We start from the raw sequence: 45,476 nt of genomic DNA, 5'->3' as shown, positions 1-45,476 counted from the left end.
GGTGCCGGGGATCTTGGCCTTGGGATCCCGAATGTATTCGGCGAAGACCGCCTCGTCCCAGGTGATGTTGGCGCCCTTGTTGGCGGTCGAATAGCTGTAGCCCTCGACCTCGCCGGTATGGCGGCCGAACAGCCCGTTGAGATGCGGGCCGACCAGGTTCTTGGCGCCCTCGCCGATCTGGTGGCAGGCCCGGCACTTGTTCCACGAACGCTCGCCGGCCGAGACGTCCTGCGCCCCGGCGGGGGCGGCAGCCATCGCGGCAAGGGCGAGCAGGGTAGCGCTGGCAATCAGTCTCATCAGGCGTCTCTCCTCAGCTTAGACTCCTTCTGAAATAGCGCAGCCCGCTCATTTGGATACAGGGGCAGTTCGTCGCGGTGGCGCTACAGCGCCCCGATCCACTCGGCGACATTGGCGGTGAAGGCGTCGGGACGGGAGATCGGGAAGAAGTGCCCGCCGGTATCGAGCAGCGTCTTGCGCGCTCCGGGCATGGCGGCGGCGAGCTCCTCCTGCAGGAAGGCAGGCACGATCATGTCGTCGCGCGCCCCGAGGATCAGGGTCGGCGGGGCAAGCTCCCCGGCCCAGGCCGAAGCGTCGAAGGCGCGGAGCGCGTCGATGCGTTCGCGGACCACCTGCTTTGCTTCGGGAGTATCGGGAGCGGTCGCGACAGCGGTCTCATAGACGCTCCAATGCGCCTCGAGCCAGGTCGGCGGATAGGCCATCAGCGCCGCAGTCGCCGCATAGGCGCGCGGGTGCTGATCGAGGATGGCGAGGCGGGTCTCGAACAGCGCGGTCATGTAGCGGTTCTGCTTCAGCCAGCTGCCGCTGAGGATCAGCCCGTCGAGCCGCTCCGGCGCCTGGCGCGCCAGCGCAAGGCCGATGCAGCCGCCGGTCGAGTGTCCGAGCACGGTGGCGCGTTCGATCCCGGCCGCATCGAGCACGGCGAGGCAATCTCTCGCGAGCTGGTCGATCGTGCAGGGCGCGCTGCCGCGATCGCTGGCGCCGATGCCGCGCTGATCGAAGCGCAGGACCTGGAAGGAGCGCCCGAGCGTCGCGGCATTGTCGTCCCAGAAGGCGGCGCTGCCGGCGAGCCCGCTGACCAGCAGCACGGGGCGGCCCTGACCCTGCGACAGCGCCCGCAGCACGGCGCCGTCAGGCAGCTTCACCTTGAATTCGCCGCTGACCGCGACCCCATCGGCCACGCCCGTCACGGCCACGTCGGAAGAATCGTTCTGGTGCCGTCGCGCTGGTGTCATGGCTATCTGTCCTCTTGCGCGGGAAGGCCGGCTGATTGTCGGGGGAGGAAAGCGGGATCATTTGGCGCGCATGCGAACGGCGCCTTGATCTGGATCATGGATGTCGTCCGCCGCTGCGGCCCGGATCCGGAGCCGAACGGGACGGTCCTGCTGGCGGCTTGCCCTGCCATGCCGACCTCCCTTGCATTTCCCCATGCGACTGATCGTGCCGGGGGAGGCGGTGTTGTCCAGCCGCCTTTGTTCATGGCGGCATTGGCTTAGACGCAGATCGAGCTATCGGGAAAGAGTGTTGTTATGCGCCATATGCATGGCGGTGCGGGCTACAGGCAGTTGACCCAGAGCACGCGGGTGACGCCGTCATGCTGATTTGCGAAGCGATGCGGCCGCGAGGACAGGAAGCGGAAGCTGTCGCCCTCGCGCATGATCCAGCTCTCGGTCTCGACATTGAGCAGCATGGTGCCGCTGAGCACGAGGCCGGCTTCCTCGCCATGATGGATGTAGTGCTCGTCGCCGGTGCTGGCGCCCGGCTCCATCTCGACGATGAAGAGGTTGAGCTTGGCGCCTTCCGCCTGCGGGGTCAGCAATTGCTTGCGGATACCAGAGCGCCAGAGCTGCAATTCGCCCCGGTCCGACTGGCGCACGATGGTGGCGGTTGGATCGACCTGCCGCCGATCGGTCGGGAAGAGCTCGGAGATTGCCGTGCCGAGCGCGTCGGCCACGGCGGCGAGCACGCGCAACGTCGGCGAGGACAGGCCGCGCTCGATCTGGCTGAGGAAGCCGATCGACAGTCCGGTGCGGCTCGCGAGCTCTTCCAGCGACAGCCGGCGCGCGCGCCGGAGCTGGCGCAGCCGCGCCCCGATCTCACGGTCGACATGCAGATGCGGCAGGTCGGCGGCAGGCAGGCTCATCGCGAATCCTTCTTGGCTTATTTCATGTGCATGAAAATCGCTTGCCGGCAATATCGTCCTATGCTCGTATCTTCATACTCATGAAAATATGAGCCGACGCCTCACCGGGCGGACGGACAAATGAGGGGACATTGCCATGGAACGCCGGACCTTCCTGACCCTGTTGGCTGGAGGCGCTGCCGCTGCGGCCGTTTCGCCGGCCACCGCACAATCCGTCCTCAAGGTCGGTTCGACGCCGACCGGCATGCCGTTCACCTTTCTCGACACCAAGACCAACACGATCGAAGGCGTGATGGTCGACCTGGTCAAGGCCATCGCCGCGGCGTCTGATCTCAAGGTCGAAGTCGAGGGCATGCAGTTCTCGACGCTGGTCGCCTCGCTCACCGCGAGCAAGATCGATCTGATCTCGGCCGCGATGTACATCACCCCGGCCCGCAAGGAGGTGATCGACTTCTCCGACCCGATCTACACCTATGGCGAGGGCCTGCTCGTCCCGGCCTCGGACAAGAAGGATTATGTCGAGCTCGCCGACATGAAGGGCTACACGGTCGGCGCCCAGATCGGCACCGCCTATGTCGATGCGCTGCAGAAGACCGGGTTCTTCCCTGAGGTGAAGCTCTACAAGACCTCGCCGGACATCCTCGCCGACGTCAACGCCGGCCGCGTCCAGGCCGCCTTCGCCGACGCTCCGATCATGGCCTACACGCTGAAGCAGGGACAGTTCCCGAATGTCCGGCTGGTCAAGTCCTACAAGCCGATCATCACCGGCTCGGTCGGCATCGGCGTGCGCAAGAGCGACGGCGAGCTGCTGAAGAAGGTCAATGCCGGCCTCGCCAAGGTCAAGGCCGATGGCACGCTCGACAAGATCCTGGCGAAGTGGGGCCTGGAATAGGCATTCCCGCGGCGCTCCGGCTTCGCCTCGTCGCCTGATCGGCGAGGCGAGGCCAGCTGCGCCTCCGCGATCACCCCGTCGAAGCTGACCTGCGATGCAACCCTTTCTGCGCGATGCCGCCCAGTTCCTGCCGCTGCTGCTGCAGGGGCTGAAGTTCACCATCCTTGTGACGCTCGGCTCGCTGGCGCTCTCGACCGTGCTCGGCCTGGTCTGGGCGTTGATGCGCGTTTCGGGTGTGGCGCCGCTGGTGCTGGTCGCCAAGCTCGTCGTCAACACGCTGCGCGGCATCCCGATCCTGGTGCAGCTCTTCTATATCTACTTCGTCTTCCCGGAGTTCGGCCTCGCGCTGACCGCGCTGCAGGCGGCGATCCTCGGCCTCGGCATCGCCTATTCCGCCTATCAGGCCGAGAACTTCCGCGCCGGCATCGAGGCGATCGACCATGGCCAGGTCGAGGCGGCCCAGTCGATCGGCATGGGCTGGTTCCTGATGATGCGCCGGGTGATCCTGCCCCAGGCGATCAAGGTCGTGCTGCCGCCCTATGGCAACATCATGATCATGATGCTGAAGGATTCCTCGCAGGCCTCGACCATCACTGTCGCGGAGCTGACGCTGCAGGGTTCGCTGCTGGCGTCCTCGACCTTCAAGAACATGACGGTCTACACGCTGGTCGCACTGCTCTATCTCTCGATGAGCCTGCCGCTGATCGCCTTCGTCGGCTGGCTCGAACGCCGCTTCGGCAAGGGAGCCAGGCGATGATCGAGCTTTCCGGCGTCACCAAGAGCTTCGGCGCCCATCAGGTGCTGAAGGGCATCACCGGCAGCGTCCAGCGCGGCGAGGTCGTCTGCCTGATCGGCCCGTCCGGCTCCGGCAAGTCGACCATCCTGCGCTGCATCAACGGGCTCGAATCCTATGATGGCGGCTCGATCACGGTCGATGGGGCGAAGGTCGACCGCGCCGACCGCTCGATCGTCGGTATCCGCACGTCGATGGCGATGGTGTTCCAGCGCTTCAACTTGTTCCCGCATCGGACGGCGCTGGAGAACGTGGTCGAGGGCCCGATCCATGTGAAGAAGGAGCCGGCTGCGCAGGCACTCGCTCACGGCCGCGACCTGCTCGCCCGCGTCGGCCTCGCAGATAAGCTCGGCGCCTATCCGGGAGAGCTTTCCGGCGGCCAGATGCAGCGCGTCGCCATCGCCCGCGCGCTCGCCATGCAGCCCAAGGCGATCCTGTTCGACGAGCCGACCTCGGCGCTCGATCCCGAATTGGTCGGCGAGGTGCTCGGCGTGATGAAGAGCCTCGCCGAGGAGGGCATGACGATGCTGGTCGTCACCCATGAAATGGGTTTTGCCCGCGAGGTCGCCGACCGCGTCCTCTTCCTCGATGGCGGCGTCATCGTCGAGGAAGGCGCCGCCCGCGAGGTGCTGAGCGCGCCGCGGAACCCACGCACGCAGGACTTCCTGCGCCGCGTGCTCAAGCCGATCTGAGGAATATCGAGATGGCCGAACCCTTCCCGCTGCAGCCCTCGCTTTGGCACGCCACCGCCCCGGCGGCGCCCGAGACGTCGCCGCTCGCGAGCGATGCCCGGGCCGATGTCTGCATCGTCGGCGCCGGCTATGCCGGCCTCTCGACCGCGCTGCATCTCGCCGAGGCCGGCGTCTCCGTCATCGTGCTGGAAGCGCGCGAGCCAGGCTGGGGCGCCTCGGGCCGCAATGGCGGGCAGGTCATCCCCGGCATTAAATACGACCCCAGCGAGATCGTTTCCAAATTCGGGGCCGAGGCCGGCGCAGCCCTGGTTTCCTTCGTTGGCTCGACTGCCGATCTCGTCTTCGGGCTGATCGAGAAACACGGCATGGACGTGCCGCATCGCCGTGCCGGCTGGATCCAGGGCGCCCATACGCCGGCCATGGTCGAGACGGTGAAGCGCCGGGCTGACGAATGGGGCATGCGCGGCGTCGCCGCCCGCTATCTCGACGCCGATGCCGCCAGCCGCCTGCTCGGCACGGACCGCTATCTCGGTGGCTGGCTCGACCCGCGCGGCGGCGGCGTCCAGCCGCTCGCCTATGCCCGCGGCCTCGCCCGCGCCGCGCAGAAGGCGGGCGTTGCGATCTGCAGCCAGAGCGCGGCGACCGGCCTTCGTCGCGACGGCGGCAACTGGGTGGTGAGGACAGCGCAAGGCGCGAGCGTCACCGCACCGCGCGTGGTGATCGCCACCAACGGCTATACCGGCGACCTGATCCCGAAGCTGCGCCAGACGGTGATCCGGCCGAATTCCTTCATCGTCGCGACCGAGCCGCTCTCCGACAATCTCGCCGGCACGATCCTGCCGGAGGGCCAGGTCACCTCCGACACCCGCCAGCTCCTGCTCTATTTCCGCAAGGACCACACCAATCGCCTGCTGATGGGCGGGCGCGGTCCCTTCCGCGAGCCGCAGGGCGCGGCCGATTGGGCCCATCTCGAACGCGTCGTCGGCAAGATGTACCCGCAGGCGAAGGGGCTGCGCTTCGATTATCGCTGGTGCGGCCGCGTGGCGCTGACCCGCGATTTCCTGCCGCATCTGCACGAGCCGGAGCCGGGGCTGCTCGTCGACATCGGCTGCATGGGCCGCGGCGTTGGCCTGCAGACGGCGATGGGCCGGGCGATGGCGCAATATCTCTCGACGGGCGAGCGGGCGAGCCTGCCCTTCCCGGTGACGTCGATCACGCCACTGCCGCTGCACGCGCTGAACGAGCTCTATGTCTCCGCCATCATCGCCTGGTATCGTCTGACCGATGGCGGCATGAAGGACCGCGCCGCTTGACCGCAGCCGGTTCCTGACGCAGGGCGAGGGCATGAGCATCGTCCTCGCCTGCGATCTTGGCGGCACCTCCTTCCGCGCCGCCCTCATCGACGACACCGGCGCGACCCGCGCCCAGCACGCCATTGCCGGGCCGGCGAGCCGCGACGATTCCTCTGGCCGCTCCGAGATCGCGCCGGATGCCTGGTGGACCCTGCTGGTCGAGGCTTGTGCCGGGCTGGCGGCGGAAGCACCGGCGCTGTTCGATGCGGTCGAGGCTGTCGCGATCTGCGGCGTCACTCGCACGCAGATCTTTCTCGATCGCGATGGCCGCCCCTTGCGCCCCGCCATGACCTGGAAGGATACCCGCGCCGACGCATTCGCGGCTCGTCTGCGCGCGAGGCTCGATCCGGCCCACCCCGAGAGCGCCGCGGTCAACGCCTTCCATCCGCTCGCCCGTCTCGCCTGGCTGCGCGAGCAGGAGCCGGAGGTCTTTGGCAAACTCTCCGGCCTGCTCGAACCGAAGGACTATCTGAATTTCCGCCTGACTGGCCGGCGGGCCAGCGACCCCGTTTCGATGGCGCGCTTGTTGGCTGCGGTCGCCTCGCACGAAGGTGGCGACCTGCTGGACGCGGCTGGTGTCCCCGCTTCGATCTTGCCGGAGATGCTGGAGCCCTGGGAACAGGTTGCCCCGGTCCAGCCCGGCCTGACCGCTCCGCTCGACCGCCTCATCGGCAAGCCGGTGTTCTGCGCCTCGAACGATACCTGGGCGGCGGTGGTCGGCCTCGGCGCCATGCGCGATGGCGTCGCCTACAACATCTCCGGCACGACCGAGGTGCTCGGCGTCGTCGGCCGTGAGCCGGCGCGGGCGGACGGACTGCTCACCGTCGACTGGCGCGGCCTGTTCCAGCTCGGTGGCCCCAGCCAGACCGGGGCCGACACCGTCTCCTGGCTGCTGGCGCTGCTCGGCCGCGATGGCGCGGTGGTCGGACAGGAGATCGATGCGCTGCTCGCCGGTCCACGCCAGGTGCAGCCCCTGCTCTTCCTGCCCTATCTCCAGGGCGAGCGCGTGCCCTATTGGGACCCATCCTTGCGCGGTGCTCTCATCGGGCTGAACCGCCAGCATGGGCCGACCGATCTTGCCTATGCCGTGCTGGAGGGCGTCGCCTGCCTCAACCGGGTCGTGCTGGAGCGGGCCGAAACCGCGCGCGGCCGGGCTGCGGCCGAGATCCGTTTCGGTGGTGGCGCTGCTGCCAACCCGGTCTGGAGCCAGATCAAGGCCGATCTCTGCGGCCGGCCGGTCGTGGTCGCGGCTTCCCGCGAGCCGGGTCTGCTCGGCGCGGCGATCATCGCCTTCGCGGGCCTCGGCCGTTTCGTCTCGCTGGCGGACGCGCAGCAGGCGCTCGTCACCGTCGCGCGCTGCTTCGAGCCCGATCCCGCCCGCAAACCGGCCTGTGACGCGCTCTTCGCCCTGTTCCGTCGGGCCGAGGCCGCGCTGGCGCCGATCTCGCGCGATCTTGTCGCTGCTGCACAGGAGGGCGGGCCGCTCACCGGCCTCGCGCGCCATGCGTCTGCGGCCGCGAGCCTGCACGCCGATTGACGTTGCGGCTGGGGCGCTTGCGTCTTACCCAATCGGAACCAGTTTCCAGAGAGAGGTCCATGTCGCCTTTGCGCCGCGTCGCCGCGTTTCGTCCCTCCGCTCGTATCGGCAAGGCCGGCTGATGCCGAAGCCGGTCACCCTGATCACCGGCGCCTCCGGCGGGATCGGCGGCGCGCTCGCGATGACGCTGGCTCCGGCGCACAGGCTCGTTCTCTCCGGGCTGGAGACCGGCCCGCTTGTCGAGCTCGCCGACCGCTTGCAGGCGGACGGCGCCGACGTCGCCGCCATGACCGGCGATGTCCGCGACCGCGATTTCGCCGGCGCGCTGGTCGAGCTGGCCGTGGAGCGTTTCGGCCGCCTCGACAATCTCGTCACCGGCGCCGGCGCCTCGCGGCCGGTGCCGATGGTCGAGATGGAGGACGAGGAATGGGACACTCTCGTCGACATCAATCTCTCCGCCGTCTTCCGCATCTCCAAAGCCGCTGCCCGGCGGATGATCGAGCAGGGTGAGGGCGGCGCAATCGTCCACATCTCCTCGATCGCGCATAGCAATGGCGGGGCGAATCTCGCTTATGGCTCGGCCAAGGGTGGGGTGGCGACGCTGACCTATGGCATGGCCCAGCAGCTCGGCCGCCACGGCATCCGCGTCAATGCGGTCGCGCCGGGGATCATCGACACGCCGATGGTGCGCGGCGGCTTCGCCAGTCAGTTCAATGCGCTGGTCGAGGGCGCCTCGCAGCGCACCCCGCTCGGGCGGCTCGGCCGCCCCGAGGATGTCGCGGCGGTCATCGCCTTCCTGCTCTCGCCGGCAGCGGCCTTCGTCACCGGTGCGCTGCTCCCGGTCACCGGCGGCATCGAGATTCTCTCGCCGATCTCGGCGATCGCCAAGGGACATGCCTGACGATGCGCGAGATCATCGGCCGCTACGGCACCGCGCTCGCCGGCCTTGCCCTGATCGTCTTCTTCGTCGCCTTCGCGCCGAACTTCGCGACGACGATGAACATCATCAACGTGCTGAAGGATACGAGCTTCCTCGCCATCCTGGCGATCGGCTTCACGCTCGCACTGATCGTCTCCGAGCTCGATCTCTCGATCGCCGAGGTCGCGAGCCTGTCGGCCGTCGTCACCGGCTGGCTGATCCAGGGCCAGCAGCATCCGGCGCTCGCGGTCACGGCGGGGCTACTGGTCGGGCTCCTCTGTGGCGCGGCCAATGGCTATGGCGTCACGGTGCTGCGCGTCCCCTCGCTGATCATGACGCTCGGCACCGCGGCGATCGCGCGCGGCCTTGCCTTCATGATCACCCAGGGCGTCGCCTTCGTCGGGCGTTGGCCGGTCTCCTTTACCGGCCTCGCGCGCGGCACCAGCTTCGGCATTCCCAATCTCGTGCTCTGGCTCGCCGCGGTCACGCTCCTCACCTATGGCCTGATCAAATGGACCCGTACCGGCGCCCATATGGTCGCAACCGGCGAGGCCGACGAGGCGGCTCGGCTCTCCGGTATCGCTACAGCGCGGATGAAGCGTATCGGCATGCTGCTGACCGGGCTCTGCGCCGGCATCACCGCCGTGCTGCTCGCTGCCAACCTGTCCTCCGCCGCGCCGAACATGGCGGGCGACTATCTGCTCTACGCCATCGCCGCCGTGCTGCTCGGGATGACCATGTTCGAGCCCGGCAAGCCCAACATCCCCGGCACCGTCTTCGCGGCGCTGGTGCTGAAGGTGCTCGGCAACGGCTTGGTGCTGATGGGGGCGGCCTATTACGTTCAGGATATCTTTCTCGGCGTCATCATCATCGGCTCGGTCGCCTTCTCGGCCAGCGCGTTGAAGAAGGCGGCGTTCAAGGTCTGAAAGTTCACAAACGATAACGAGGGGAGAGGTCGTCATGGTCGGTTTGAGGAAGGTTCTGCTGGCGGCTGCAGCTGTCGTGGGACTGGCGCAGGGCGCGCAGGCTTTCGAGCTCGGCGTCATCGGCTTCCAGTTCTCGTCGGAGACGCATGCCCGCGTCGCCAATGCCGCCGCCGCGGCGGCCAAGGCCAAGGGCTGGAACGTCACGCTGCTGAACTCGGAAGGCGCGCTGCCCAAGCATGCCGAGCAGTTCGACGCGCTGATCGCCAAGAAGGTCGACGCGATCATCATCGCCATGGGCAAGCCGGTCGAGGCCGACGCCCAGTTCAAGGCGGCCAAGGACGCCAAGATCCCGGTGATCACCGTGCAGTCGGGTTCGAGCCCGCACGCGCTCTTCGACATCCAGACCAACGAGTACAAGGTCGGCGCGGAAGCTGCGCTCTATCTGCTCGGCCAGCTCGGCTATCAGGGCAACATCATCACCGCCCGCTTCGACCTCAACGTCGCCTCGCGCATTCGCGGCAAGCTGCTCGACGTTGTGCTGTCCGAGAACCAGGCGGTGAAGGAACTCGGCAAGTTCTCGATGGCCCGCACCCAGAGCTGGCGCGACGATGTCCGCGCCGGCATGCAGGCGCTGCTGCTGCAGAACCAGGGCAAGATCAACGGCATCTGGGCCTCGTTCGACGGGCAGGCCTATATCATCGACGACCTCCTGCAGGCGCAGGGCGTCAAGAAGGGCCAGATCCCGCTGGTCTCGGTCGATGGCGGCAAGGAGACCTATGCCCGCATCGCCGACCCCGCCTCGACCTTCACCGCCACCGTCTCGATCCCGTTCGAGGAGATGGGCAAGCAGGCGGTTGACGCGATCCAGACGATCGTCGTCGACAAGAAGCCGAAGGAGACGATCACCTCGGGCCCCTATCTCTTCACCGAAGCCGTGCTGGTCGACAAGAACAACGTCCAGCAGTTCCTGAAGTGAATTCGGTGACCGCCACACCTCTCCTGTCGCTCCGTGGCATCGGCAAGGCCTACGGCCCGGTCGTGGCGGTGCGCGAGGTCGATCTCGACATCTTTGCCGGCGAGGTCGTCGCCATCTGTGGCGACAACGGCGCCGGCAAGTCGAGCCTGATCAAGGTGATCTCCGGCGCCGAGGAGGCAACCTCGGGCAAGCTGAGCATGCGCGGCAAGGAGGTCGCCTTCGGCTCGCCGCATGATGCGCTGAGCCATGGCGTCGCGACGATCTACCAGGATCTCGCGCTCGCCCCGCGCCTCTCCATCGCCCAGAACGTCTTCATGGGTTCTGAGCTGACGCGGCCGCTGCTGCTGCCCTTCCTGCGCGTTCTCGACAAGAAGAGGATGGCGCAGGAAGCGCGCGGCTTCCTCAGGCAGCTCTCGGTCACGGTCGAGGACATGGACCGACCGGTCGAGCGTCTCTCGGGCGGTCAGCGTCAGGCGGTCGCGATCTCGCGCGCCCTGCGCTGGAAGGCGGAAGTTATCATCATGGACGAGCCGACGGCGGCGCTTGGCGTCAAGGAAACCGCCCTCGTCCTCGACCTGATCCGCAAGCTCAAGGCCGATGGCCGGACGGTGCTGCTGATCAGCCACAATATGCGCGACGTCGTCGCGCTCGCCGATCGCGTCGTGATCATGGGCGCCGGCCGCAAATATGTCGACCGGCCGCTCGGCGATCTCTCCGCCGACGACCTCAGCCACATGATCATGGCCGGCAATGCCAGGGCGGCCTGAGATGATCAGCGAGACGATCGTCATCGACACAGATCCGGGCCAGGACGACGCTGTTGCCCTGCTGCTCGCCTTCGCCAGCCCGGAACTCGATATCAAGGCGATCACCACCGTCGCCGGCAATGTCCCGCTGGCGCTGACGACAGCGAACGCGCTGCGCATCCGCGAGCTCGCCGGGCGCGAGGGCGTGCCGGTCCATGCCGGCGCAGACCGGCCGCTGCTGTTCGCGCTCTCGACCGCCGAATTCGTCTGCGGGCCCGATGGGCTGGCCGGTGCCGATCTGCCGCCGCCGCGCCGCGAGCCTTCGCCTACCCATGCCGTCGAGGCGCTCATCGCCATCTTACGTGCCGCGCCGGACGACAGCGTCACGCTCTGCCCGCTCGGGCCGCTGACCAATCTCGCTTTGGCCTTCCGGCTGGCGCCGGATGTGCTGCCCAAGGTCAGGCGCATCGTGCTGATGGGTGGGGCTCTGGCGCTCGGCAACATCACGCCGGCAGCCGAGTTCAACGTGCATGTCGACCCGCATGCGGCCGCGATCGTCTTCGCCTGCGGCAGGCCGATCGTGATGTTCGGCCTCGGCGTCACCCATCAGGCGATCGCCTCGCATGAACAGGTCGCCCGCCTTCTTGCCTTCGGCAATGCGGCCGGCAGGGCGGTGCACGGCATGCTGACCCGTCCACGGCCCGGCGGGCTCGGCACCACCGGCCACCCGATGCACGACCCTTGCGTGATTGCCTTCCTGCTTTGGCCGGAACTCTTTTCGGGGCGCGACTGTTGTGTCGAGGTCGAGACCGGCGACGGTCCCTTGCGGGGGCGCACCACCATCGACTGGAACGGCCGGCTCAAGCGGCCGGCCAATGCCCATGTCGTCGCGAGCGTCGAGGCGGAGGCGCTGTTCCAGCGTCTGTTCGACCGGCTCGCGACGTTGCCGTGATTGGAGGAAGCGATGGCCCATTTCGTCGAGGAACTGCAGCTCGAGGCCGAGCGTGCGATTCTGGCGATGCAGACGGCCGCGCTCGCCGCCCGTCAGCTCCATGCCCGCGCCGAACTGATGCGCCATATGCTGACCACCGCCCGCAAGGTCGCCGGCAAGCCCAAGGCCGAGGCGGTCGAGACGGTGGTGCGCGAATGGATGGACGCCTGGAATCTCGGCCGCCAGGACTGGCCGCATATCGCTCGCGAGATGGAGGCCTTCACTGCCGCCTTCCATGACTATGCCAACGAGCCCGGCGATGCCAGCGACGCCGTGCTCCGCCGCGCCTGCGATGCGCTCGATGCGGTTCTCGCCCGTGAGAACACCTCGATCAGCGACCAGATGGCCTTCCGCTCGCAATGCGCCCATCGCTGGTGGGAATTGGTCGTGCCGGTGCCGGCGGACCTGCCCGGCGCCAAGCCGCGTCCCTCGGTGCCGGCGCTCGATGGGCAAGCTCCGTTCTGGCAGTCCGGCTGCGCCGAATTCTGCCGCTGAGGGCCGGCCGATGCAGCCGCTCCAGCTGACGCTTCGCCCGGCAAGCCTTTCCGATGCCGATTCCTGCCAGAGGCTTTCGGCCGCGATCGGCTGGCCGCATCGTCGCGAGGACTGGGAGTTTGCGCTGTCGCTCGGCCAGGGCTTCACCCTGTCGGTCGAGGGTGAGGTCGTCGCTGTCGGGCTCTGGTGGGGCTTCGGCGCGACCCATGCCACGCTCGGCACCATCATTGTCGCGCCCGATCGACAAGGCCAGGGCATCGGCAAGCTGCTGACCGAGCATCTGATCGCGGCGACGGAGGGCAGGACGCTCGGTCTCGTCGCCACGCCGCAGGGCGAGCCGCTCTATGCCCGCTATGGCTTCATCGCCATTGACGAGGTCCGCCAGCACCAGGGCGACTGGCCGGAACTGGCCGCGCCCGTTCTTGCGGCGAATGAGGTCATGCGCCCGGCCGTCGCTGCCGACCTGCCGCTGCTGGCGCAGCTCGACGGCGAGGCGACGGGGCTGCCGCGCGCAGCCGTCCTCGAAGCCCTGCTGGCGCGCGGCCATGCCATCCTGATCGAGCGCAATGGCGCGCCCGCCGGCTTCGGCTTCCTGCGCCGGCACGGCCGCGGCTGGCTGATCGGCCCGGTCGCGGCGCTCGACGATGCCGCCGCCTGCAATCTGATCGCGGCACTGCTTGCCGCGCGCCGCGGCGATTTCGTTCGCATCGACGTGCCGGCCCGCAGCGGTCTCGGCGCCTGGCTCAGCGAGCGCGGCCTGCCGCTCGTTGCCTCCGGCGTGGTGATGGCGCGTGGTGCAGCCCCGGCCGCGCCTGGGCCGGCGCATCGCTTCGCGCTGGTCAACCAGGCGATGGGCTGACCAGCATCGCCGCGGTGTGGGGAGCCCGTGCTGCTAGCCCGCTCCAGCCGTGCCAAACCGTATAGAGCCCGACCAGAACAATCAGCACGCCTGAAAAATAGGGCGCCCGCGCCGCGACCGTCGACAGCCAGTTGGAGCGCTTCTCGACGGCGCGCAGACTGAGCGAGGCGGCGACGCCGACCGAAACCAGCGTGATCGCCAGGCCGATCGAGAAGCACAGCACCAGCACGGCGCCGAGCGCGATCTCGCGCAGCTGCATGCAGACCAGCAGCACGGTGATCGCCGCCGGACAGGGGATCAGCCCGCCGGTCAGGCCGAACAGCACGATCTGCCAGGTGGTCACCGGCCGGTCGGTGAAGCGTCGGCGAATATCATCGGCATGGGCGCGCTGATGGGCGTCCATCGGCTCGTCGTCGTCGGTCTTGTCGCGATCGTGGCTATGGCTGCGCCCATGTGAATGGCGATGGGAATGCCCGTGACTGTGGCCATGACCATCGGAATGGCCGTGACTGTGCCCATGGCGGGCCCAATACAGGGTGCGCTGTTCTCGCCAGGTCCGCCACAGCATCCACAGCGCGATCGCGATGATCAGGAGGCCGGAGGCGAGCTGGAACCAGGGCTCGGTCGCCTCGGCATTGAAGTCGCGTGTCAGATAGAGGCCGCCGAGGACAACGCCCCAGACGACGAGCGTGTGCGAGAGCGTCGCGGCGAGGCCAAGCAACATGGCCTGCAACACCGAGCCGCGAATGGCGACGATGAAGGCCGCCATCATCGTCTTGGAATGGCCGGGCTCGAGCCCGTGCAGCGCGCCGAGCAGGATCGCGCTCGGAATGAACAGCCAGGCATGTCCGGCGCCCTGCGCCAGCAATTCGGTGAAGGTCGGCACGACTTGGTGCTCCGGATCCGGAACGGATCGGGGGCTGCCGTGCCGTCCGGCCTTGCCGGAACTGGTCGGGGGCGCCCGTTTCGTCCTCGCCCGCCCGATCGCCGGGATGCGCCCGGTCTCGCGCCGGCGCCTGCCTGATCGGGTGCCGCTTGCTCGGCGGATGGCGCGATCTATAACCTCCCCGGGAGGATAGGATCAAGATGAGGAAGCTTGGCATGCAGGACGAGGAACACGCCCGGATCCACCATCACCGGCATCCCGAGATCATCACCCGGCTGAAGCGGGCCGAAGGTCATCTGCGCTCGACCATCGAGATGGTCGCCAATGTCCGCTCCTGCCTGGAGATCGCCCAGCAATTGCAGGCGGTGGAAGGCGCCATCGCCAATGCCCGCAAGATCCTGATCCAGGAGCATATCGGCCACTGCCTGGAGGAGGCCGCCGGCAGTCTTCCGGATGAGGCGCGTGGGCTGCTCGCCGAGTTCAAGGCGATGACCAAGTTCCTTTGAACGGCCGTTCGGGAATGGCCGGGTTGCCGAAGCGGCGCTGGTGCTTCGGCTTCTGCTCGCGCAAGATCGCTCCTGAAACGATTTAAGTCGCATCGCGAGGGAGGAATGATGCTCGACGATCTCAAGGGGCTGCGCGCCCTGGTCACTGGCTCCAGCACCGGCATCGGCGCTGCCGTCGCCAAGGCCTATGCAGCGAACGGCATGCGCGTCGTGGTGCACTACAAGTCGAGTGAAGCCGAAGCCAACGCCGTCGCCGCCGAGATCAAGGCGGCCGGTGGCGAGGCGCATGTGCTGCAAGCCGATGTCGCCGACAGCAAACAGGCGGTCGATCTCGTCGACAAGGCGGCCGACAAGCTCGGCGGGCTCGATGTCCTCGTCAATAATGCCGGCGCACTGGTCAAGCGCACGCCGATCGCCGAGATCGAGGACGAGTTCTTCGACAGCGTCGTCGATCTCAATGTCCGCTCGGTGGTGATGGCCTCGAAGGCGGCGCTGCCGTATCTCAAGAAGTCCGGCGGCAGGGCGAGCGTGATCAATCTGAGCTCGATCGCGGCGCGCAATGGCGGTGGCCCCGGCTCCTCGCTCTATGCCAGCTCCAAGGCCTTCGTACTCAACCTGACCCGCGGCATGGCCAAGGAGTTCGTGCCGTTCGGCATCCGCGTCAACGGCGTCTCGCCCGGCGTGATCATGACGCCGTTCCACGAGCGCTATTCGACCGCCGAGCAGATCGAGGCGATGCGCAAGACCGTGCCGATGGAGCGTGTCGGCACGCCGCAGGACAATGTCGGCGTCTTCCTCTTCCTCGCCAGCCCGGCGATGAGCGGCTACATCACCGGCCAGACCATCGAGGTGAATGGCGGCCAGTACATGGTCTGACCGTCACTGTGGCTTCGGCGTCCTTGACGTAGCGGGCGGCGCACCAGCATGGTCTGGGCGCCGTGCCGCAGCTGGGTAGACCGTGATGCCGATCCGCCGCAAAGACTTGCCGACGCCGGCTGCCCGACGCGTCTTCGCGGCGGCGTTTGCGACGATCTTCGTCGCCGGCTGTGCCGGTGACGTGCAGGGCGTGCTGAAGCCGGTTGCCTCGACCGTGCCGGGCACCAGCAAGGTCACCATGCTGGTGGCGACGACGCGCGCGGCCGATCCCGATGCCGGCGTGCTGTACTCCGGCGAGCGCGGCAAGCCATCCTTCGTCGAGATGACGATCTCGCTCCCGCCGGACAGCGGCCGCAAGGTCGGCGAGGTGCAGTGGCCGAGCCGGCTGCCGGGCAATCCCGAGACCGATTTCGTCACACTCAGGGTCGACAAGCTCGATGCCAAGACCGGGCTGGCACGTCTGCATGAGCGCGTTGCACGGGTGCCGAAGCGCCGCGTTATGGTCTTCGTCCACGGCTTCAACAACCGCTTCGAGGACGCGGTCTACCGCTTCGCCCAGATCGTTCACGATTCCGATGCCGATGTCGTGCCGGTCCTCTTCACCTGGCCGTCGCGCGGCTCGCTCTTCGCCTATGGCTACGACCGCGAGAGCGCGACCTATTCGCGCAATGCGTTGGAAAACCTGTTGCAGGAACTCGCACGCGATCCGGCTGTCGGCGAGGTCTCGCTGCTTGCTCACTCCATGGGCAATTGGGTCGCGCTAGAGTCATTGACCCAGATGGCGGTGCGCAATCGCGGCATTCCGCCGAAGATCGCCAATGTCATGCTCGCCTCGCCTGACGTCGATGCCGACGTCTTCCGCACGCAAATCGCCGAGATGACGGGGCGGCGGCCGAAATTCACCCTCTTCGTCTCGCAGGACGATCGCGCGCTCGCGGTCTCGCGCCGGGTCTGGGGCAACAAGGACCGCCTCGGCGCCGTCGATCCCGATGTCGAGCCCTACAAGACCGAGTTCGAGAAGGACAGGATCACGGTCCTGAACCTGACCAAGCTGCGCACCGGCGACAAGCTCAACCATGGCAAATTCGCCGAGAGCCCGGAGGTGGTGAAGCTGATCGGCACGCGCCTCGTCGATGGCCAGCCGATCACCGATTCCCGCGTCGGTCTCGGCGACCGGCTGATCGAGGTCACGGGCAGCGCCGCCGCCGCGGTCGGCACTGCGGCCGGCATCGTCGTCTCCGCACCGGTTGCGGTGATCGATCCGCAGGCCCGGCGCAATCTCGGCGACCGGGTCGAGCATCTCGGCAATAACATTCAAGACACGGGCGCGGCGGTGGGGGATACCGTGACAACGCCCATCCAGAATCCAGGCGCGCTGCGCTGAGCCGAAGCCTTACCGGCTGAAGCGCACCGGCACCGAGAGCGAGATCGCTCCGCCACCGCCGACGCCCGCAGGCGGAGCCGGAACCGGGCTGGCACGGCGGATCATCGCCGCCGCCTCGGCATCCAGAGCGGAATCGCCGGAAGAGCCGACGACGCGCGAGGACAATACATTGCCGCGGCGGTCGATCGCGAAGGCGACCTGGACCGTGCCGGGGCTCGCGCCGCCCGGGAAGCGCTTGTAGCGGTTGAGATGGGCGATCAGCGAGCCGCGCCAGGACGCCGTCGAGACCGTCGGCTGGCTGGCGGTGCCCTGCGCGGGGCTGGTCGGGGCCGAGGCGCGCTGCTCCGACGGCTTGGGCGCCACCGCCTCCTTGGCCCGCTGCTCGACCGGCTTGCGCTCGACGACCTTGGGCTTTGGCTTGGGCTTGTCCTTCTTCTCGACGATCTTCGGCTTCGGCTCGGGCTTTTTCTCCACCGGCTTCAGTTCGGGCGGAGGCGGCAGCAGCACGGCGTCGAGCTTCGGGATCTGCGGCAGCTCCGGCAGCTTGATCTCCGGTTGCTCGACCGGCGTCGGCTCGGGAATCGGCTCCGGTTCCGGCTCCGGGGGCGGCGTCTCCTTGACCGGCTCGGGCGGCGGCGGTTCCGGCTCGGCCCGCTGTTCCGCCACCGGCAGATCCTCCGGCGGCGCCTCAGGCGCGACCGATAGCGCGGCGAGCTCGATCATCACGGCCGGTTCGGGAGCGCCGGCAGCGGCCTCTGTCGGGCGCCAGTTCACCCCGATCCAGGCAAGACCGCCATGGGCGGCGGCGACCGCAACCGCGGCGACGCCCCAGCGCAGCGCGGCGAGCCAGCGGCGATCCGGAGCGGAGGCGATCATGGCTTGCCCGCCCCCGGCGCGGCGCTCTGGCCGGTATCCTCCAGGCCGACGAGCGCGATCTTGAGATAGCCGGCCTGGCGCAGCCTGTTCATCACCTCCATCAGCTCGCGATAGGCCACAGCCCCATCGGCGCGCAGGAAGACGCGCTGCTCGCGGTCATTGTTGGTCTGGCGGTCGAGGGTGGCCTGCAGCAACTCGCGCGGCACGGTGTCGTTGCCGAGCGCGAGCGAGAGGTCCTGCTTCACGGTCAGGAACACCGGCTTGTCGGGCCGCGGCTGCGGCTGGGCGTTCGAGACCGGCAGGTCAACCGCGACGTCGACGGTCGAAAGCGGCGCTGCGACCATGAAGATGATCAGCAGCACCAGGATCACGTCGATGAACGGCGTGACGTTGATCTCGCTGACCTCGCCGAGATCGCCGTCCTGCGAGTCCTTGAGCGAAACCGCCATGACTCACTCCGCCGGGACGCGCGGCATGGCGGCCGGCTGGGCCGGCACGGCATGCAGGTTGGCGCGGGCCTGCTGGGCCGCCTGCCGGCGCGCCCGCTCGAGATCGCGCGAGAGATGGCGCAGCACCTCGCCCGAGGCGTCGGAAAGGGTGGCGCGATAGCCGGAAATGGCGCGCGCGAAGACGTTGTAGATGATCACGGCCGGGATCGCCGCGACGAGGCCGATCGCGGTCGCCAGCAGCGCCTCGGCGATGCCGGGCGCGACGACGGCGAGGTTGGTGGTCTTCGACTGGCTGATGCCGATGAACGAGTTCATGATGCCCCAGACCGTGCCGAACAGGCCGACGAAGGGCGCGGTCGAGCCGATTGTGGCGAGGAGGCCGGTGCCACGCGCCATCGAGCGGCCCGCCCGGGCCTCGATCCGCGACAGCGCGATCGCGGCGCGCTCCTTGATGCCGTCCTCGCCGAGGTCGTCGGAGCGCTGACGTTCGCTCTGGGCGGCGCCGACCAGCTCCGCGACCGTGCCGCGCGCCTGGCCCTTGCGGCCGGCGATCGCGCGCGCCGCCTCGTCGAGGCTGACGGCCTCCTCAAGGCGTCGTACCGCCCGGCCTGCCCGCGCCTTGGCGGCGGCGAGCTCCAGCGCCTTGGCGAGCCAGATCGTCCAGGTCACCAGCGAGGCGAAGGCAAGGCCGAGCATCACCGCCTTCACGACGATGTCGGCGGCCATGAACATGCCCCAGGGCGACAGGTCATGCGGCAGCGTGGCTTGTCCTGCGACGGGGGCAGGGGCCGGGAGCGTGGCGGGAGTCGTCGCAGGCACGGCAGCCTGTGAGGCTCCCGGTGTGGGGGCCGGAGCGGCCTGGCCGGGCGTTGGCGCAGCGGTGCTCGGAGAAACAGGCGCGGCCTGACCAGTCGGGGTCTCAGCAGCCGGCGCGGGGCTCGAGGTTGCGGGAGCGGGCAGCCCGCCGCCATGAGCGCCGGATGGGCTCTGCTGCTGCGCCGGCGCGGTTTCGGCCGGGGCGGTCTGAGCCAGGGCGACAAAGCCCGTCATGGGGGTGGCGGCAATGGCCGTCGCGAGCAGGACTGTGCCGATCAAACGCTGCATCGAATTGGATCCGTGGTCTTGCGGCGCCCCTCCTTGACGGGGGCGCTTTCAAAACGAAGCCGCGTCCGTTGAAGCGGTTTCGGGCGAGCGCGCGACGAGGCCGACTGAACACATCGTCCCGCGATCGTCCCCAGCAGTTAAACCAGAGCGAATTGGTTAGCAAATACAATAGTTTACATGTATTCTAAAGTAACTCACCCGCTGCTCTCGGTCACGAACAGTTCGAGAATTCCGGGGGCTTCGCTCGGCGGGGAGCCTGGTCACCTCTTCGCGAGGACCGCGCCGGGATTGAGGATGCCGAGCGGGTCAAAGGCCTGCTTGACCGCTCTCATCAGCTCCAGCGCCTCCGGCTGTGCATGCTGCGCCAGCATGCTGGTCAGGCTACGCCCGATGCCGTGCTCGGCGGTGACGCTGCCGCCGAATCCGCCGACGATCGCGAAGACCTGTGCATTCGCGGCATGGCCGATATCCGCGAGCTGCTCCGCCGGTGTCTCCCTGGGAAGGCGCAGGACGACGTGGATATTGCCGTCGCCGACATGGCCGACGAAGAGGGCGCGCGCTTGCGGGAAGCGTTCGGCAGCCATCGCCTTGATCGCCGCAATGAAGGCCGGGACGTCGGCGACCGCGACGCTGGTGTCGTGCGAGACGATCGGTCCGGCGCGGCGGTTCGCTTCCGCGACGGCGAAACGCAGATGCCAGATCGCCCTGGCCTGCGCCTCACTCTGCGCGATGGTTGCGTCCCGGAGCAGCCCTTGCTCCAGCGCAGCGGCGAGAACTCGCGTCAGCATCTCGTCGAGGAGGCCGTCCGGATCGCTGTCGCCGAGCTCGATGAAGACATACCAGGCATGGCGCGCTTCGAGCGGCAGGATCGTTCCGGGCACGAGATCGAGGGTGAGGTCCATCTCGCCGTCGCACATCAGTTCGAAGCTGGATATCCGCTCGCTTGCGCTCTGCCTCAGCAGGGCGAGCAGCCGCAATGCATCCGCCGGGCTGGCGAGGCCGCAGAGCGCCGTTGCGCTCGTTCGTGGCTTCGGAAACAGCCTGAAGGTCGCCGCGGTCACGACCGCGAGCGTGCCTTCCGAGCCGATCACCAGCTCCCTCAGCGCATAGCCGGCATTGTCCTTGCGCAGCGGCTTCAGCCCATGGATCACGGCGCCATCGGCGCGAACGTATTCGAGGCCGAGCACGAGGTCGCGCACCGTGCCGTAGCGGATGACGTTGATGCCGCCGGCATTGGTCGCGACCACGCCGCCGATCTGGCAGGAGCCTTCGCTGCCGAGGCTGAGCGGGAAAAGGCGGTCCTTCGTGGCGGCGGCCTGCTGGACGTCGGCGAGAATGCAGCCGGCCTCGGCGGTGAGCGTGTCGCCTTCAAGGTCGATTGCCCTGATCCGGTTGAGGCGCGCCAGCGAGAGGACGACGGCCTTGCCCGAGCTGTCCGGCGTTGCCCCGCCCGACAAACCGGTATTGCCGCCTTGCGGCACGACTGGCGTGCGGGTCGCGCTCGCCCAGCGCAGGATCGCCGAGACTTCCTCGACGCTGCGCGGGCGGAGCAATGCGAGCGCCGCACCACGATGCTTGCCGCGCCAATCGGTCAGATGCGGCGCCATCGTTTCGGGGTCTGTGACGATGGCGGCCGGATCGAGGACCGAGCGCAGGTCGTCGAGCGAACTCATCTCCTCAGACCGTGCCGGCATCGACGATGAAGTTCTGCCCGGCGCACATGCGCGAGACGTCGGAGCAGAGGAAGAGCACCATCTGCGCGACGTCCTCCGGCAGGATCTCGCCTTTCAGCGCCTGTGCGGCCTGATTGGCCGCCCCCTTCTCTGGTGTCCACCATTGCGTCCGCTGGCGCTCGGTCATCACCCAGCCCGGCGTGACGCAGTTCACCCTGATGCCATCGGGACCGAGCGCTCGCGCCAGCGAGCGGGTGAAGCCGATCACCGCCGATTTCGCGGTGGTGTAGGCGATCATATGCGGCGAGCCCTTCATCCACGAGGTCGAGGACAGGTTGACCAGCGCCCCGCCGCCGAGGTCGCGCATGTCTGGCGTAAGCGCTTGCGCGACGAACATCATCGGTCGCAGGTTCACCGCGAGGCGATCGTCCCAATAGGCTTCGGTGACCGCCTCGAAATCATGGCGCTCGTCATGGCCGGCATTGTTGACGCCGATGGCGAATGGACCGTGCAGCGCCCGCGCCGCCGCGATCGCCGCTTGCGTCGCCGGGATGTCGCGCAGGTCGACCTGATGGAACGAGACAGTGCCACCGGCTGCCGCAAGCTCGGTGGCCAGGCGCTCGCCGCGCCCGGCATCGATGTCGAGGACGGCGACCTTCGTACCCTGCCGCGCCAGCGCCTCGACGATGGCCCGGCCGATACCGTCGGCTCCGCCGGTGACGAGGGCCGCCTTGCCGGCGAGGTCGGGATAGGAGGCTTCGATTCTCACCCGCCGAACTCCGCCGCCGGCAGGCCCGGCACGTCAACCGGCAAGGTGAAGAGCCCGCCCGAGAACGGCGCCTCCGCCAGCACCCGCGAGGGCAGGCGGATGCGCGCCGTGGTGATGAACAGCGTCTTCAGGTCCGGCCCGCCGAAGGCGAGGCTGGTCGGGCGTGGCACCGGCAGCCAGACTTCGCGATCGAGCCGGCCGTCCGGCGCATAGCGGTGCAGGCACCAGCCATCCCAGATCGCGCACCAGACGAAGCCCTCGGCATCGACGGCGAGCCCATCCGGCCGGCCGGCGACCTCGGTGAAGATGCGGCGATGGGCGAGCGTGCCGGCCTTCGCGTCGAAATCATAGGCATAGATGCAGCCATGGGCGGAATCGACGAAGTAGAAGCTCCGCCCATCCGGGCTCCAGTCGAGCCCGTTGGCGACAGTGAGCCCGCTCTCCTGGCGCTGCCAGGAGAGGTCCGGCGCGATCGCGTAGAGCGAGCCCGAGGCGCGGCTGGCGTCGAGCCGCATCGTCCCGGCCCAGAGCCGGCCCTGGCGGTCGCATTTGCCGTCGTTGAAGCGGTTGTCGGGAATGTCGGCCTCGGGATCGATGAGCGGCGTCAGCCGGCCGCTGGCGAAATCGAAGGCTTCAAGCCCCTCCTGCGTCAGCACCACCAGCCCGCCGCCGCGGCGGCCGAGCACGGCGCTGACCAGGCGTGGCAGCGTAACCTCCTCATTGTTGCCGGTCGCCGGGTCGAAGCGGTTGACCGAGGGTGCGAGGATGTCGACCCAGTAGAGCCGCTGCTCGCCGGCCGACCAGTAAGGCCCCTCGGCGAGATGCGCGCCCCAGGGCAGGACGCATTGGACGTCGGGATCGACCGGCCGCGCCGAGCGCGGCGCCGGGGAAATGTTCATCTGCGTCGCGCCGACATTGCCGGAGATCTGCCTGGCAGCTGCCATCAGGTCGCGGCCGGTGGTGTGCAGGCGCTCCCGCGTCAGGCGCGAGGACGGGCCGAACACGCCGATCGCCGCGACGGCGCGGCCGGTATGATCGAAGATCGGCGCCGCGACCGAGGCGACGCCGGCGACATGCTCCTCCTGCGAGACGGCGTAGCCGCGCGCCCGGGTCAGAGCGAGGTCGGCGGCGAGCGCCTCCTCCTCGGTGATGGTCGTCTCGGTGAAGCGCTCGAGCTTGAGCCGGTCGACCAGGGCGCGCTGCTCATGCGGCTGGACGAAGGCGAGCAGGGCCTTGCCGCCGGCTGTGCAATGCAGCGGGGCGCGCCGGCCGATCTCGATGCGGAAGCCATAGGGGCCGCCGCGGCTGCGCTGGTCGATATAGAGCACCTCGCCATTGTCGATGGCGCAGAGCGCGGCGGTCTCGCGCGTCTCCTCAGCGAGCCGGTCGAGCGCCGGCGCGCCCGCACCGCGCAGGTCGAAGGATTCCCAGACGCGGTGGGCGAGCTCGAACAGGCGGTGGCCGAGCCGGTAGGTGTTGTCACTTTCCTCGTGCCGGATCAGGCGGAAGGTCAGCAGCGTGTTGAGCATGCGCGCCAGCGTGCCCTTGGGCAGGCCGGTAGCCGCCTGCAGGTCGCGGAAGCGCGGCGGCGCCGAAGCCTCGCCGATCACGTCGAGGAGATAGAGGCCCTTGGCGAGGGCGGCTGCGCCGGTCGGGACGTCGCGCTCGTCCGGCGTCAGGACGCGCGCTTCACCCGCGCCTGCGCCGCCTCGCCGATCATGCGCTCGAAGGTCCATTGCGGCTCGTACCCCAGTTCGGTCCGGATCCTGGCGTTCGACGTCTCGTAGAAGACGCCGGCGCCCGGCAGGTCGATGGTCTTCAACGGCAGTCCCGTCAACTGCGCCATCATCGGCAGCGCCACGGCGAAGTCGACCGGCTGGGTCGCGCCCAGATTATAAGTACGCCCGGCTGCGCGTTCGTCGGAGAGCGCGAGCAGGATGCCGGCGACCATGTCGCGGCTGTCGGTGATGTGCATGCGGAAGGGCCGGCCGGCCTCGTTGCGTGACAGCACAAGCGCCTCAGCGCCGTCATCGATCTCGCGCAGCTTTGCAACCGCGGCCGCATTGCCGAAACCTTCCTGCTGGCGGATTTTCGGCTGCAGGAAGAAGCGCGGGCCGGAGAAGAAGCTGCCGGGATCGAGCAATTCGCTCGCATCCTGCGTATGCGAGAAGCGCAGGATCGTCGCTGGAGTGCCACTCGTCCGCTCGAAGAAGCGGACGATCTCTTCGCCCAGAAGCTTGCTCAAGCCATAGGGCGAGCGCGGCTTCAGCGGGTGGTCCTCGTCGATCGGCTGATAATCCGGAACGTTCTCGGGATAGACCTCGCCGGAAGAGGCGAAGACCAGGCGCTTCGGCTTCACCGCCGCGGCCTCCTCAAGCAGCACGCGCGTGCCCTCGACATTGGCGGTGAACAGACGGTCGCGATCGGCCGGCAGCCAAGACATGAAGGCGCCGAGATGCAGGATCGCCTCGGCGCCCTGCACGGCCTGGCGCGCAGCGGCGCGATCGTCGAATCCGCCGAGCACTTCGTGATAGGTGGGATGGTCGATACCGCTGGCGCGCAGGTCGAAGCCGGTGACGCGGTGGCCCTTGTCGAGCAGTTGCCGCGCCACGCGCGAGCCGACACGCCCGGCGCTGCCGGTCACCAGGATCGTGTTCATCGGATCGCCTCGCCGCTGGCGGCATCGAAGACATGGAGCCGCGCCGGGTCGAAGGAGAGCGTCAGCGTCTCGCCCGGCGGGCGCGGCTCCGGATTGATCAGGCGCGCGATCAGCGAAGTCCGCCGTGACTCGTCGTCACCGCCGGAGCTCGCCTCGCGGCGATGCTCCTCGGGCAGGTCGACATAGACATATTGCTCGCTGCCGAGACTTTCGATCAGCCGCGGGCTGACCGGGAAAGAAACCTGCCCTGGCCCGGCAGCGATGTGCTCAGGCCTGAGCCCGACGACGATCTCCTTGCCGGCGAGTGCCGTGGCGTTCGCGACGGGCAGCCTCACATCATGGCCGAACAGCTTCGCAGCCACGCCAGCACCGGAGGTCTCGGCTTTCGCCTTCAAGAAATTCATGCCGGGCGAGCCGATGAAGCCGGCGACGAAGAGATTGGCCGGCTCGCGGAACATCACGTCCGGCGAGGCGATCTGCTGGATCACGCCGTCCTTCATGATGACGATCCGGTCGGCCATCGTCATCGCCTCGGTCTGGTCGTGGGTGACGTAGATCGTGGTGACGCGCAGGCGCTTGTGCAGGGCGCTGATCTCGGCGCGGGTGTGGACCCGCAATTTGGCGTCGAGATTGGAGAGCGGCTCGTCCATCAGAAAAGCCTGTGGCTCACGCACGATCGCCCGGCCGAGCGCGACACGCTGGCGCTGGCCGCCGGAGAGGGCGCGCGGCCGCCGCTCGAGCAGGTGGTCGATGCCAAGGATTTTTGCGGCGTCATTGACCCGCCGGTCGATCTCACCGGCATCGGTGCCGCGCATCTTCAGGCCAAAACCCATGTTCTTTCGCACGGTGAGATGCGGATAGAGCGCATAGTTCTGGAAGACCATGGCGATGTCGCGATCGCCGGGCGCGAGATCGGTGACATCCCGTTCGCCGATGCTGATCGTGCCGGAGGAGGCCTCCTCCAGCCCGGCGAGGATCTTCAGCATCGTCGACTTGCCGCAGCCGGACGGGCCGACGAGGACGACGAACTCGCCATCGGCGATGTCGAGCGAGAACGCCTTGAGGACAGTGAGCCCGCCATAGGATTTGGTGACGCTGTCGATGCGGATTCCAGCCATGCGGGTTCTCTTACTTCTCGGCCCCGGCCGTCAGGCCGCCGACGAGATAGCGTTCGAGGAAGAGGTAGATCGCGAGGATCGGCAGGGCGACGAGGATGGAGGCGGCGGAGATGTCGCTCCAGTTCGAGATGTACTCGCCCTTCATCGTGGTGATGCCGAGATTGGCGGTCCAGTTGCCCTGGGCGTTGGTCAGGAAGGTGCGGGCATAGGCATAGTCCGACCAGGACAGCACGAAGCCGTAGAGCGCCGTCGCCGCCAGCCCCGGCGCCGAGACCGGCAGGATCACCCGGACCATGGCGCCGAGCGGCGAGCAGCCGTCGACCATTGCCGCCTGCTCGAGCTCGCGTGGGATCGTGTCGAAATAGCCTTTCAGCATCCAGGTGGTGAAGGGGATGATCAGCGTGGCGTGGGCGAGGATGATCGACCACAGGCTGCCGATCAGCTCGAGATTGCGGAAGATGCCGAAGAGAGGGATCACCAGCAGCGTCGCCGGCAGCATCTTGGCGGTCAGGATGAAGAGCCCGAGCGACTGGCCGCCGCGCACCCGGAAGCGCGACAGGCTGTAGCCGGCGAGCACCGAGACGACCATGGACAGGCTCACCGCGCCGATCGCCGCCAGCGCCGAATTGCCGAGCCAGAGCAGGATCGGCTTCTCCGCCATGATCTGCCCGAACACGCCCCAGCGCGGTTCGCTCGGCCAGAAGCTCGGCGGCAATTGCCGGAGCAGGCTCGGCTCGGAGAGCGCGGTGACGACCAGCCAGTAGATCGGGAAGACCAGGATGGCGCAGGTCAGGGCGACGCCGGCATAGAGCAGGATGCGCTGCGGGGTTTTCCGTCTCATCGCCGCCTCCTCAGATATTGTCCGGCGCGCGGGCGATCATCAGCCGGCTCGCGATCACGCAGACGATCAGGGTGATGACGCCGATGGCCGAGGCGTAGCCCATCTTGAAGAAGCCGAAGGCCTGCTCGTAGGTCATGATCGAGAGCGACTGCGTCGCCTTCAGCGGCCCGCCGCCGGTCAGCACGTAGATGATCGAGAAATCGCGGAAGACCCAGAGCATCACCAGCACCAGCGTGACGCCGATAACCGGCATCAGCGAGGGGATGGTGATGTGGATCAGCCGCTGCCAGGCGCGGGCGCCGTCGACCTTGGCGGCGTTGTAGAAATCCTCCGGGATCGACTGCAGCCCGGCCAGCATCATGATCGAGACGAAGGGGTAGCCCTTCCAGACCATCACCGTGCAGACGACGGCGAAGGCTGCGTCCGGCGAAGAGAACCAGTTGATCGTCTGGTCGACCAGGCCGAGCTTGATGAAGAGCCAGTTCATCAGGCCGAAGGAGGAATCGAACAGCCAGGCGAAGATCACGACCGCGATGACTTCCGGGATCGCCCAGGGCAGGGCGACCAGCAGCCGCGCCAGCGCCTGGCCCTTGAAGCGGTTGTTGACCAGCAGCGCCGTGCCCAGCCCGAGCAGGAAGCAGAAGAACGAGACGATGGTGACGAGCTTGAACGTCACCCAGCAGGCGTTCCAGAAGTCCTCGGAGGCGAAGAGCCGGCGCGGCTGGTCGAGCCGGGCGATGTTGACGTTCTGGAAGGAGAGATCGACCGAGACGAACAGCGGGTAGACGATGATCAGCGCGATCAGCAGCACCGCCGGAGCGAGCAGCAGATAGCCGAGCCAGTGCCGCCGGCTGGGACGCGCGAGATCGAGGAAGGCTGATCGGGGCATAGTCTGATCTCCGCTGTTGCGGCGCGCTCCGTCATGCTCGCCCTTGTGGCGAGCATCCACGTCTTGAACACAGCCTTCGGCCAGCGAGGCGAAGACGTGGATGGTCGGGACAAGCCCGACCATGACGATGAGAGGTCGGGCTCGCGCTTGCCGGAGGCGCTACTGCTTCTGCAGCGCCTCGGCCTTGGCCTGCATGGTCGCCGCGACCGCCTTCGGATCGAGGTCCTGGATGATCATGCGCTGGGACTCTTCCATGACCATCTTGGCGAACTCGTTGAACTGCAGTTCCAGCCCCTTGGGTATGCGGTCGACCTTGGCGTCGGCCGCCGCCTTGGTCGCCTGCACCAAGAGGTCGAAATGCGGCGTGTCCTTGGTCGCGGCCGAGGTATCGGCGCGTGGGCTTGGCGGTGGCGAGGCGCCGAGCGTCGCATAGCTCGACTGGAACTTGTCCGAGGTCGCGATCGCGATGAAGTCCCAGACCAGTTTCTTGTTCTCCTTCGGCGCATCGGCGGCGATGCCGAGCACGTTGGAGGAGCCGCCGACCGGCGGCTTGAACGGCACCATGCCGAGCTTGATCTGGTCCTTGGCCTTGCCCTTCTGGATGATCGGGTAGAGCCAGGGTCCGTCGGTCTTCATCGCGATCTTGCCGTCGGCGAACATCTGGCGCACCTCGCCGGCCGCCAGGTCGCGCGGGGTCAGGCTGGTCTTGACGATGGTCTTCCAGCGCGACAGGCCCTCGATCATCTCGGGCGTATTGATCGTCACCTTGCCGGCATCGTTGGTCCAGCGCCCGCCGGCATCGAGCGTGTAGTTCATCATCTCGCTCATGTACTGGCCGCCGCCGCCCTTGGTCTCGTGGCCAGTGCCGAACTGGTCGGTGATGCCGTCGCCGTTGAGGTCCTTGGTCAGTTTCTGCGCCGCGGCGAGGAATTCGGCATAGGTCTTCGGGGCGGCAAGACCTTCCTTCTTCAGCAATTCCTCGTTGTAAGCGAAGATGTAGCCGAAATAGAGCATCATCGTGCAGACGGTCTGCTTGTTCCAGCTGCAGGTGTCCTGCCCCGCCCAGCCTTTGAGGTCGAGCTTGGCATCCTTGATGTAAGCGTCGAGCGGCTCCAGCCAGCCATTATCGGCGAATTTCTGGAACTCGAAGGAGGCGAGATGGACGATATCCGGCGGCTTGCCGCCGGCGAACAGCGTCGTCATCGTATCGGCATAGGCGCCGCGCTCGACCTTGGTCCATTCGATCTTGACGCCGGGATGGGTCGCCTCGAACTCCTTGATCACCGAGCCCCACCAGTCGCCTACGCCGCGCTCGTCCTTCTGCCAGGAGACGAACTTCAGCACCTTGCCCTGCGCCCAGGCGGCGCCGGGGAGAAAGCCGGCGGCGAGCGCGAGCGCAGCCGCGGAGAATGCAAGCCTTGTCCTCGTCATGGTCTCCTCCTCCCTTGGTTGTTGTCGCTACAGCCGCTTCAGCAGCTTGAGCGCTTCCTTCGATGGCTCGACGCCGAGGCCGGGACCGCTCGGCAAACGGTAGAAGCCTGCGCTGCAATCCATGTCGCCGTGGAGCAGCCGCCGGTTCGGCTCGAAGATCGAATGCTGGAACTCGTGGCACTCGACTGCGGCGAGCGCCGAGGACGCATGCAGGCTCGCCGCCAGGAACAGGCCGATGCCGATCGTGGCATGCGGGATGACCTTGAGGTGATGCGCCTGGGCATAGAGGCCGATGCGCATGAACTCGGTCACGCCCTTATGGCCCATCTCCGGCTGCACGATCGCGCAGGCGCGCCGGGCGGCGCGCGGCACGAGGTCGTAGACCGTGCGCCACTCCTCGCCGGCCGCGACCGGCGTCGTGACCTTTGAGGCCACATGCGCGAGCCCGTCGAGATCCTCCGGCTTCACCGGCGCTTCGGCGAACCAGAGATCGTGCGGCTCCATCGCCCGGATCGCTGCGACGGCTTCCTCGCCGGTATGGACCCAATGCATGTCGCAGGCGATGCGGGCTTGCGGCCCGAGCCGCTCGCGCAGCGTCCGAATCTCCGCGACATTGCCGTCATCGGCGACGGGGGCGGCGAATTTGAAGCTGCCGAAACCCTTGTCCTGCCACTCGGCGGCGAAATCCGCCCGCTCCGCCCGCGTTGGCTTCGGCAGGCCGGAGATGTAAGCCGGCAAACGCTCGTGCTTCTGGCCGCCGAGCAGCTTGACCAGAGGCAGGCCGGAGAGCTTGCCGCAGAGGTCCCAGAGCGCGATGTCGATGGCGGCGAGCGCATCGAGATAGAAGCCGCCGGTATAGCCGCGCACCCGCATCAGATCGTAGAGATCGTCATGGATGACGCTGACGTCGCGCGGGTCGCGCCCGACGACGAAGGGGCCGAGCAGATCGTCGATGATCGCCATCGCTGCGCCCGGCGCGACGATGCCATAGGTCTCGCCCCAGCCGACTGCGCCATCAGCCGTCTCGATCCGGACCACCACCGTGCGGTCGACCGTCGGATAGACCGTGCGGTTGCCCTTGCGGACGATGTAGCCGTGATCGTTGATGCGCTCGCCTTCGCGCAGCGCGCCGAGATAGGGCGTCTCGCGCGGGATGGTGATCGAGAAGACCTCGACGCGGGCGACGCGCTCGGCCATCACGCGCCTCCGCCGAGCTTGGGCTCGCGAGATTCGACTGTCATGAGATCGGCGCAGGCGTCGAGCCAAGCGTCGATCTCGGCGACGTCTTGCGCATCCATCGGCGGCACCTTAGCCCGCACCACCTGGTTGGTCAGTACGCCGCGCCGCGTCAGCACATGCTTGGTGAAGGCCATGCGGAAATTGAACTGGATCACCAGCAGCGGCAGCGTGCGCATGTAGAGTTCGCGCGCGCGCTCGATCTCGCCGGCGCGATAGGCCCGGTCCATGGCGACATGGATGTCGGCGAGCTCGACCGCCGGCATCGCGCCGCAGGCGCTGCGATTATATTCGTCGATCAGGTAGCGCGCTCCGCCGCCGCCGATCACGCCCTTCAGATGCGCGGGCTTGCCGGCGGCGATCGCCGAGATGGCAAGGCCGGACGGCAGCGTCTCTTCCTTGACATAGGTGACTGCCGGATTGTCGCGGACGATCGCTAGGATCGCCTCGGGCTTGAGATCGGAGCCGCGCGGCGCCGGCGCGTTCTGCAGCACGATCTCGATGCCCGGCACCGCCGCGGCGATCTCGCCATAGAAGGCCGAGACTGCTTCCGTCGTGGTGCCGACGCTCTTGGGCGCCTGGATCATCACATGGCGGATGCCGTTGGCGAGGGCTTCGCGGCAATGCGAGATCGCCTCGAGCGCAGTCGGGGCGCTCGCGCCGGCGACGATCGGCACGCGCCCGCCGACTTTTGCAACCACGACCTTCAGCAGCGCTGCCCGCTCCGCCGCAGTGAGCTCGTCGACCTCGCTGGCGAAGCCGGGGAACACGACGCCGTCGACGCCGCTGGCGAGCGCGAACTCGACGATGCCCGCCATCGCCTCGGGATCGACAGCGCCAGCTTCGGTGAACGGCGTCGGCAACACCGGGAGCATGCCCTGCAGCACTGCTTTCCTCCAATCGATCCATATTATGGATCATTTGTTTTCTAGTATGGACCGTACTTCCCATGCCAGGGATCGTCAAGCACGCATGAAAAAGGCCGCCGGGCTTTCGCCCGGCGGCCTCCATGATTTCGCAGCTTCTTGCGGCGATCAGTGCTTGTGCGCTTCGGCCGGGGCGCGGGCGCCGACCGATTGCACGGAGAACTCGACCGGGACCGCTCCGGCCTTCTCGAAGGTCAGCGTGCCCTTGACCTTTTCGCCTTCCTTGAGCTGGCGCTTCAGATCCATGAACATGATGTGGTAGCCGCCGGGCTTGAGCTCGAGCTTGGCGCCGGGCTTGAGCTCGACGCCCTCGGGCAGGCCGCGCATGGTCATCACGCCATTGTTGACCGCCATCTCGTGGATCTCGACCTTGCCGGCGATCTCGCTGCTGCCGCCGAGCAGGCGATCGGCAGCGCTGCCGGTATTGGTGACCGCGACATAGCCGCCGGCGACCTTGGCACCGGCCGGCGTGGCGCGCGTCCAGGGCTGCTCGATCTTGAGCGGGCCGGCGCTGTAGTCCTGGGCGAAGGCGGTGGTGCAGCTCAGCGCGAGGGCTGCTGCAGTGAGGGGGAAGCGGAACTTGGTCATCTTGAGGCTCCTTGCGTGATCAAAGCGAGAGGCGGGTCTTGGCGAGGTCGGCATTGCGCCGGGCGGCGTCGATCAGGGGCTTGCGCCGTGTCAGCACATCACCGGTGAGCCTGGCGCCGGCCCGCTCGGGCGAGCCGGCGTCGAAAGGTGGCTGCGGATCATATTCCAGTACGAGCTGGATCAGGCGCGCCGTCTCTTCGTCGCGCAATTTGGCGGCGACCGTCAGGCCGAAATCGATTCCGGCGGTGACGCCGCCGCCGGTGATGCGGTTGCGGTCGGTGACGACCCGGCTGTGCTCAACGCTCGCTCCCATCGCCGCCAGCAGGTCGCGGATGTACCAATGGCCGGTGGCGCGATAGCCCTTCAGCAATCCGGCGGCGCCGAGCACGAGCGAGCCCGTGCAGACCGCCGTGACATAGCGGGCCCGGGCGCCGCGATCGGCGAGGAAGGCGAGAGTCTGCGCATCCTCCATCAGCGCGACGCTGCCCTTCAGCCCGCCGGGAATGAACAGGACATCGAGCTCGGTCGGGCAATCGGCATAGCTCGTTGTCGGCGTGACCGGCAGGCCGAGATCGTTCGTGACCGGCTGCCGATCCTTCCAGACCAGATGCAATTCCGCCCGTAGCAAGGAGAACACGGTCAACGGCCCGATCAGGTCCAGCATCACCATGTCGGGATGCACCAGCATCGCGATCCGCGGCGTACTCGCTCCCGCAGGCTGGGCCAGCGCGGCTTGCGGAAGCCCGGCGAGCAATCCGGAGAGCGCGCCGGCAGCCGCCAGGCCCGTCCAGTCGCGTCGTGTGATGTCACCTGTCATGGCCTGATCTCCACGGTCTCCTTGAGACGGGTCATCTCGAAATCCGAGACCAGGATTTCGAGCTCGACGGTCCAGCGGCCGGCGACCGGAAGTGTCAGCTCGCCGACCTGCCAGCTGCCGTCGGGCTGTTTGGCGGCCTGCCGCTCGATCGGTTCGATGCCGGCCTCCAGTCGCGACAACGCAAGCCGCAATTCCTTCGCCGCGAGAGGGCCGAATTCGCCGTCGAGCAGCGAGACGGTGATCGTCACCGGGCCGGCGCGGCCGGGTATCACGCTGATGTCGGCCATCGCCTTGTCGGTATGGATGTGGACGCTTGCCGGCTGCGCTGCGGCGGCCGCCAGAGCGCGCGGCGGCGGCGTGAAACGCCACAGTGCGACGACCGAGAGAATGGCGACGATGATCGCGATCTCGGCCGCGATGATCCGCGTCAGCAGTGAGCGGGTGCTCGCGCGTTCGGAGATGACTGCGCTTGTCAGCCGATAGCGGTTGAAGGCGCCAAGGCCGATCAGCGTGGCGACCAGCACGAGCTTGCCAGTGAGCACGAGGCCGTAGGGCGTGGTCAGCAAGGCCTGCGGGCGCTCGACCTGGAAGATGGCGAGCGCGAGGCCGCTGAGGAGGATGAGGAGCAACAGCACAGGAATACGCTGCGAGAACCGTTGCAGCGCCTGCGCCTCGTCGGGCTGTCGCAAAGCGAAGGCGAGAGGCAGCAGGGCGCCGGCCCAGCCGGCGATGCCGATCGCATGCAGGAACACTGCAGGTCGGGTCAGGAATTGCGGTTCGGCGGCGCTGGCATGGCCGCTTGCCGCGAGAGCTGCGCCGACGCCGAGCCAGGCGAAAGTTGCGAGCAGGCGACCGCCGCAGCCAGGCCGCATGAGCGCGAGCAAGGCCACGAGCACGGCGAGCATCGCGATCAGCGCTGTGCGGCCGAAGCTGCCCGCAGCGGCGGCCTGCCAGGCTGCGGGCTGAAGCGCCGCGGAGAGCGGCAGAGCCAGCGCATCGAGCCCTTGCGCCGCAAAGGCGACCGGCACTGACAGCAGCCCGAGAGCAAGGAAGATCATAACCGGCCGGCGCGCGGCCGCGAGCAGCGGGGCGACCCACGCCATGAAGGCTACGCCGCCAATGCCGAGAGCGAGGCCGAGATAGAGCCCGAGCTTGCCGAGCCAGAGCATGATGCGGACGGCCGGCTCGGTCGGGCTTGCCGCGATGGCAGGCGCCGCACTTGGCGCACCCACCGAGAACAGCACCGAGCCGCCGACGGGGTGGCCGTCCTCGGAGACGACGCGCCAGCTCAGCACATGCGTGCCATGGCTGAGATCGGCCGGAGCCGGGATCGAGAGTGTCCGATCCGCAAGCGTGAAGCGCGTCAGCGCGCGGCTCGTCCCATCCGGGCTGATCAGCTTCAGCACCAGCGGCGAAACCGGTTCGCTGAAGCTCAAGCTGAATGTATCGGGTGCGCTGGCGATCACCGCGCCGTCGGCCGGAACGGTCTTGGTCAGCGCGGCATGCGCCAGCGCCTGTCCCGTCGTCGCCAGCGAGGCGATGGCGAGGTCGAGCAGGATGAGAAGGAGACGGAGTTGCCGGGTCATGGCGGGACCGCGGCCGGGCGAAAACCCGGCCGCGTTCGCTCACTTCTTCGGCATCAGCTTCACGCCCGGCGCCGGGAACTTGTAATCGTCCGCCGACTTGCCGGCCGCCGGGATCTCGATCCAGCGCTCGACCGCGCCGCCCTCGCATTCCTGCACGATCGGCACGTAGAGCGTGGTCTCCGGCTTGAGGTCGGCCGTGAGATAGGCGCGCAGGACGAACTCGTCATAGTGCTCGTCGAGCAGCTTGCCGCCGCTCCAGCTGACCTCGGTGACACCCTCGGCCGTCGGCGTGCCGTAATAGTCGTAGGCCTTCTCGTACTTGCCCTTGGTGGTTTCCAGCGTCCAGCCGGGCTTGGGCATCGGCTTGACCGCAATCACCCCCTCGGGGATGCGGACGCGGACCTTGGTCGTGGCCGCGCCCTTGCAGCCATGCGGCACGCGCAGCACCGCCTTGTAGGTCGAGCCGACCGGAGCCTGCTGGGTCTCCAGCGTGACATGGGCGAGAGCGGGGCCGGTAGCGAAAGCCGCGAGGAGGGCGGCGAGCGAAAGCGATTTCATCATCGGAATCCTACGGAGAGGGCACCGGCACGGCCGGCGCAACCGCTCGTGGCGGCTTTGGTTCAGGGGCGCATGCGAGCCGGCAGGGAGCCGTCGCGAGCGAATGAGGCGAGGAAAGGCCGCTATCGGCCGTCAGCAAGGAGCAGGCGGCGCGACCTTGCGCGCAGGCCTGTCCTGATCAGAGGCCTGCGGGCGGCGCTCGCGGATTCGCTGGGGAGCGACCGGCGATGAAACCGGATGGCAGGTCGAGCCGGCGCTGGAAGGCGACGAGATCGACGGCGCGATGCATGATCGGCAGGAAATCGGCGGGAGCGGCTGGCACGCCGGCGCCGGTGAAGGCGCAGCCGAGAATGCAGCAGCTCATCAGCTCATGGGCCGCAGCACCGTCGCTCTGGCTCATCGGCTGATCGCCGCCGGCGCAGAGCGTCATCGCCAGCGAGCGGTCGAGGCTGAAGCTCGCCGCATTGGCGCCGGAGGCGAGGCCCGAGAAGATCGCCTGCAGCACGACGAGATAGGCCGCGGCCAGCGCTGCCCAGCGTCTCATCCCTGCTCTGTGGCGTCCTGCGGACAAAATCGGCCCTCCTGCCGTTTCGATAGCATGGCTGCCGGCAGGGTCAATTTGCGTCAGTGTCTCAGTGGCCGTGGTGCTCGCAATGGCTGTGATCGGCCAGCGCCTCGATCACGGCGCAGTCGCTGGCGGCGACGCCGCCCGAGCAAACCGTTGCGATCCGGGCGAGTTCCGCTTCCAGCGAGCGCAAACGTGCGATCTTGTCGCGCACTTCATCGAGATGCTCGGCGGCGATCGCATGCGCCTCGTCGCAGGCCATGCCGGGTGTGTCCGAAAGCCGCAGCAAAGTGCGGATGCTCTCGACCGCGAAGCCGAGATCGCGCCCATGCTTGATGAAGGCGAGCCGCTCGACATGGGCGCGGCCATAGCGGCGCTGGTTGCCCTCGGAGCGCTCGGGCTCCGGCAGCAGGCCGACCTGCTCGTAATAGCGTATGGTCTCGACCTTGACCCCGGTCCGTTCCGCCAGCGTCCCGATCGGCACAACGCGCTCAAGGGTTTTTGCCGGCGGCATGATTTTTCCTCTTGAAGCTGTAGTGGCTATAGGTTGTAGGTAGGTGGTCCCGCAACGCTGTCAAGCGGAGACGACGCATGGCCACTGCCGCGAAAACCGAAACGGAAACGCTGTCCTGGAAGGTCGGCGGCATGGATTGCGCCAGCTGCGCCGCCAAGATTCGCGGCGCGGTCGAGCGCTTGCCTGGCGTTTCCGAGGTCCGCCTGTCCGTGATGTCGGAGACGCTGACCCTCGCCCTCGACGAGAGCCGGACCCGGCGCGATGCGATCGAGAAGCGCGTCGTCAGTCTGGGCTATACGGCGACGCCGGCGAGCGCGCCGCGCGTGGCAACGCCGGAGCCGGCCGAGTCTTGCGGCTGCGGCCACGATCACGGCCCGGCGCAGAAGGCGCATGATCACGATCACGCTCATGACCATTCGGCCTGCGGCGGGCATGGGCACGACCATGCTCATGACCACAAGCACGATCACGGCCACGACCACGCCCATGGCAAAGCCGCCGAGAGTGCCGACCATGGCCACGGCCTGCCCGGCCATGTCCATGAGCCGACCCCGGACGGCGTCTCCTGGTACCAGACCGGCAAGGGCAGGCTGGTCCTCTTGACCGGGGCGCTGCTCGCCGGCGCCTGGCTCGCCAAGTTCACGGTCTCCGAGACGGCCGCCTACTGGGCCTTTGTCGTCGCCTGCGTGATCGGCGTCGTGCCGGTGGCGCGGCGCGCTTTCGCCGCGGTTGCCGTCGGCCAGCCCTTCACCATCGAGATGCTGATGACGATCGCCGCGACCGGCGCGCTCGTCATCGGCGCGGCCGAGGAGGCGGCGCTGGTCGTCTTCCTCTTCGCTGTTGGCGAGGTGCTGGAAGGCGTTGCTGCCGATCGTGCCCGCGCCTCGATCAGGGCGCTGGGCGATCTCGTGCCCAAGACGGCCATCGTCGAGGAGAATGGCGAGACACGCCAGGTCGATGCCGCCGCGCTGACGGTCGGCCAGATCGTGCTGGTCCGTCCCGGCGATCGCATTCCGGCCGACGGCGCGATCACCAACGGCATCTCCGGCATCGACGAGAGCCCGGTCACCGGCGAATCCGTCCCGAAGACCAAGGGCGTCGGCGAACAGGTCTATGCCGGCTCGGTCAATCGCGAGGCGGCGCTGCGTGTGCGCGTCGAGAAGGCGGCTGCCGACAACACCATCGCCCGCATCATCCGCCTGGTCGAGGAAGCGCAGGAGGCGAGGGCGCCGACCGAGCGCTTCATCGACCGGTTCTCGCGCATCTACATGCCGGCGATCGTCGGCCTTGCCATCCTGGTCGCGCTGGTGCCGCCGCTGGTTTTCGGTGGCGAGTGGTCGGTCTGGATCTACCGGGCGCTGGCGCTGCTGCTGATCGGCTGCCCCTGTGCGCTGGTCATCTCGGTGCCGGCCTCGATCGCGGCGGCGCTCTCCACCGGCGCACGCCAGGGCCTGCTGCTCAAGGGTGGCGTGGTGATCGAGGCCGCCGCGCGCACCGGCGTCGTCGCCTTCGACAAGACGGGAACGCTGACCGCCGGCGAGCCGCGTGTCACCGAAATCGTCGCGCTCGGCCGCGAGGAGCGCAAGGTCGTCGAGCTGGCCGCTGCCGTCGAGACCGGCTCCAGCCACCCGCTGGCGCTCGCCATCCTCGCCCGCGCCAAGGCGGACGGTGTCCCGGTGCGGCCTGCCGCCAACGCAGCCGCGATCGCCGGCAAGGGCGTCACCGGCGAACTCGACGAGATCGACATCTTCGTCGGCGCGCCGCGTCATGCCAGGGATCGCGCCAGCTTCGACGCGGCGGCGCTGGAGGCGGTCGAGCAGCTGGAGACCGCCGGTAAGACCGTCGCGGCCGTCATCGCCGATGGCCAGCTCGCCGGGCTGATCGCCTTGCGCGACGAGCCGCGCGAGGATGCCGCCGCCGCCATCGCCGAGCTCAAGGCGCTTGGTGTCCGCTCGGTGATGCTGACCGGCGACAATGCCCGCACCGGCGCCGCCATCGCCGGCTCGCTCGGCCTGGAGCACAAGGCCGAATTGATGCCGGATGACAAGGTCACCGCCATCAAGGCGCTCTCGCAGCAGGCGCCGGTGATGATGGTCGGCGACGGCATCAACGACGCCCCGGCGCTGGCTGCCGCCAATATCGGCGTCGCCATGGGTTCGGGCACCGATGTCGCGCTCGAGACCGCTGATGGCGCCGTGCTGAAGAGCCGGGTGCGCGACATCGCCGCGATGATCCGGCTGGCAAGGGCGGCGATGGGCAATATCCGCACCAATATCACGCTCGCGCTTGGCCTGAAGGCGGTGTTCCTGGTCACCAGCGTGCTGGGCTATACCGGCCTCTGGGTCGCGATCCTCGCCGATACCGGCGCGACCGTGTTGGTGACCGCGAACGCGCTGCGCCTGCTGCGCTTCAACGCCGGCAAGGCCGGCTGAGGCGATGCCGATGTCCGGCATGGAGGTCGCCAGCTATCTGCTGGCTATCGCCTACGTTGCGGGCTTCCTCATCCTGTCGGGGATGCTGGCGAAGGAAGCTGGCCGTTCCGTCTGGCTGTTCGGCACGGGCAGGGAGAAGCAGACGCTGCCGGTGCTGCTCTTCCGTCTCGCCTTCAGCGGCGCCGTGCTCTGGCCGCTCTGGCTCGCCGCCTTCGGCAATCCGGTGATGAGCGATCCGCTGGCGGCGGCGCTGGACGGGCCCTGGTTCGACTGGCTCGGCCTCCTGCTCGTCGCCGTCGGTGCCGGCGTCGGATTGCTGTCGCAGCGCTCCATGGGCGCCTCCTGGCGCATCGGCGCGGCCGAGGGCGAGCAGGGAGCGATCGTCGATAGCGGCCCCTTCGCGATCTCGCGCAACCCGGTCTTCGTCGGGCAGGGCCTGCTCTTCATCGGCCTGTTCATCGTCCTGCCCAGCCTCGTGCAGGGGGCGCTGACGCTGGCGCTGCTGGTCGCGATCAGGCTGCAGGTCGGAATCGAGGAGCGCGTGCTCTCTGCCTCGCTCGGCCAGCCCTATCTCGCCTACAAAGCCCGCGTCCGGCGCTGGCTCGGCGTCGCCGGAGAAGCCGCATGAGCTGGCCACGCAGGCTCGTTTTCGTCGTTGCTGTCGCACTTGCGGCCGCTGGACTCGATCAGGCCAGCAAACGGCTGATGCTGGAGATCGTGCTCAATCCGCCCGAGCTGATCGAACTCACACCCTTCCTCAATCTGCGCCTCGGCTTCAACACCGGCGTCAGCTTCGGCCTGTTCCGCGACACGCTGGAGGCCTGGCCGGGCCTGCTCGGGCTGTTCAAGTTCGGGGCCGGCTTTGGCTTGCTCGCCTGGGCGACGCTCGTCGGGCACCGGCTCGAACGCATCGGCCTTTCGCTCATGGCGGGCGGAGCCTTCGGCAATGCGATCGACCGCTGGCGCCAGGGCGCGGTCACCGATTTCCTCGACCTGCACTGGGGCGAATGGCATTGGCCGACCTTCAACGGCGCCGACATCGCGCTGACATTCGGCGTGGTGCTGATGCTGCTGGCAGCGCTGCCGGTCAGAAATCCTTCAGGTAGCGGGCGCGACGGCTCGCTACATTCACGAGTCGTTAGCGCCAGACGCCGATAATTTTAGCCATGTCCGATCGCTCTCTTCTTCAGCGTCTCCGGCGCCTTGCACTGCTCGGTGCCGCTGCCATCGCGCTCTCGTCCTGTGTCGGGATGGAGGGCGACGGCCGTGGCAACCAGCCATTGCCGGCCGCGCTCGTCTCGCAGATGTCGGCCAAGGGCATGAGCCAGGCCGACCCGATCGTGGTGCGCCTCTACAAGAAGGAGAGCGAGCTCGAGGTCTGGAAGCGCGACCGCTCCGGCCAATATGCCCTGCTCAAGACCTATCCGATGTGTCGCTGGTCGGGCCAGCTCGGCCCGAAGAAGCGCGAGGGCGACCGGCAGGCGCCGGAGGGCTTCTACACGGTGACGCCGGAGCTGATGAACCCGAGGTCGGCGTATTATCTGTCCTATAATCTCGGTTATCCCAACGCGCTGGAGAAGGCGCAGGGCTATACCGGCTCGGCCCTGATGATCCACGGCGCCTGCACTTCGGCAGGCTGCTACGCCATGACCGATGATGGCGTCACCGAGATCTATGGTCTCGCGCGCGAGGCTCTTGCCGGCGGACAGCGCAGCTTCCAGGTCCAGGCCTTCCCCTTCCGGATGACTCCGGAGAATATGGCCCGCCATCGCGGCAATCCGAACATCGCCTTCTGGCGCAATCTCAAGGAAGGCTCGGATCATTTCGAGGCGACGCGCCAGCCGCCGAAGCTTGCGACCTGCGGCGGCCGCTACGTCTTCAATCCGGCCGGCGATGCCTCGGCCTTCGTTCCCGGTGCGCCGTGCCCGGCCTATGAGACCGATCCGGAGGTCGCCTCGCTGGTTTCCGCGCGCAGTGCCCGCGACGAGGCGCGTCTTGCCGAGCTTTCCGGCAGTACACCGGCGATGAGCTATGCGCTGATGGATGGCGGCATGCACCAGAGCTTCCGCAAGATCCTGCGCAATATCGGGCCGGAGCGGATGCAGAGCATGGTCGCCGGCAAGGTCGAGATCAGCGCGCCACAAGCGGCGCTGGCCGATCCCTATGGCGCCAGCGGCGACGATGAGCCGCAGCAGGCAACGGCGACCGGGTCGATTTCGCCGCGTTGACGCCGGCGAGGTCGGACGCCAGACAGGGCGCCATGCCGATCCTCAAGATCATCCGTTACGGCGCCTGGGGTGCCGTTGTCCTCGTCGCCTTCGCTGCCGCTGCGATCACGCTCGGCTGGTGGCGTGTCGATGGGCCCGGCCGGCCGGACTCGGGCGCAGCCGTATCGACGCCGCTGGCCGATGTCGGCGGTCCCTTCACCTCGATCGACCATACCGGCCGCAAGGTCTCGCAGGCCGACTATCTCGGCAAGCCGACGCTGGTCTTCTTCGGCTTCACCCATTGCCCGGAGGTCTGCCCGACCACGCTGTTCGAGCTCACCACCCTGCTCGGCAAGCTCGGCCCGGAGGCCGACAAGCTCAACGTGCTCTTCGTCAGCGTCGACCCCGAGCGCGATACGCCGTCGCAGCTTTCGCTCTACCTGCAATCCTTCGATCCGCGCATCGTCGGGCTCTCCGGCACGCAGGCCGAGGTCGATGCGGCGCTGAAGGCCTACAAGGCCTATGCCAAGCGCATCCCGACGCAGGATGGCTACACCATGGACCACACCGCCTCGGTCTATCTGATGGATGCGGAGGGGCGCTTCCGCAGCCTGATCGACTATCACGAGGAGCAGGACTCGGCGCTCGCCAAGGTCAAGCTGCTGCTGAAGCGCTGAGGGGCCTCAACGCCGGTTCAGCAGGATCATCTTCTCCTGCGTCATGTCGCGCATGGTGTAGGGGATGCCGCCGGTACCGTAGCCGGATTCCTTGCGGCCGGCGAAGGGCATCCAGTCGGTGCGGAAGGCGGTCGGGTCGTTGACCATCACGGCGGAAGCGTCGAGCCGCTCGGCGACATGCAGGGCGACGTCGATGTCTTGCGCGAAGACGCTACCCTGGAAGGCGACATTGAGCGAATTGGCCCGGGCGATGGCATCATCGAGCTTGCTGTAGCGATAGACGCAGACCAGCGGGCCGAACACCTCGAGCTGCGAGACCTTGGCTTCGGCGGCAGGATCGAGCAGCACGGCCGGCTCCAGCGTCGTTTCGGAGAGACGCTTGCCGCCGAGCGCGAGCTTGGCGCCGCCCTTCACCGCTTCGTCGATCCAGCTCGCTACCCTATCCGCTTCCTTGGGCAGGATCAGCGGGCCGACCTCGGTCTCCTTCAGAACGGGATCGCCGGTGCGCAGTTTGGCGACGCGCGCCACCAGCCGCTCGGTGAAGCTATCCGCGATCTCCTCATGCACGAAGATGCGCTGCGTCGACACGCAGACCTGGCCGGCATGGTAGTAGCCGCCCTTGACCAGCGGCTCGATGATCCGATCGAGATCGGCGCTGCGGTCGACGATCGCCGGCGCGGCCCCGCCATGCTCCAGCGCCGAGCGCGCGCCATGCGCCAGCTTGGAATGCAGATACCAGCCGACCTTGGCCGAGCCGATGAAGCTGAGGAAGGCGATGCGCTTGTCGGTCACGAGAGCCTCGGCGAGCTCGTTCGTCTCCGGCATGAACATCTGGCACCAGGCCTCCGGCAGCCCGGCCTCGTGGACCAGCGCGACGAAGTCGCGGCAGCAGAGCGGCGTCGTGCTCGCCGGCTTGATGATCACCGGGCAGCCGACCGCGATAGCCGGTGCGACCTGGTGGACGATCAGGTTGAGCGGGTGGTTGAAGGCCGAGATCGCCGCGACGACGCCGATCGGCTCCTTGGTGGTGAAGGCCCAGCGGTTCACGGCTGCGGGCGTCAGCCCCATCGGGATCTCGCGCCCGCCGAAATTCCGGAGTTCGTCGGCGGCGTTATGGATGCCGTCGATGGCGCGCGTCGTCTCGATGATCGCATCGGTCAGCGGCTTGCCGCCTTCGCGTGCGATCTGGCGGGCGAAATGATCGCGCTTGGCCGACAGCAGTTCGGCGAGCTTGCGCAGGATTGCGATCCGCTCATGGGGTTTGAGCCAGTTGCCGCGATCGCGGAAGACCTTCTCGGCTGCCGCGAGCTTGGCTTCGAGCGCCGCGGCATCGTCGGTGGCGATCTCCTCGATCGGCGCGCGATCATAGGCCTGCACGACCTGCAGCATGGTGATCTCCTTTGCTTGGTCTCGGCTCAGGCCAGCTCGATATCCGGCGTCTTGTTGCGCAGCTCCTCGACGAGCACGCGCGTGTTCTCCGAATAATCGATCGGTATCTCGACGAGATGGACGCCGCCGCCCTTGAAAGCCGCTTCAAGCGTCGGCACCAGTTCGGCTGCCGAGCCGACGCGCGAACCCTTGGCGCCATAAGCCTTGGCATAGGTGACGAAATCGGGATTGCCGAAGCTCATGCCGTAATCCTTGAAGCCATCGACCGCCTGCTTCCAGCGGATCATGCCATAGGCGTTGTCGTTGAGGACGACGACGACGAGGTTGAGGCCGAGGCGGACAGCGGTCTCCATCTCCTGGCTGTTCATCATGAAGCCGCCATCGCCGCAGACCGCCATCACCCGGCGCTTGGGATGCAGCATCGCCGCCATCATCGCCGAGGGCAGGCCGGCGCCCATCGTCGCCAGCGCATTGTCGAGCAGCAGCGTGTTGGCGACATGGGTGCGGTAGTTCCGCGCGAACCAGATCTTGTACATGCCGTTGTCGAGGCAGACCATGCCGTCCTCCGGCATCACCGCCCGGATGTCATGGACGATCCGCTGCGGCGTGATCGGGAAGCGATCCTCCTCGGAGCGGTCGTTGAGATGCGCGAGGATCTTCTGGCGCAGCTCCAGCATGACCGGATCAGCCTCGAGCCGGCCGCCGAGCCGTTCAGCGAGCGCTGCCACCGTCGCGCCGATATCGCCGACCACCTCGGCATCGGGATGATAGACCTGCTCGACCGTCGCCGACTGGTAGCCGACGTGGATCACCTTCGGCCCGCCGGCGTTCCGCATCAGGAAGGGCGGCTTCTCGATCGTGTCGTGCCCGATTGCGATGATCAGGTCGGCCCGGTCGATCGCCTGGTGGACATAGTCGCCTTCGGACAGGGCGGCGGTGCCCATATAAAGGTTCGAGCCGCCGGTGACGGCGCCCTTGCCCATCTGGGTGTTGAAGAAGGGCAGCTTCACCCGCCGCACGAAATCGGAGAGCGGCTCGACCAGCCGTGGCCGGTTGCCGGCGGCGCCGATCATCACCAGTGGTCGCTTGGCAGCGAGGATCATCTCGGCCGCGCGCGCGACCGCCCTCGGATCCGCCACCGGCTGCTCCAGCGGATGCACCGGGATCAGCGGCACATCGGCGACCTCCTCGCCGGCGATGTCCTCCGGCAGTTCGAGATGCACCGGGCCGGGCCGTTCCTCCATCGCGACGCGGAAGGCATCGCGCACCACCGACGGGATGCTGGCGCCGCTGACGATCTGCCGGGTCATCTTGGTCAGCGGCTTCATCGAGGCGACGACGTCGACGATCTGGAAGCGCGCCTGCTTGGCGCTCATGATCGCCTTCTGGCCGGTGATCAGGATCATCGGCATGGCGCCGAGATGGGCATAGGCCGCGCCCGTGGAGAAATTGAGTGCACCCGGCCCGAGTGTCGCGATGCAGACGCCGGGCCTGCCCGTCAACCGGCCATGGGTCGCGGCCATGAAGGCGGCGGCTTGCTCGTGCCGGGTCAGGACGAGCTCGATCTTCGAGGTCCGGAGCGACTCGACGACGTCGAGGTTCTCCTCGCCGGGAACGCCGAAGATGCGGTCGACGCCCTCGTTCTCGAGGGCTGCCACCAGGAGATCGGAACCCTTCGTCATCGTCTTCGCCTATCCGGACCGCTGCGATACCGGGAAAGGTAGGCCTCCGATGCGCGAAGGGAAAGCCGGCGCATGGCAGGGTTGCAGGAACAGGACGCGAAAAAGTGGGAACCGGTTTTTCGCGATGATCCTGCTCCAATCATCCGGCTCTACCGCGGCAGGGAGGTTCCGATGCCAGCGGCCCGTGCCTTCTCCAGGACGAGATGGGCGAGCGCGAGATCGGCCAGCGCAAAGCCGCGGAAGCAGAACAGCGAACGCTTCGTGCCGGCATCGGCCAGCGGTGTCTGTGACAGGCCGGTGAGATCATGGCTGAAGCGGACACTGGTGACCGGCTGCCCGTCGACGTCGTAGGGCGCCTGCGACTGGGCCAGGCTGTCGGTGACCAGGATGTCGAAGGCGGGCAAGGCCTCCGGCAGCCAGCTGCGGCCGGTATCGACGGCAGCGGCAAAGGCGGCCGGCTTCATGCGCGTGGCATTGAGGAAGGGGCGCAGGCCCGGTGCTGCCGGCACCATCGAGATGACGAGGTCGGCTCGGGCGAGGAGCGCATCGGCATCGTCGACGATTTCGGTGGCGAGGCCCCGCGTTGAGGCGACTTCCGCCAGGCAATCGGCCGAACCGCGGCTGCGGCTCAGCATCAGCGTGGTCGAAAGGCCGGGGAAAAGATCATGGAAGGCGGCGAGGTGGGCATGAGCCTGCAGGCCGCAGCCGACGAAGCCGATCGTGCGCGCATCCGGCGGCGCAAGCAGCGAGGCGGCGGCTGCCGACATCGCCGCGGTCCGCACCAGCGTGATCTCGTCGCCGTCGAGGATGGCGAGCGGTGCGCCGGTGGCATAGTCGCTGACGCAGATCAGAGCGCTGACGCTTGGCACAGCGCTGCCCGGCTGTGACGGCGCGGAGGCGACCCATTTCACTGTGGCGATCTCCTGAGCCTCTGATGCCGCCGTCATCGCCTGAAAGGCATGGCCGGGTCCGAGGGCGAGCGCGCTCTTCGGCAGGCTGCGGTTTCGTCCGGCGGCATGATCACGGAAAGTGCGCAGCACGGCCTCGCGCGCCTCGCGCGGGGATACGGCACAGGCCGCGACGTCCTTGTGCGAGAGATAGAGGAGGGAATTGCTCATCGCTCGAACCGCTCCGTGACGGGCAGGGCCATGGGCCGGAACGCCCATCATGATCGGGTATGCGCAGGCGGAGCGCGGGGAACAAGGCCGGAGCTAGCGGATCGTGCCGGTTGGCGCGAGCGCGGAGCAGGAGGGCGAGAGCTGCGATCTGGCGGAGGAAAAGGCTGATTTGTCAGGGCTCGTTTGCCAATTAAGGGATAAGTCTTTGAAAATGCGTAGTTTCTCAATCGAGATCCACTTTTGTCGAAAAACTTTCAAGAAGCGTGTTGACACCCGGAGGAGCCTCCCCCTATAAAGCGGCCATCGAGACGGCGCCGCCGCTGGCGGGGCCGCTCTACTGCGCTTCAAGGGAACGTTGGGCTTCGCCGCCGACCAGGTCGG

Annotated in this window: 46 protein-coding genes; 20 read left to right on the top strand and 26 right to left on the bottom strand. The window is 67.7% G+C overall.

Annotation, left to right across the window (positions count from 1 at the left end; all coding sequences use genetic code 11):
• The 3 genes from VGV58_RS00230 to VGV58_RS00220 all read right to left on the bottom strand — a co-directional run.
• On the bottom strand, positions 1-297 hold a 297-nt coding region (locus VGV58_RS00230; protein ID WP_326871949.1), incomplete at its 3' end, for a c-type cytochrome.
• Positions 298-380: 83 nt separating this feature from the next.
• Positions 381-1,214, bottom strand: coding sequence for an alpha/beta fold hydrolase (locus tag VGV58_RS00225; RefSeq protein WP_326871948.1), 834 nt, complete (start codon positions 1,212-1,214; stop codon positions 381-383).
• 359 nt (positions 1,215-1,573) lie between these two features.
• Positions 1,574-2,161, bottom strand: a complete 588-nt coding sequence (locus VGV58_RS00220) for a helix-turn-helix domain-containing protein (RefSeq protein WP_326871947.1) — start codon at positions 2,159-2,161, stop codon at positions 1,574-1,576.
• Positions 2,162-2,297: 136 nt separating this feature from the next.
• On the opposite strand from VGV58_RS00220, the gene VGV58_RS00215 reads away from it, so the two are divergent.
• From VGV58_RS00215 to VGV58_RS00160, 12 genes are all read left to right on the top strand, one after another.
• Entirely contained in the window at positions 2,298-3,053 is a 756-nt protein-coding gene (locus VGV58_RS00215; RefSeq protein ID WP_326871946.1) for a substrate-binding periplasmic protein, read from the top strand.
• Between the two features lie 94 nt (positions 3,054-3,147).
• Complete coding sequence (locus VGV58_RS00210; protein ID WP_326871945.1) at positions 3,148-3,810, top strand: amino acid ABC transporter permease; 663 nt, start codon at positions 3,148-3,150, stop codon at positions 3,808-3,810.
• Positions 3,807-4,538, top strand: coding sequence for an amino acid ABC transporter ATP-binding protein (locus VGV58_RS00205; RefSeq protein WP_326871944.1), 732 nt, complete (start codon positions 3,807-3,809; stop codon positions 4,536-4,538). Before VGV58_RS00210 ends, VGV58_RS00205 begins: the two co-directional genes overlap by 4 nt.
• Before the next feature lie 11 nt (positions 4,539-4,549).
• Positions 4,550-5,851, top strand: a complete 1,302-nt coding sequence (locus VGV58_RS00200; protein ID WP_326871943.1) for an NAD(P)/FAD-dependent oxidoreductase — start codon at positions 4,550-4,552, stop codon at positions 5,849-5,851.
• Positions 5,852-5,882: 31 nt separating this feature from the next.
• A complete protein-coding gene (locus VGV58_RS00195; protein WP_326871942.1) occupies positions 5,883-7,427 on the top strand; it encodes a xylulokinase in 1,545 nt (514 codons plus the stop codon).
• A gap of 121 nt (positions 7,428-7,548) precedes the next feature.
• On the top strand, positions 7,549-8,328 hold the full coding sequence (locus VGV58_RS00190) for an SDR family NAD(P)-dependent oxidoreductase (RefSeq protein ID WP_326871941.1): 780 nt from the start codon (positions 7,549-7,551) through the stop codon (positions 8,326-8,328).
• A 2-nt stretch (positions 8,329-8,330) separates the two neighbouring features.
• Complete coding sequence (locus tag VGV58_RS00185) at positions 8,331-9,272, top strand: ABC transporter permease (RefSeq protein WP_326871940.1); 942 nt, start codon at positions 8,331-8,333, stop codon at positions 9,270-9,272.
• Positions 9,273-9,306: 34 nt separating this feature from the next.
• Entirely contained in the window at positions 9,307-10,248 is a 942-nt protein-coding gene (locus VGV58_RS00180; RefSeq protein WP_326871939.1) for a sugar ABC transporter substrate-binding protein, read from the top strand.
• A 5-nt stretch (positions 10,249-10,253) separates the two neighbouring features.
• Positions 10,254-11,015 carry an ATP-binding cassette domain-containing protein gene (locus tag VGV58_RS00175; protein WP_326871938.1) on the top strand — a complete coding sequence of 254 codons (762 nt, stop codon included), beginning with the start codon at positions 10,254-10,256 and terminating at the stop codon, positions 11,013-11,015.
• A gap of 1 nt (position 11,016) precedes the next feature.
• Complete coding sequence (locus VGV58_RS00170; RefSeq protein ID WP_326871937.1) at positions 11,017-11,946, top strand: nucleoside hydrolase; 930 nt, start codon at positions 11,017-11,019, stop codon at positions 11,944-11,946.
• A gap of 12 nt (positions 11,947-11,958) precedes the next feature.
• On the top strand, positions 11,959-12,480 hold the full coding sequence (locus tag VGV58_RS00165) for a hypothetical protein (RefSeq protein ID WP_326871936.1): 522 nt from the start codon (positions 11,959-11,961) through the stop codon (positions 12,478-12,480).
• Positions 12,481-12,490: 10 nt separating this feature from the next.
• Positions 12,491-13,339 carry a GNAT family N-acetyltransferase gene (locus VGV58_RS00160; RefSeq protein ID WP_326871935.1) on the top strand — a complete coding sequence of 283 codons (849 nt, stop codon included), beginning with the start codon at positions 12,491-12,493 and terminating at the stop codon, positions 13,337-13,339.
• Here VGV58_RS00160 and VGV58_RS00155 read toward each other — a convergent pair.
• Positions 13,320-14,225, bottom strand: coding sequence for a nickel/cobalt efflux transporter (locus VGV58_RS00155; protein WP_326871934.1), 906 nt, complete (start codon positions 14,223-14,225; stop codon positions 13,320-13,322). The two genes, VGV58_RS00160 and VGV58_RS00155, sit on opposite strands and share 20 nt — an antisense overlap.
• Before the next feature lie 200 nt (positions 14,226-14,425).
• Between VGV58_RS00155 and VGV58_RS00150 the strand changes: the two genes are divergently transcribed.
• The 3 genes from VGV58_RS00150 to VGV58_RS00140 all read left to right on the top strand — a co-directional run bounded on the left by VGV58_RS00150 (position 14,426) and on the right by VGV58_RS00140 (position 16,991).
• Complete coding sequence (locus VGV58_RS00150) at positions 14,426-14,731, top strand: metal-sensing transcriptional repressor (RefSeq protein ID WP_326871933.1); 306 nt, start codon at positions 14,426-14,428, stop codon at positions 14,729-14,731.
• A 108-nt stretch (positions 14,732-14,839) separates the two neighbouring features.
• Positions 14,840-15,607: an SDR family NAD(P)-dependent oxidoreductase gene (locus VGV58_RS00145; RefSeq protein ID WP_326871932.1), complete on the top strand. Its 768-nt coding sequence runs from the start codon at positions 14,840-14,842 to the stop codon at positions 15,605-15,607.
• 85 nt (positions 15,608-15,692) lie between these two features.
• Positions 15,693-16,991: an alpha/beta hydrolase gene (locus VGV58_RS00140; RefSeq protein ID WP_326871931.1), complete on the top strand. Its 1,299-nt coding sequence runs from the start codon at positions 15,693-15,695 to the stop codon at positions 16,989-16,991.
• Positions 16,992-17,000: 9 nt separating this feature from the next.
• On the opposite strand, the gene VGV58_RS00135 is transcribed toward VGV58_RS00140, so the two are convergent.
• The 19 genes from VGV58_RS00135 to VGV58_RS00045 form a co-directional block, all read right to left on the bottom strand.
• On the bottom strand, positions 17,001-17,867 hold the full coding sequence (locus tag VGV58_RS00135; protein WP_326871930.1) for an energy transducer TonB: 867 nt from the start codon (positions 17,865-17,867) through the stop codon (positions 17,001-17,003).
• The gene (exbD, locus tag VGV58_RS00130) at positions 17,864-18,316 is read right to left on the bottom strand and encodes a TonB system transport protein ExbD (RefSeq protein WP_326871929.1); all 453 of its coding nucleotides are present in this window, start codon (positions 18,314-18,316) and stop codon (positions 17,864-17,866) included. Before exbD ends, VGV58_RS00135 begins: the two co-directional genes overlap by 4 nt.
• 3 nt (positions 18,317-18,319) lie before the next feature.
• Positions 18,320-19,420, bottom strand: a complete 1,101-nt coding sequence (gene exbB, locus VGV58_RS00125) for a tonB-system energizer ExbB (protein WP_326871928.1) — start codon at positions 19,418-19,420, stop codon at positions 18,320-18,322.
• Between the two features lie 260 nt (positions 19,421-19,680).
• Positions 19,681-21,093, bottom strand: coding sequence for an FAD-binding oxidoreductase (locus VGV58_RS00120; RefSeq protein WP_326871927.1), 1,413 nt, complete (start codon positions 21,091-21,093; stop codon positions 19,681-19,683).
• Between the two features lie 4 nt (positions 21,094-21,097).
• Positions 21,098-21,862, bottom strand: a complete 765-nt coding sequence (locus VGV58_RS00115; RefSeq protein WP_326871926.1) for an SDR family NAD(P)-dependent oxidoreductase — start codon at positions 21,860-21,862, stop codon at positions 21,098-21,100.
• Entirely contained in the window at positions 21,859-23,598 is a 1,740-nt protein-coding gene (locus VGV58_RS00110; protein ID WP_326871925.1) for an SMP-30/gluconolactonase/LRE family protein, read from the bottom strand. Before VGV58_RS00110 ends, VGV58_RS00115 begins: the two co-directional genes overlap by 4 nt.
• Complete coding sequence (locus VGV58_RS00105; RefSeq protein ID WP_326871924.1) at positions 23,538-24,521, bottom strand: NAD-dependent epimerase/dehydratase family protein; 984 nt, start codon at positions 24,519-24,521, stop codon at positions 23,538-23,540. The genes VGV58_RS00110 and VGV58_RS00105 overlap by 61 nt, the downstream gene beginning before the upstream one ends.
• The gene (locus VGV58_RS00100; RefSeq protein WP_326871923.1) at positions 24,518-25,639 is read right to left on the bottom strand and encodes an ABC transporter ATP-binding protein; all 1,122 of its coding nucleotides are present in this window, start codon (positions 25,637-25,639) and stop codon (positions 24,518-24,520) included. The genes VGV58_RS00105 and VGV58_RS00100 overlap by 4 nt, the downstream gene beginning before the upstream one ends.
• A 10-nt stretch (positions 25,640-25,649) precedes the next feature.
• Entirely contained in the window at positions 25,650-26,480 is an 831-nt protein-coding gene (locus VGV58_RS00095) for a carbohydrate ABC transporter permease (RefSeq protein WP_326871922.1), read from the bottom strand.
• Between the two features lie 10 nt (positions 26,481-26,490).
• Positions 26,491-27,369 carry a carbohydrate ABC transporter permease gene (locus tag VGV58_RS00090; protein WP_326871921.1) on the bottom strand — a complete coding sequence of 293 codons (879 nt, stop codon included), beginning with the start codon at positions 27,367-27,369 and terminating at the stop codon, positions 26,491-26,493.
• 159 nt (positions 27,370-27,528) lie between these two features.
• Complete coding sequence (locus VGV58_RS00085; RefSeq protein ID WP_326871920.1) at positions 27,529-28,800, bottom strand: ABC transporter substrate-binding protein; 1,272 nt, start codon at positions 28,798-28,800, stop codon at positions 27,529-27,531.
• Between the two features lie 27 nt (positions 28,801-28,827).
• Positions 28,828-29,997: a mandelate racemase/muconate lactonizing enzyme family protein gene (locus tag VGV58_RS00080; RefSeq protein WP_326871919.1), complete on the bottom strand. Its 1,170-nt coding sequence runs from the start codon at positions 29,995-29,997 to the stop codon at positions 28,828-28,830.
• Positions 29,997-30,911: a dihydrodipicolinate synthase family protein gene (locus tag VGV58_RS00075; protein ID WP_326871950.1), complete on the bottom strand. Its 915-nt coding sequence runs from the start codon at positions 30,909-30,911 to the stop codon at positions 29,997-29,999. The genes VGV58_RS00080 and VGV58_RS00075 overlap by 1 nt, the downstream gene beginning before the upstream one ends.
• A 159-nt stretch (positions 30,912-31,070) precedes the next feature.
• A complete protein-coding gene (locus VGV58_RS00070; RefSeq protein WP_326871918.1) occupies positions 31,071-31,550 on the bottom strand; it encodes a copper chaperone PCu(A)C in 480 nt (159 codons plus the stop codon).
• Between the two features lie 19 nt (positions 31,551-31,569).
• Positions 31,570-32,367, bottom strand: coding sequence for a DJ-1/PfpI family protein (locus tag VGV58_RS00065; protein ID WP_326871917.1), 798 nt, complete (start codon positions 32,365-32,367; stop codon positions 31,570-31,572).
• On the bottom strand, positions 32,364-33,953 hold the full coding sequence (locus VGV58_RS00060; protein WP_326871916.1) for a copper resistance CopC/CopD family protein: 1,590 nt from the start codon (positions 33,951-33,953) through the stop codon (positions 32,364-32,366). The genes VGV58_RS00065 and VGV58_RS00060 overlap by 4 nt, the downstream gene beginning before the upstream one ends.
• Positions 33,954-33,992: 39 nt before the next feature.
• Positions 33,993-34,514 (bottom strand): YcnI family copper-binding membrane protein, encoded by a 522-nt coding sequence (locus tag VGV58_RS00055; protein ID WP_326871915.1) that lies wholly within the window; start codon positions 34,512-34,514, stop codon positions 33,993-33,995.
• Positions 34,515-34,689: 175 nt separating this feature from the next.
• The gene (locus VGV58_RS00050) at positions 34,690-35,055 is read right to left on the bottom strand and encodes a hypothetical protein (RefSeq protein ID WP_326871914.1); all 366 of its coding nucleotides are present in this window, start codon (positions 35,053-35,055) and stop codon (positions 34,690-34,692) included.
• A gap of 88 nt (positions 35,056-35,143) precedes the next feature.
• Positions 35,144-35,590 (bottom strand): MerR family transcriptional regulator, encoded by a 447-nt coding sequence (locus tag VGV58_RS00045; RefSeq protein ID WP_326871913.1) that lies wholly within the window; start codon positions 35,588-35,590, stop codon positions 35,144-35,146.
• A 77-nt stretch (positions 35,591-35,667) separates the two neighbouring features.
• On the opposite strand from VGV58_RS00045, the gene VGV58_RS00040 reads away from it, so the two are divergent.
• The 5 genes from VGV58_RS00040 to VGV58_RS00020 are packed head-to-tail and all read left to right on the top strand — an operon-like array spanning position 35,668 to position 40,906.
• Positions 35,668-38,022: a heavy metal translocating P-type ATPase gene (locus VGV58_RS00040; RefSeq protein ID WP_326871912.1), complete on the top strand. Its 2,355-nt coding sequence runs from the start codon at positions 35,668-35,670 to the stop codon at positions 38,020-38,022.
• Between the two features lie 10 nt (positions 38,023-38,032).
• Positions 38,033-38,650, top strand: a complete 618-nt coding sequence (locus VGV58_RS00035; RefSeq protein WP_326871911.1) for a methyltransferase family protein — start codon at positions 38,033-38,035, stop codon at positions 38,648-38,650.
• On the top strand, positions 38,647-39,180 hold the full coding sequence (gene lspA, locus VGV58_RS00030; protein ID WP_326871910.1) for a signal peptidase II: 534 nt from the start codon (positions 38,647-38,649) through the stop codon (positions 39,178-39,180). The genes VGV58_RS00035 and lspA overlap by 4 nt, the downstream gene beginning before the upstream one ends.
• 8 nt (positions 39,181-39,188) lie before the next feature.
• The gene (locus VGV58_RS00025) at positions 39,189-40,250 is read left to right on the top strand and encodes a murein L,D-transpeptidase family protein (RefSeq protein ID WP_326871909.1); all 1,062 of its coding nucleotides are present in this window, start codon (positions 39,189-39,191) and stop codon (positions 40,248-40,250) included.
• Between the two features lie 32 nt (positions 40,251-40,282).
• Entirely contained in the window at positions 40,283-40,906 is a 624-nt protein-coding gene (locus VGV58_RS00020; RefSeq protein WP_326871908.1) for an SCO family protein, read from the top strand.
• Between the two features lie 6 nt (positions 40,907-40,912).
• Here VGV58_RS00020 and VGV58_RS00015 read toward each other — a convergent pair whose 3' ends face one another.
• The 3 genes from VGV58_RS00015 to VGV58_RS00005 all read right to left on the bottom strand — a co-directional run bounded on the left by VGV58_RS00015 (position 40,913) and on the right by VGV58_RS00005 (position 45,095).
• On the bottom strand, positions 40,913-42,295 hold the full coding sequence (locus VGV58_RS00015; protein ID WP_326871907.1) for an aldehyde dehydrogenase family protein: 1,383 nt from the start codon (positions 42,293-42,295) through the stop codon (positions 40,913-40,915).
• 26 nt (positions 42,296-42,321) lie between these two features.
• A complete protein-coding gene (locus VGV58_RS00010) occupies positions 42,322-43,977 on the bottom strand; it encodes an acetolactate synthase large subunit (RefSeq protein ID WP_326871906.1) in 1,656 nt (551 codons plus the stop codon).
• Between the two features lie 149 nt (positions 43,978-44,126).
• On the bottom strand, positions 44,127-45,095 hold the full coding sequence (locus VGV58_RS00005) for a hypothetical protein (RefSeq protein ID WP_326871905.1): 969 nt from the start codon (positions 45,093-45,095) through the stop codon (positions 44,127-44,129).
• Between the last annotated feature and the right edge of the window lie 381 nt (positions 45,096-45,476).

It is taken from the genome of Allobosea sp. (assembly GCF_035944895.1).
Taxonomy (GTDB): domain Bacteria; phylum Pseudomonadota; class Alphaproteobacteria; order Rhizobiales; family Beijerinckiaceae; genus Allobosea.
This window is presented reverse-complemented; position numbering and strand designations above follow the sequence as displayed.

What these genes read in the sequence shown, in the direction of transcription:
- VGV58_RS00190 (WP_326871941.1), top strand. Translation starts at nt 7,549, where the DNA reads ATGCCGAAGCCGGTCACCCTGATCACCGGCGCCTCCGGCGGGATCGGC.
- VGV58_RS00135 (WP_326871930.1), bottom strand. Translation starts at nt 17,867, where the DNA reads ATGATCGCCTCCGCTCCGGATCGCCGCTGGCTCGCCGCGCTGCGCTGG.
- VGV58_RS00075 (WP_326871950.1), bottom strand. Translation starts at nt 30,911, where the DNA reads ATGCTCCCGGTGTTGCCGACGCCGTTCACCGAAGCTGGCGCTGTCGAT.
- VGV58_RS00215 (WP_326871946.1), top strand. Translation starts at nt 2,298, where the DNA reads ATGGAACGCCGGACCTTCCTGACCCTGTTGGCTGGAGGCGCTGCCGCT.
- VGV58_RS00085 (WP_326871920.1), bottom strand. Translation starts at nt 28,800, where the DNA reads ATGACGAGGACAAGGCTTGCATTCTCCGCGGCTGCGCTCGCGCTCGCC.
- VGV58_RS00105 (WP_326871924.1), bottom strand. Translation starts at nt 24,521, where the DNA reads ATGAACACGATCCTGGTGACCGGCAGCGCCGGGCGTGTCGGCTCGCGC.
- VGV58_RS00025 (WP_326871909.1), top strand. Translation starts at nt 39,189, where the DNA reads ATGTCCGATCGCTCTCTTCTTCAGCGTCTCCGGCGCCTTGCACTGCTC.
- VGV58_RS00020 (WP_326871908.1), top strand. Translation starts at nt 40,283, where the DNA reads ATGCCGATCCTCAAGATCATCCGTTACGGCGCCTGGGGTGCCGTTGTC.
- VGV58_RS00055 (WP_326871915.1), bottom strand. Translation starts at nt 34,514, where the DNA reads ATGATGAAATCGCTTTCGCTCGCCGCCCTCCTCGCGGCTTTCGCTACC.
- VGV58_RS00100 (WP_326871923.1), bottom strand. Translation starts at nt 25,639, where the DNA reads ATGGCTGGAATCCGCATCGACAGCGTCACCAAATCCTATGGCGGGCTC.
- lspA (WP_326871910.1), top strand. Translation starts at nt 38,647, where the DNA reads ATGAGCTGGCCACGCAGGCTCGTTTTCGTCGTTGCTGTCGCACTTGCG.
- VGV58_RS00210 (WP_326871945.1), top strand. Translation starts at nt 3,148, where the DNA reads ATGCAACCCTTTCTGCGCGATGCCGCCCAGTTCCTGCCGCTGCTGCTG.
- VGV58_RS00120 (WP_326871927.1), bottom strand. Translation starts at nt 21,093, where the DNA reads ATGAGTTCGCTCGACGACCTGCGCTCGGTCCTCGATCCGGCCGCCATC.
- VGV58_RS00160 (WP_326871935.1), top strand. Translation starts at nt 12,491, where the DNA reads ATGCAGCCGCTCCAGCTGACGCTTCGCCCGGCAAGCCTTTCCGATGCC.
- VGV58_RS00200 (WP_326871943.1), top strand. Translation starts at nt 4,550, where the DNA reads ATGGCCGAACCCTTCCCGCTGCAGCCCTCGCTTTGGCACGCCACCGCC.
- VGV58_RS00080 (WP_326871919.1), bottom strand. Translation starts at nt 29,997, where the DNA reads ATGGCCGAGCGCGTCGCCCGCGTCGAGGTCTTCTCGATCACCATCCCG.
- VGV58_RS00205 (WP_326871944.1), top strand. Translation starts at nt 3,807, where the DNA reads ATGATCGAGCTTTCCGGCGTCACCAAGAGCTTCGGCGCCCATCAGGTG.
- VGV58_RS00065 (WP_326871917.1), bottom strand. Translation starts at nt 32,367, where the DNA reads ATGACAGGTGACATCACACGACGCGACTGGACGGGCCTGGCGGCTGCC.
- VGV58_RS00185 (WP_326871940.1), top strand. Translation starts at nt 8,331, where the DNA reads ATGCGCGAGATCATCGGCCGCTACGGCACCGCGCTCGCCGGCCTTGCC.
- VGV58_RS00010 (WP_326871906.1), bottom strand. Translation starts at nt 43,977, where the DNA reads ATGACGAAGGGTTCCGATCTCCTGGTGGCAGCCCTCGAGAACGAGGGC.
- VGV58_RS00070 (WP_326871918.1), bottom strand. Translation starts at nt 31,550, where the DNA reads ATGACCAAGTTCCGCTTCCCCCTCACTGCAGCAGCCCTCGCGCTGAGC.
- VGV58_RS00195 (WP_326871942.1), top strand. Translation starts at nt 5,883, where the DNA reads ATGAGCATCGTCCTCGCCTGCGATCTTGGCGGCACCTCCTTCCGCGCC.
- VGV58_RS00180 (WP_326871939.1), top strand. Translation starts at nt 9,307, where the DNA reads ATGGTCGGTTTGAGGAAGGTTCTGCTGGCGGCTGCAGCTGTCGTGGGA.
- VGV58_RS00040 (WP_326871912.1), top strand. Translation starts at nt 35,668, where the DNA reads ATGGCCACTGCCGCGAAAACCGAAACGGAAACGCTGTCCTGGAAGGTC.
- VGV58_RS00110 (WP_326871925.1), bottom strand. Translation starts at nt 23,598, where the DNA reads ATGGACCTTCGAGCGCATGATCGGCGAGGCGGCGCAGGCGCGGGTGAA.
- VGV58_RS00045 (WP_326871913.1), bottom strand. Translation starts at nt 35,590, where the DNA reads ATGCCGCCGGCAAAAACCCTTGAGCGCGTTGTGCCGATCGGGACGCTG.
- VGV58_RS00015 (WP_326871907.1), bottom strand. Translation starts at nt 42,295, where the DNA reads ATGCTGCAGGTCGTGCAGGCCTATGATCGCGCGCCGATCGAGGAGATC.
- VGV58_RS00005 (WP_326871905.1), bottom strand. Translation starts at nt 45,095, where the DNA reads ATGAGCAATTCCCTCCTCTATCTCTCGCACAAGGACGTCGCGGCCTGT.
- exbD (WP_326871929.1), bottom strand. Translation starts at nt 18,316, where the DNA reads ATGGCGGTTTCGCTCAAGGACTCGCAGGACGGCGATCTCGGCGAGGTC.
- VGV58_RS00095 (WP_326871922.1), bottom strand. Translation starts at nt 26,480, where the DNA reads ATGAGACGGAAAACCCCGCAGCGCATCCTGCTCTATGCCGGCGTCGCC.
- VGV58_RS00220 (WP_326871947.1), bottom strand. Translation starts at nt 2,161, where the DNA reads ATGAGCCTGCCTGCCGCCGACCTGCCGCATCTGCATGTCGACCGTGAG.
- VGV58_RS00050 (WP_326871914.1), bottom strand. Translation starts at nt 35,055, where the DNA reads ATGAGACGCTGGGCAGCGCTGGCCGCGGCCTATCTCGTCGTGCTGCAG.
- VGV58_RS00035 (WP_326871911.1), top strand. Translation starts at nt 38,033, where the DNA reads ATGTCCGGCATGGAGGTCGCCAGCTATCTGCTGGCTATCGCCTACGTT.
- VGV58_RS00170 (WP_326871937.1), top strand. Translation starts at nt 11,017, where the DNA reads ATGATCAGCGAGACGATCGTCATCGACACAGATCCGGGCCAGGACGAC.
- VGV58_RS00090 (WP_326871921.1), bottom strand. Translation starts at nt 27,369, where the DNA reads ATGCCCCGATCAGCCTTCCTCGATCTCGCGCGTCCCAGCCGGCGGCAC.
- VGV58_RS00060 (WP_326871916.1), bottom strand. Translation starts at nt 33,953, where the DNA reads ATGACCCGGCAACTCCGTCTCCTTCTCATCCTGCTCGACCTCGCCATC.
- VGV58_RS00150 (WP_326871933.1), top strand. Translation starts at nt 14,426, where the DNA reads ATGAGGAAGCTTGGCATGCAGGACGAGGAACACGCCCGGATCCACCAT.
- exbB (WP_326871928.1), bottom strand. Translation starts at nt 19,420, where the DNA reads ATGCAGCGTTTGATCGGCACAGTCCTGCTCGCGACGGCCATTGCCGCC.
- VGV58_RS00140 (WP_326871931.1), top strand. Translation starts at nt 15,693, where the DNA reads ATGCCGATCCGCCGCAAAGACTTGCCGACGCCGGCTGCCCGACGCGTC.
- VGV58_RS00145 (WP_326871932.1), top strand. Translation starts at nt 14,840, where the DNA reads ATGCTCGACGATCTCAAGGGGCTGCGCGCCCTGGTCACTGGCTCCAGC.
- VGV58_RS00165 (WP_326871936.1), top strand. Translation starts at nt 11,959, where the DNA reads ATGGCCCATTTCGTCGAGGAACTGCAGCTCGAGGCCGAGCGTGCGATT.